Source organism: Nocardia sp. NPDC004151, assembly GCF_042874235.1.
Lineage (GTDB): Bacteria > Actinomycetota > Actinomycetes > Mycobacteriales > Mycobacteriaceae > Nocardia.
The window spans coordinates 1-57,197 of the sequence record NZ_JBIAMR010000025.1 but is presented as its reverse complement, the minus strand read 5'-3'; the positions used below and the strand labels follow the sequence as shown (position 1 = coordinate 57,197).

Below are 57,197 nucleotides of genomic sequence, written 5' to 3'. Positions count from 1 at the left end.
CGTGGGCGAGCAGTAGCGTGGGGTCGCTGACCTGGCCGGTGGTGTAATGCACTGTTGCTGAACCTGATCGCACATAAGGCATGGTCAGACCATAAACGGCGGAACACGCCACTCCCTATATGTTTGCCCGCGTGGTGCCAGGCACCCTGCGGTGCGGTTCCCGGCGGGTACCCACACTGGCCAGTGTCAGTACTGCTAGGGGTTTGCCCCAGATTGCCCCAAAACTGGACAACAAGATCACGGGGCCATTTAAATCAGCGCATGGCGCTTATGGGACAAGCGCATTTTCAAGGGAGGAAACAAATGTTCGACGTCACCACTGCCCGGCGGAACGACTTCCGGATCGACCGCGGCGCGGGATTGCGGGAGTCGCTCGAAGGCCTGTTGCTTCATGACGGTGTCGGCCTCGATGCCCGTATGCGCCACGCGATCGCCGCGGTCGTTCACCTCGCGGTCGACGCGCCGCTGGGCATTCCGGAGGACGCCGAGGAATTCCTGGGCCGGCTGGACGCCTCGTGGTTGTTCGCCGCGTGGAATGACAGTGATCAGGAACTTTCTCTTCTGAATACCCTCGCGGGCGGCGAGGTTCCGGCATTGAGCTGGTGTGAACTCATGTTCACCACCGCGCTCGCGCCGTGGTCGGCGGCACCGGCGGCTGTGCACGCCCGTCGCATCTTCGTCAATGGTGAGCAGGCGCGGTTGGCTGCGGTCAGTGGTGACTGCGGCATAGGTCGATAAAAACCATACCGCGCGTCTTTCTTTCTGATACTTGTATTGAAGGGATGAGGATAGTGAAGCTGCTTTTCACCAATTTCGATGCCATGTTCGAATCTCTCGCCCGCCGGGACGGAGCCGACTCCGAATCCTGGCACCAGCAGGCCCTGTGCACCCAGACCGACCCCGAGGCATTTTTTCCCGACAAGGGCGGCTCCACTCGCGAGGCCAAGCGCATTTGCTCCTCGTGCGACGTCCGCAAGGAATGCCTCGACTACGCGCTCGCCCACGATCAGCGTTTCGGCATCTGGGGCGGACTCTCGCCGCGCGAACGCCGCCGGTTCGAGCGCGGCGCGGCCTGATGGCCCTTCCGGCCCGGCGATTTCGTCGATCCGGCCGGAGTTTTTCCATGATTTTCGTTTGTAGGGAACAGAATTCCTCCGTGGCCCGGGGCCGGTAGCCGGTTCAGTCTTCGAACCGGAACCGGGCCCGCCGCAAGTCCACGCGATCCCCGGCCAGCGGGCAGCCCTCGGCGGCCAGCTGGGCCAACTGCCGGTGCGCCAAATGTGGTGCGGGCGTGCCGTTTGCGCGCAGCACCCGATGCCACGGCAGATCGGCGGCGTCGGTGCGCATGATCCAGCCCACCGTGCGCGGTGTGGACAAGCCCGCCGCGGCCGCGATATCGCCGTAGGTGGCGACCCGGCCGGGCGGAATCGCCGCCACCAATTCCCGCACCCGCTCGATTTCGGCTTCGGTGGTGGGCATTTCACGCCTTCCGTGAGATCAGAGCAGAGTGCGGACCAGTTCCGCGGTCCGCGCGGGGCGCGCCTGCGACACCATGTGGTCGCAGTCGAAGTCGTGGACGGTGAGCCGGTCGCCCAGATGCGCGGTCAGCGCCGCCCGGAAGTCCGGGGACACCAGCGGCGGATCCACCTTCATCGCCTGCACCATGACCGTCGGCAGATGACGCGGCGGCAGCACGAAGTCGCGCGCGATCTCACCCCAATAGGCGATGATCGCGGGCAGCGTCATCCGCCAGCCGACCCGGCCGTGCGCGGTCGGCACCAGATGCTCGGCCAGCTCGGCGTCCAGCACCGCGGGATCGACCTCGCCCCACGCGGTCTCCAGCTTGTCGAAACGGGCCTGCTCGACACTCTCGTAATCCGGCGACGCCAGCATGGAGGTCGCGATGCCCAGCATGCGCTCGGCGTCCAGGCCGATGGCCGGATCCAGCAGCACCAGACCGCGCACCAGCTCCGGTCGCCGATGCGCCAGATGCACCGCGACGGCCGCGCCGAACGAATGCCCGAGCGCCACCACCGGTTCGCCGGTCCCGAGTTCCGGCAATGCGGTGAGATCATCCACGATCGCCTCGAAATCCCACGGCGGCACGCCGGGCGACCTCCCGTGCCCGCGCAGATCCGGTGCGATGATCCGGACGTCGGGGAGATGTTCGTCGGCCAGGGCCTGCCAGCGCTTGCCATGGCCCGTCAACCCGTGCAATGCCAGCACGACCGGACCGGTCGGGGGACCGAAACGATGAGTATGAAGCTCCACCACACGCCCATTCTGCTGCCTGCCCGCGCCGCAGGACATCGCGGTCCGTGCCCGCCCTGGTTGATCATGAACGCCTCGTGGAATGTGACAGGCGGCACGGACAACTCATGGCAAACGAAGACTGTCGGGCCGGTCTGTTGAAATAGCCGACGTGATGCGATCGGATAGCTCGGTGCAATTGGTGCGCCGAGCCGAGGCGGAGACACTCCCCCGGGAGTGGGACCCCGCCCTCCGGCCGCTCTTCCACGAGCTCGGCGCCGACCCCGGCTGGCAACCCTGGCACGTGCTCGGCGGGCCCGGCACCGGGAAGACCACGCTGCTGGCCGAGGTGGCCGCCGCCCGCATCCTGGCCGGGGCCGCGCCGGAATCGGTGCTGGTGCTCACCTACACCAAGCGGGCCGCCACCGCCGTGCGCGCGGCCATCACCGCCCGCGTCGCCGCGGCCGCCGGCGATCCGGCCGGGTTCGATTCCACCGCGTTCGATCCGGACGTGGCCGGCGTGCCCGGCGCGACCCGGGGGCCGCTGGTGCGGACCGTCCACTCCTATGCCTTCGGCCTGCTGCGCTCCTTCGCGGCCGCCCACGGCAATCCGCCGCCGCGCCTGCTCACCGGATCCGAACAGGACATCGTGATCCGCGAACTGCTGCGCGGCGACCTCGCCGACGGCGCCGCCGGATGGCCCGAACGCCTGCATCCGGCCCTCACCGCGGCGGGGTTCGCTGAACAATTGCGGGACCTCATGTTGCGGGCCACAGAACGCGGTCTGGGACCCGAGGATCTGATCGAACTCGGCCGCGAACATCGTCACCCCGAATGGGTCGCCGCCGGCTATTTCGCCGAACGCTACGAGCAGATCATGATGCTGCGCTGGTCGGTCGGCATGGACGTGCCCGAGGCCAGCGCACCCGCCCTCGATGCCGCCGAACTCGTCACCGCCGCTCTCGACGCCTTCCATGCCGACCCGGAACTCCTTGCCGCCGAACGTGATCAGCTGCACTGCGTGCTCACCGACGATGCCCAGCATCTCGATCCCCATGCCGCCCAACTGATCCGCCTGCTCGGCTCCGGCAACGCCACCACCATCATCGCCGCCGATCCGGACCAGGCCGTCTACACCTTCCGCGGCGCCGACCCCCGCTTCGCCGCCGATCCCGGCACCCCGGCCGACCGTCGCATCATCCTCCGCCGAAACCACCGCTCGGCCACCGCTGTCCAAGAAGTAGCCGACCGCATCGCCTCCCGCCTCCCAGGCTCCGCGACCCATCGCACTCCGCCCGGCCCGCACGCCGAACCCACTCGCGACGGGGCAGAGCGTTCGAACGGCGCGCGGACCATCACCGCGCCCGAAATGCCCGAAATGTACTCGGGTGCCGCGCACATCGAGGGCGAAGTGCGGGTGCAGGTCCTCACCACACCGGCCAAGGAGGCGGCGCTGATCGCCGACCACCTGCGCCGTGCCCACCTCACGCACGGCGTGCCCTGGTCTCGGATGGCCGTGATCGTGCGGTCGGTCCCGCTGTCCCTGGGCCCGCTGCGCCGGGCCCTGCTCGCTGCCGGGGTGCCGGTCCGGCAGCCGCCCGCCGATGTCCCGCTCGCCCGGCGGCGGGGCGCGGCCTGGATGTTGTTGGCACTGCGCGCGATCACCGCCGGTGACCCGACCGCCGTCCGGCGCCCGCGACCCATCGCCTTCACCGCCGACGACGCGCTCGACCTGCTCGCGGGCCCCCTGGGCGGCGCCGACCAGATCAGTCTGCGCCGGCTGCGCCGCGGCATCCGGCGCACCGTGATGGAGCTCGGCTATCCACAGCGTGACGACGCGGACGCCGCAGCCACAGCGCCCGAACAAGCGGCGGAACCTGTTGTGGTGGAGTCTGATTCGAGCCGCGAGCGCGAGCCCTCCGACACGCCTGGTCCGGCCGACCCGGCCGCCCGACCCGCCGCGCCGCCGCAAGGGCTCGCCGCTGACTTCGACGGGGGTGCCGATCGTTTCGCCGATCTGGACCGGTCGTCAGCCGAGATCCTCCGGGATCTGCTGGTGGGAACCGGGAATCGGGTCCTGCTCGAGAAGCTGACCACCGTGGAGGCCGCGCCCCTGCGGCGCGTGCTGAAGGCGCTGGGCCGGGCGCGGAAGCTGCGGCGCGAGGGAGCCGGTCTCGAGGACGTGATGTGGGGCGTGTGGACTGCCTCCGCCCTGGAACGGCGCTGGGTGGGCCAGTCCGAGCGCGGCGGCGCGGGTGGCATACAGGCCGATCGGGACCTCGACGCGGTGGTCGGGCTGTTCGAGGCCGCTGCGGCGTACGTCGACCGGCTGCCGCGCGCCACCGTCGAGGGCTTCGTGGAATACCTCGAGCAGCAGGTGATTCCGCAGGACAACGCGCCGATCACCGACCCGGGCGAGGCGGTGACCATCTGCAGCGCGCACGCGGCCGCGGGCCAGGAGTGGGACACCGTGGCGGTCGCCGCCGTCCAAGAGGGGATCTGGCCCGACCTGCGGCTGCGCGGCACCCTGCTGGGCGTCGAGGAACTGGTGGACCTGCTCGCGGGCGTGGGCGGCTCGGGAGAGAGAGTCAGCCGGTCCGCGCCGCTGCTGGCCGAGGAGCGGCGGCTGCTGCTGGTCGCGTGCAGCCGGGCCCGGCGGTCGCTGCTGGTCACGGCGGTCGAATCGGTCACGGGGGACCAGGATCTGGTGCCGTCGCGCTTCCTCGGCGAGCTGGACGCCGACGCCGCCGACGGACGCCCGGGCAAGATTCCACCGGCCGTGGACCCGGGCCGCGCCCTGGCCATGCACGCCCTGATCGCCGAATTGCGCACCGCCGCTTGTGATCCCGAGTCCGCGCCGGAACGCCGCGCCCGTGCGGCCCGGCAACTGGCGCGGCTGGCCCAGGCGGGCGTGCGGGGCGCGCACCCCGACGACTGGTACGGCACCGCCGAACTCTCCTCGGTGAATCCGTTGTGGGACAGCGAATCCGGTGTCATTTCCCTGTCCCCGTCCACCGTCGACCAGCTCGAGACCTGCCCGCTGCGCTGGGCGCTGGAACGCCACGGCGGCAGCGACGCCGAGAACCCGCACGCCCTCAAGGGCAATCTGGTGCACACCTTGGTGCAGGCGCTGGCCGGGCAGGTCAGCGAGATCCAGGTGAAGCAGGCCCTGGTGAAGGCGTGGAAGAAGGTCGACCCGACCGCCCGCGACGGCGAGAACTGGCATTCCCGGGCGGAATTGCGCCGCACCGAGACCATGGTCGACACCTTCCTGGCCTGGCTGCGCAATACCCGCGACGAGCTCACCGCCATCGGCGTCGAGGTCCCGGTGGACTGCGTGCTGCCCGCCCGCGGCCCCGGCGAGGTGCCGGTGCGGATCACCGGCCGCGTGGACCGGGTGGAGCGAGATGCCCTGGGCCGCTTCGTCATCGTGGACGTCAAGACCGGCAAGACCCCCATCTCCAAACAGGCCGCCGAGGAGCACGCGCAGCTGGCCACCTACCAGGTCGCCGCCGCCGAGGGCGCGCTCGGCGAGGGCGAACCCGGCGGCGCGCGCCTGGTCTACGTCGCCAAACCCAATGCCAAGGAAGGCGCCACCCAGCGCACCCAGCCGCCACTGGACGCCGCGGGCGTCGACAGCTGGCGCGACATCGTGCACCACGCCGCCGACGCCTCGAAGGGTCCCAGCTACCTCGCCATGCGCAATGACGGCTGCCGCCACTGCAAGGTGGCGGGCAGCTGCCCCGTGCAGGACCGCGGCCGCCAGGTGACCGACGAGTGACCACCGCATCGAACCGCGAACCGGAGGCGGGCGACGACCGGGCCGCCGGAGGCCGCGTCACCCCGCGCCAACTGGCCGACGCGCTGGGCCTGCCGCCGCCCACCGACGAACAGGCCGCCGTCATCGCCGCCCCGCCCGGCCCCACCCTGGTGGTGGCGGGAGCGGGCGCCGGCAAGACCGAGACCATGGCCGCCCGCGTGGTGTGGATGGTGGCCAACGGCCTGGTCGAACCCGATCAGGTGCTGGGCCTGACCTTCACCCGCAAGGCCGCCCAGCAGCTCACCACCCGCATCCGCACCCGCCTCGCCCGGCTCGCGGGCGCGCCCGTCGTCCGTGACCTCGACCCCACCGGGCACCTGCGCGCCCAGCTCGCCGCCGCCGAACCCGAGATCAGCACCTACCACTCCTACGCGGGCCGCCTGCTCACCGAGTACGGTCTGCTGCTGCCGGTCGAACCCACCGCCACCCTGCTCACCCAGACCCAGCTGTGGCAGCTCGCCTACCGCGTCGTCTCCACCTGGGACGGCGATCTGGACACCGATCGCAGCCCCGTCGGCGTCACCGAAGCCGTCCTCGCCCTGACCGGCCAGCTCGCCGAACACCTGGTCCATCCCCGCGAATTGGCCACGGCCCACCTGGAATTGGAGCGCCTGGTCCACACCCTCCCCGCCGGGCCCCGCCAGAAAGGCGGCCCCAAACGCGCCCTCACCGACATCGTCGAAGCCCAGCGGGAGCGGGTGGCCCTGCTCCCACTGGTGGACCGCCTCGCCGAGGAACTGCGCCGCCGCGGCGCCCTCGACTTCGGCGCCCAGATGTCGCTGTCCGCCCGCCTCGCCGCCACCCACCCGGAAGTCGGTGTGGCGGAACGGGACCGCTTCCGCCTGGTCCTCCTCGACGAGTACCAGGACACCGGCCACTCCCAGCGCATTCTGCTCTCCTCCTTGTTCGGCGCGGCCGCCATGGGCCCGGAATCCACTGTCCCGTCCGGTGATACGGCCACGGCCCCGCTGTCCGGTGATACGGTCGCGCTGTCGAACGACCGTGCCGCGGCGCCGGCCGGCGGCGCGGGGCACCCGGAGCGGGGTCGGGAGAACGGTCGAGACCCGGTGCGGCGGCCCACCCGCGCCGATGACGCCACCGGCCCCGGCGAACCGGCCGACTCGACCGCCGCGCGAGCACGGCGGCAGCCGCTGGCGGTGACCGCCGTCGGCGACCCCATGCAGTCGATCTACGGCTGGCGCGGCGCCTCGGCGGCCAATCTGCCGCGGTTCACCACCGACTTCCCCAGCGCGCCAGGGATTCCCGCGCCCGTGCTGCCGCTGCTCACCAGCTGGCGTAATCCGCCCGAAGCGCTGGATCTGGCCAACCTGGTGTCGGATCCGCTGCGCGAGCGGGCGGCGCGGGGCGGGGGAGTGACAGTGGACGCGCTGCGGCCCCGGCCCGACGCCACCGACGGCCTGGTAGCGCTGGCGCTGGCGGAAACCGTCGCGATGGAACGGGAATGGGTGGCCGAACGGATCGCCGCCGAATGGGCCGAGGCGGCCGAGGCCGAGAACCCGCCGCCGACCTCCGCGGTACTGGTGCGGCGCAATGCCGACGCCGCGCCGCTCGCCGAGGCGCTGCGGGAGCGCGGGCTGCCGGTGGAGATCGTGGGCCTGGGCGGGCTGCTGCACACGCCGGAGGTCGCCGATATCGTCGCCACCCTGCGCCTGATCGCCGATCCGGCCGCGGGCAGCGCCGCGGTGCGCCTCCTCACCGGCGCGCGCTGGCGCATCGGCGTCTCCGATATCGCGGCCCTGTCCCGCCGCGCCCGCGAGCTGTCCATTCGCCGCCCGGCCGGGCAGACCGACGCCATCACCGACACCGCCACCCTGGACGAGGCGCTGCGTGAGGTCGCCCCCGAACCCGCCGAGAAGGCGGGCCTCGGCGACGCCATCGCGGATCCCGGTGAGGCGGAACAGTATTCGCCGCAAGGCTTCGCGCGCATCGTGGCGCTGGGCCGGGAACTGGGCGCGCTGCGCGAACGCTCCGGACAGCCGCTGGCCGAGCTGGTCGCCGACGTCGAGCGCACCATCGGCGTAGGCGTGGAGACCCAGGCCCGCCGTACCCACGCCGCCGCCGGGCGCGAACACCTCGACGCCTTCGCGGAGGTGGTGGCCGGCTACACCGCCGACCACCGCTCCTCCCTGACCGGGCTGCTCGATTTCCTCGCCGCCGCCGAGGAGGTCGAGAACGGTTTGGAGCCGGGCGAAGTCGAGGTCGCCCACGACCGGGTCCAGGTCCTCACCGTGCATGCCGCCAAGGGCCTGGAATGGGAGGTGGTCGCGGTCCCGCACGTGGTGGACGGCACCTTCCCCTCCGGCACCGGCACCGCCACCTGGATGGGCGCGCTCGCCGAACTCCCCACCTCGCTGCGCGGCGACCGCGCCCAGGAGGACGCCACCGATGGCGTGCCCGTTCTGGACCTGGCCGACCTCTACGACCGCGCCGACCTCGAACGCGCCCTCGACGAACACAAGAAGGCCCTCGCCGCCCGCCGCCTCGACGAGGAACGCCGCCTGTTCTACGTGGCCCTCACCCGCACCGAACGCGCCCTGTTCGTCTCCGCCCACCACTGGGCCGAGACCGGCTCGAAACCCAAGGGCGCCTCCGGGTTCCTGCTCGAACTGAAGAACGAGACCGAGACGCCGGGCTCCTCGCTGTCCGGCGGCGTGCAGATCGACCGCTGGGACGACCCGCCGCTGCCCGGCACACCCAACCCCTTCACCGACAATCCGCAGACCGCCACTTGGCCCCGCGACCCGCTCGGCGCCCGCCGCGAATTCGTGGAAGAGGGCGCGGCCCTGGTCAAGGCCGCCCTCGACGTGCTGCGCGACGAATCCCGGCCCGAACAGATCGAACTCGACTTCGGCCCCGGATTCGCCGCCACGGCAACCGATCCCGAGACCACCGCCGGCGCGTCGGGCGACCCCGACGACGAGGACCCCGAGGGCTGGGCCGAGGACGTCGACGCCCTCATCGCCGAGCACCGCGCCGCCGAACAATCCATCCGCGAGGTCGAACTCCCCGGCCAGCTCGCCGCCACCGCCCTGGTCGACCTGCGCGCCGATCCCGCGAAACTCGCTGCGCGCCTGCGCCGTCCGCTGCCCTACCCGCCCAGCCCCTACACCCGCCGCGGCACCGCCTTCCACGCCTGGCTGCAACGCTGGTTCGCGGGCGCCCGCCTGCTCGGCTTCGAAACCCTGCCCGGCGCGGCCGACACCGCCGACACCGACGCCGACCTGATGCGCCTCCAGGAAGCCTTCCTCGCCTCCCCGTGGGCCGACCGCAATGCCGTGGAAGTGGAGATCTCCTTCGAGACCACCATCGCGGGCACCGTGATCCGCGGCCGCATGGACGCCGTCTTCCGCCGCCCCGACGGGGCCTGGGTGATCGTGGATTGGAAGACCGGCGCGGAACCCCGGCGCGGCGAAGAGGATTCGGTCTCCGTGCAGCTGGCTGTCTACCGGCTGGCCTGGGCCCGGCTGGAAGCCGCGCGGAGCGGCCGCCCCGAAGCCGACGTGCTGGCCGAGACCTTCGCGGCCTTCCACTACGTCCGCTCCGGTCGCACCATCGCGCCCGCGCACCTGCCCGGCCCGGCCGAACTCGCCGCCATCATCACCACCGCGGCTCCCCGTCGCGCGCCGCAGGCACCGCCGCTGCCGGACGAACCCCCGCTGCCGGACGAACCGGACTACGACGACCCCGGGCCCACCGAACCGGTCGAGGTCGAATTGCTGCGCCCCCGACCCGCTTCGGCGCGTCCCGGAACGCCGGAAGGCGCCACACCCTCGGCGCGCCCGGGCTCAGAAGCGCCACTCGGCCCGGATGCGCCGCCGGACTTCGAGCCGCCCGCGGACGCGGACACGGGTTCCCGGTCCGGCACACTCCGGGATCCCTTGCCCGACTTCGACATCCCGCTGTCCGACTTCGATTTCCCACCGGATTTCGAGCCGCCGCCGGACCCGGAGTACCTGCCGCCCGACCTCCAGGGATGAGTCCTGGTCGCGGTCCGAGTTCGCGACGCGCCCCGCTGGGAACCGCCGCGCCTTGTTTCGCCCGGTACGCTCCGGACCTGTGCCGCTGCCAGAAATGCCAGAAATGAACGGTGATTCGCGTGTTGGGTGATTCCTCGCGCGGACTGGCCGGGCTCACCGATCGGCCCGACTTCGCGCTCGTCGGTGTGCTGCGGATCCCGTCCGCGCAGTCCAGCCCCTGGTATTCGCTGCTGCGGCGGCTCGGCCTGGCGGTGCTGCTGCTGATCGGAGCCACCCTGGTCGTGTACGTCGGCCGCGACGGCTACAACGACAACGCTCGCGAGCACATGGGTCTGCTGGATTGCGCGTACTACGCGACGGTCTCCCTGTCGACCACCGGCTACGGCGACATCACCCCTGTCACCCCGTCCGCGCGGCTGATCAATATTCTCGTGGTCACGCCACTGCGGATCCTGTTCCTCATCGTATTGGTCGGCACCACCCTGTCCGTGCTCACCGAACGATCCCGGCAGGCGTTCAAGATTCAGCGATGGAGGCGCACCGTGCGTAATCACACCGTGGTAGTCGGCTACGGCACCAAGGGCCGCACGGCCGTGGACGCCATGCTCGCCGACGGCGAACAGCCCAGCAATATCGTCGTCGTCGACACCGACCCGCAGGTGCTCGAATTCGCCGCTAACGCCGGACTGGTGACCGTGCAGGGCTCGGCCACCAAGTCGGATGTGTTGCGGCTGGCCGGGGTTCAGCACGCGTCGGCCGTCGTGGTCGCCGCCAACCGCGACGACACCGCGGTGCTGGTCACCCTCTCCGCCCGCGAGATCAACCCCAAGGCAAGGATTTCCGCCGCCGTCCGCGAGGCCGAGAACACCCACGTGCTGCGCCAGTCCGGCGCCGACTCGGTGGTGGTGTCCTCGGAGACCGCGGGCCGGCTGCTCGGCATCGCCACCACCAAGCCCACCGTGGTCGACATGATCGAGGACCTGCTCACCCCCGACGCCGGTTTCGCCATCGCCGAACGCGACGTGGAGACCGAGGAGATCGGTGGCTCCCCGCGCCACCTGCGCGACATCGTGCTCGGCGTGGTCCGCGACGGCAACCTCATCCGGGTCGGCGATCCCGAGACCGACGCCCTCGAGGCGCACGACAAGCTGCTGTATCTGCGGCGCGTCCACGCCTGAGCGGCGCGCCCGTCTAGTCTCGGGGTGTGTCAGCTTTTGAGCTCAATGCCGTTCCGGTGCTGTCGCGGACCTCGCTCGACCGCGCAGAACACCTCCGCTCCGACGAACAGGCGCTGAAAGAGGGCTGGCCCCAGGCCAAACTCCTCCGGATGAACAAGCGCGGCCAGGTCCGCGTCGACCAGGGCGGGGTGGTGCTCGAGGCCGCGCTCACCCTCGCCCCCGAACGGGCCCCCGAGGCCGTCTTCCTCGGCGTCGACGGCGACATCCACCTGTGGGCGGTGCGCGACAACACCATCGAGGGCGAACTGGCCGATCTGCGCGCCTTCGGCGCCACCCTCGACCTCGACGACTTCGGCACCGGCCTGCTGGCCACCGCCATCGCGGTCCTGAACTGGCACGACAAGGCCGCCTTCAGCCCGGTCGACGGCAGCCCCACCACATCCGCCAACGGCGGCTGGTCCCGGATCAGCGAAGCCGGGCACGAGGACTTCCCGCGCACCGACCCGGCCGTCATCTGCCTCATCCACGACGGCGGCGACCGCGTCCTGCTGGCCCGTCAGCACACCTGGCCGCAGGGCCTGTTCTCACTGCTGGCCGGATTCGTGGAGGCGGGGGAGTCCCTGGAACGCTGCGTCGAACGCGAGATCAAGGAGGAGGTCGGTGTCGACGTCCGCGAGATCCGCTACCTGGGCAGCCAGCCCTGGCCGTTCCCGCGCTCGCTCATGCTCGGCTTCGCCGCGGTCGGCGACCCGGACCAGCCTCTGGCCTTCAGCGACGGTGAGATCGCCGAGGCGTACTGGTTCACCCGGGCCGAGGTGCGCGACGCGCTCGCCGCGGGCGCATGGGGATCGCCCACCGGAGCCACCGGCGGCGAGGCGAAACTGCTACTGCCGGGCTCGATCTCGATCGCCCGGACCATTGTCGAATCCTGGGCCGCCGAGAACTGAGGTGGCGCAACAGGAAGCCGCACACCTACCGGTGTGCGGCTTCTTCGGTATCCAAGGGGCTCAGCCGATGGCGGCGAGGGCTTCCTTGACCTGATGCAGGCTCGGGTTGGTGGCGGTCGATCCGTCGCGGTACTTGATCGTCGGCACAACATGATTGCCGTTGTTGACGCTGCCGACGAACTCGGCGGCCTCGGGGTGGTCTTCGATGTCGATCACCTCGTAGGTGATCCCGGCCTCGTCGAGCTGGGTCTTGAGGCGACGGCAGTAGCCGCACCAGGTCGTCGAGTACATGGTCAGATCGGTAGCAGTCACGGTCGATGCAACATACTCACCGCCGATCGTGTTCCTGCCGCGGGGTCATTGTGAGCGGATCGACGGTGGCTCGGAACTGATCGCGGACCGGGGGTTGACGGATGAATAGTAAGCGCGCATACTAAGTCCATGACGTTCATCGCCGAAGCCTCCGCCACCTCGACCGCCACTCCCGCCGCCTTCTTCACCAAGTGGGCCGACATGGCCACCTGGCCGGAGTGGAACCAGGACACCGAATGGGTCACCCTCGACGGCCCGTTCGTCCAGGGCGCGACCGGCGTCCTCAAGCCCAAGGGTGGCCCCAAGACCAAGTTCGTGATCACCAAGCTCACCGACTCCGAATTCATCGACACGTCCAAGCTGCTCGGCGCGCGGCTGATCTTCGCCCACGGGGTCGCCACCATCGCCGGCGCCACCACCGTCACCGTCCGCGTCACCATGGAGGGCCCGCTGCGTGCTCTGTGGATCAAGATCATGGGCGCCGGCCTGCGCGAATCGCTGCAGCGCGATGTCGACGCGCTGGTCGCGGCCGCCGAGGCGGTGCTGGTATGAGCACCCGGTACTGGCTCGGCGTCGTCTCCCGTGACCACGTCCGCCGCGGCGTCGAACTCGGCTTCGCACAAGCCAACCACGGCAAACGCGCCGCCGTGGAACGCATGCACGCCGGAGACGGACTCGTCTACTACTCGCCTCGCACCGGCATGCGCGAGGGCGAACCGATCAAGGCCTTCACCGCCCTCGGCACCATCGCCGAGGGCCCGGCCTGGCAGGTCGAGACCGTGCCCGATCCGGCAGCCGGGGGCGGCTGCTTCCGTCCGTGGCGGCGCGCGGTCGACTACGACCACACCGCCCGCCAGACCCCCATCGACACGCTGCGCGGCGAACTGGATCTGACCAGCGTCCCCAACTGGGGCATCGTGCTGCGACGCGGCCTGATCGAACTCACCGCCCACGATTTCGCCGTCATCTCCCGCGCTATGGTCGGCCGGTGACGGCGAATGACGGACTGCACACCGAATTCGAGCATGCCGACGAAAGCCCCGGCCTCTTGCTCTGGCAGGTGACCAACCGCTGGCAGGCCGCCCAGCGCGCCGCCCTGGCCCCCTTCGACCTCACCCACGTCCAGTTCGTCCTGCTCGCCTCCCTGACCTGGCTCACCGCCCGGTCGGGCGGCGACCCCGTCACCCAGCGCGACGTCGCCGACCAGGCCGCCACCGACCCCATGATGACCTCCCAGGTCCTGCGCACCCTGGAACAGAAGGGCCTGCTCGAACGCCACGAACACCCCACCGACAAACGCGCCCGCTCCCTGCGCCCCACCGAATCCGGTGCCGCCCTGGTCAATCGGGCCATCGGCGCGGTCGAAGCCTGCGACCGCGACTTCTTCGACCCGCTCGGCGCACAGACCCCGCGCTTCACCGAGGCGCTGCGCCGCCTGCGCGACCGCGACTGAATCGCGATTCCGCGACACCACGACGCCGTGGCTGTGCCAACGTTGCGCCCGAACGGACGCGTCGACTTTTGCCGGGCGGTGGTGTCGACTTTCGCCCCGGACCGCTGCGTCGACTTGTGCCCCGGGCGGGTGCCGACTCGCACCCGGGCGGCGGTGCCGATTTCGCGCCGCCACGCGGATGGCCGCCATCCCTGTCGGACGGCGCTGTCATGATGGAGCGCGTGACTGCCGCGACCACCCAGGCCCAGCTCCGGCTCGACGACCTCGATGCCGAGCAGGCGGCGGCCGTGCGCGCGCCCCGGGGACCGGTCTGCGTGCTGGCGGGCGCGGGCACCGGCAAGACGCGCACCATCACCCATCGCATCGCGCACCTGGTGTCGGCCGGGCACGTCCGGGCCGATCAGGTGCTGTCGGTGACCTTCACCGCCCGCGCGGCGGGGGAGTTGCGGAACCGGTTGCGGGCGCTGGGTCTGAGCGGCGAGGCCGGGCAGGTGCAGGCGCGCACGTTCCACGCCGCGGCGCTGCGGCAGCTCAAGTACTTCTGGCCGCAGGTGGTCGGCGACGTGCCGTGGCGGCTGATCGACGGCAAGTTCCCCATCGTGGCCCAGGCCGCGGGCCGGGCGGGCCTGCCCACCGATACCGACAGCCTGCGCGATCTGATCAGTGAGATCGAATGGGCCAAGGGCTCGCTCATCGCGCCCGAGGACTACGCGGGCGAGGCGGCCCGCCGCCACCGCGACGTGCCCTACGAGGCCAAGAAGGTCTCCACGGTCTACACCTATTACGAGGCGCTGAAGAACACCCCCGACGGCCTGCTGCTCGACTTCGACGATCTGCTGCTGCACACCGCCGCCGCGCTCGAGGACTACTCCTCGGTGGCCGAGGAGTTCCGCGGCCGCTACCGGTGTTTCGTGGTGGACGAGTACCAGGACGTCACCCCGCTGCAGCAGCGGGTGCTCGACGCCTGGCTCGGCGATCGCGACGACCTGACCGTGGTCGGCGACGCCAACCAGACCATCTACTCGTTCACCGGCGCGAGTCCCACGTTCCTGCTGGACTTCTCGCGCCGCTTTCCCGAGGCCACCGTGGTCCGGCTGGAACGCGACTACCGGTCCACCCCGCAGGTCGTGTCGCTGGCCAACCGGGTGATCGGCGCGGCCCGCGGCCGCATCGCGGGCACCCGGTTGCAGCTCATCGGCCAGCGTCCCGACGGTCCGGAACCGGCCTTCGCCGAATACGACGACGAGCCCGCCGAGGCCGCCGCCGTGGCCAAGGCGGTCGCCGAACTGCTGAGCAATGGCGTGCCCGCGGCGGAGATCGCCATCCTCTACCGCATCAACGCGCAGTCGGAGGTCTACGAACAGGCGCTCACCGAGGCGGGCATCCCGTATCAGGTGCGCGGCGGCGAGGGCTTCTTCCAGCGGCCGGAGGTACGGCAGGCGGTGTCCGCGCTGCGCACCGCCGCCAATCGCGACGACCTGCCCGATGCCCGCGGCCCGAAACTGGTGACCCTGGTGCGCGCGGCGCTGGCCGGCGTCGGGCTCACCAAGGAGGAGCCCGTCGGCGTCCAGGCCCGGGAGCGCTGGGCCTCGCTGGTGGCGCTGGTCGCCCTCACCGAGGAATTGGCCGAGGCCGAACCCGAACTCGATCTGTCCGGCCTGCTGCGCGAGCTGGCCGCCCGCGCCGAGGCCCGCCACCCACCGACCGTGCAGGGCGTCACGCTGGCCTCGCTGCACGCGGCCAAGGGCCTGGAGTGGGACGCCGTCTTCCTGGTCGGCCTGGCCGACGGCACCCTGCCCATCCAGCATGTGCTCGGCCCGGACGCGACCGTGTCCGACGAGGCCGCGCTGGAGGAGGAACGCCGCCTGCTCTACGTCGGCGTCACCCGGGCGCGTGAGCACCTCCAATTGTCCTGGGCGCTGGCCCGTTCCGCGGGCGGGCGCAAGGTGCGCCGCCGCTCCCGGTTCCTCATCGGCCTGGTCCCCGACGACTCCCCGGCCTCGCGCATCGCCACCCACACCACCGAGCGGCCCAGCGGCCCCAAGCGGGTCCACCCGACCTGCCGGATCTGCGGCCGCCCGCTGCTCAATACCCAGGCCACCATGCTGGGCCGCTGCTCGCGCTGTCCCGCCGACATCGACACCGGACTGCTCGAGGCGCTGAAGGAATGGCGCCGCGACAAAGCCGACGAGCTCAAACTGCCCCATTTCGTGGTGTTCAGCGATACGACCTTGACAGCGATCGCCGAACAACGCCCGGCCGACGATCGTGCCCTGGTCGCGATACCCGGGATCGGCGCGAAGAAGCTCCAAACCTACGGCGCGGACGTGCTCGCCGTTGTGAGGTCGAAAACCGCAGGTCAAAAATAGGTTGTGCGTATCTGTATGGATACCTAATGTGGTTCAGGTGCACAGGGGAAGACCCCGTGCGCGACAAGCACTGATCGCAAACGAGTGAAGGAGGGAGGCAGACCAATGAACAGCAACGCAGGCATCGCGACGACCGGCATCACCGCCGGCCGCGTCAGCATGGCGTCAGTCATGTCCGTTGCGCCCGTCTCCCTGGGGATCCTCGCTTCGCAGGGGATTCGTATGTCCAGCCTCAGTGGCGATCTTGGTCTTCAGGTCTTTGCAAGCAAAGCCCAAGCGGATCAGCAGATCGTGATCAAGCAGGACAAGCCCAAGGGCAATTGGTACCCGGCAACCGCAGTCGTTGACACCGTCACCGGCTCGGCCGTCGAAACCGTCACAGGCGCAACCGGATCCGAGCGACCGGTGCATCTGCTGGCAGCCCGCCCCAACACCACCGACCCAGCGTCCGTGAACAGGAGTCGACACAGAAGTCGACTCAGGTAGGGATTCACCTCCCAGACCTCCTGGCCACGGATCGCGACAGACGCGAAACCGTGGCCATAGTTTTATCGGCCTCCAGCCACCGGCACCGGTTTCGCGAAACCTACGAACGACCGATGCACGAGCTGAAGGAGAACGACGTGTCCACCACGGTCATCCGTGAACGAGTGACATGCCGCAACACCGTGGCCAACACGACCGCCCGCACCCGCCGGGCCGTCACCATCAATGTCCCCTGCCGCGCCGGCAACCCCGACCTGTGGTTTGCCGAGTCCCCGGCTCAGCTGGAAGAGGCCAAGGCGCTGTGCGCCAGCTGCCCGATCCGTCAGGGCTGCCTGTCGGCCGCTCTGGATCGCGCCGAGCCGTGGGGTGTCTGGGGCGGTGAGATCTTCGACCAGGGTGTCGTGATCGCCCGCAAGCGCCCGCGTGGCCGCCCGCGCAAGGTCACGGTGGCATGACCGCCCCGGCTTCCGGGGGAATGGAACGCATACGACCCGCTTACCTGGAGGTAGGCGGGTCGTTTTGCGTGCGGGGACAACTTTCGTAGCTCTCAGGGGCTTCCCCTGAAACCCTTTTCGCCAGAGTGCCGGGGGCTTCCCCGAAAACCCTTGTCTACGAAGCCGCGCGGCGGGTTTCGGCGTAGCCGGGGACCCAGTCGTTCATCAGTTTCATGAAGGGCACTTCGGCGTCGAGCTGGGCGCAGATGCCGACCGAGCCGCCCAGGACCCGGAAGATCATCACGTGTTCGGCCGGAAGTTGCAGGGAGCGGGCCGTTTTCATCATCTCGGCATTGGAGATGTCGGTGGCCTTGCCCGCGACGCGCTGCATCCAGCGGCGGGTGAAATGGAAGGTCTCGGTCTTGATCGGGTCGGTGAAGGGGCGGAGATAGTCCTGAATCTCCTGGATACTCACCGTCTTTCCGGGAATGACCCAGCCATGGTCGTGCAGCAGCGCCACCAGCTCGTCGAAGCGCTCCTCGACCTCCAGCGCCACCAGTTCACCCAGGACCTTGGGGAAGCCGTTGGGCAGCGGCGCGCAGGCGCCGTAATCGATGACCGCGAGCCGCCCGTCCTCGAGCACCATGAAGTTGCCCGGATGCGGATCGGCGTGCAGCAGTCCCGCGATGGCCGGTGAGCTGAAATGGAATTCGCCCATCAGCGCCGCCACCCGATTGCGCAGCTCGACCGTCCCCTCTGGATCGGCCATGCCCTGCTGGATGATTCGCGAGACCGGGGTGGCGTTGTCGAGCCACTCGGTGACGATCACCTTCGGCGCGCTGGCCACCACCTTCGGCACCAGGAAGCGCGGGTGCCCGTGGAACGCCTTGGCGAACTGGCGCTGGTGCCCGCCCTCGATCCGGTAGTCCAGCTCCTCCTCGGTGCGTTCGCTGATCTCGGCGAGGATCGGCTTGATCTCCGCGCCGGGGATCAGCGCGCTCATCATGCCCGCCATCCGATTGAGTGTCTTGAGATCGGCGCGCAGCGCTTCGTCGGCGCCCGGGTACTGCACCTTCACCGCGACGGTCCGGCCGTCGGACCAGATCGCCTTGTGCACCTGGCCGATGCTGGCCGAGGCGGTGGGCTGGTCGTCGAATTCCCGGAACCGTTGCCGCCAACCGGTTCCCAGCTGCTGGTCGAGCTGCCGGTGCACGGCCGCGACCGGCATGGGCGGCGCGGCGGCCTGCAGTTTGGTGAGCGCCTCGCGGTAGTGCTCGCCGAACTCCTCGGGGACGGCGGCCTCCATCACCGACAGTGCCTGTCCGAACTTCATGGCCCCGCCCTTGAGCTCCCCGAGCACGGCGAACAGCTGTTCGGCGGCCTTCTGATTGAGCTCGGCGTTGATCTCCTGCTTGTCTCCCCCGGCAAGTTTGCGGCCGAATCCGACGGCCGCCCGCCCTGCGATGCCGAGCGGAATCTTGGCCAGCTTGGCATTGCGGGAAGAGCGCTTGCTCACAATCTCTGACACGTTCCCATCATGCCGATGTCCCAGACGGTCCGCCATGGGATTCGCGTGTTCTGCCGGGTGACGAGGGGGAGTGGTTTCCATCACACCACCGCGTCCGCGCCGCAACCGCAGTCGGGATGCGGCGTCCAGGTCCGCCGATCCAGCCGCGGGATGTCCGGGTCCCACTCCAGGGTGGCGTTCAAACTCGCGGGTGGCCGCTCCGCGCGGCCGCGGGCGACGGTCTCGATCTCGCGCAGCGCCAGCGCCGCGGTGAGCGCGGCCACCGCCGGGGAGGCGCACCCGACCCGGCCCAGCAGCTGCGCGGACAGGTGCGGCCAGGCCGGTTCGGCCGCCGTGCGGTACAGGTCCGCACAACGCAGGCACGCGGTTTCGCCCGGCAGCACCAGCGGGCCGACGATCCCGGCCCCGTCGCGGATCCGCACCTGCAGGTGCGGGACGCGCGCCCGCATGAGGTCGGCGACCAGCGCCGGATCGGGCACCAGCGTGTCGGACAGCACCAGCAGATCCGGCCGCTCCGGCCACGGCCCGCCGCTGCCCGGCGCGCCCGGCGCGCCCGGACGCCCATGAGAGTGCTTGGCCCGCAGTCCGATCCGGTGCAGCCCATCGAGCAACGCGTCCGCCAAGGGCCCACGCCCATGCACCCGCACCGCCCGCAGCCGGCTCCGAGGTTCCGCCGCTGCCAGCAAACCGGCATCCGCCAGCTCCCCCAGCAGCGTCCGTGTGTCCTCGACCTCGAACCCCAATTCCCGCGCCTGCCGGAGGATCTCCGACTCGGTCCGCGACCCGTCGAGCAGCCGCACCAGCGCAGGCCCCGATTCCACCGGACCAGGCGGTCGCACGATGACCGCACGCTCCGGACTCCACCCGAGCTGCACCGCGCCGTTCGGCCGCACCAGCACCGCGATTCGCGGATGCAACATCGGTCCGCGGGTATAGGTGGTCGCCCCGCGCGTCGCGGTTGGGGCGGGGGCTGTTGTTGGTGGGGATGTCATTGCCGTCATAGCGTCAGTCTGCGGGTCCCCGGACATGCGGAAGCCCGCGAAAACGCTTGTTGATCAGCGCTTTCGCGGGTTATCCACAACTCTTATTTCGCGTCTTCCCCGTCCGAGGTTCCGGCCTCGGCGTCGCCGCCCCGGGCCTCCTTCTCGGCCCGCTCGCGCGCCTCGGTCTCGGCCAGCTGCGCCAGCGGATCGTCGAACACCGTCGAGCCGCCGCCCAGCACCGAGTCGATGAAGCCCGCGGGGGAGTCCAGATCGGAGGAGTCGGGCAGCAGGTCCGGGTGCGCCCAGACGCCGTCGCGCTTCTCCAGGCCGGTGTCGTCGGTCAGTCGCCGCCACAGCGCGGCGGCCTCGCGCACCTTGCGCGGCCGCAGTTCCAACCCGACCAGGGTCGCGAAGGTCTGCTCGGCGGGGCCGCCGGTGGCGCGGCGGCGGCGCAGCGTCTCGGCCAGCGCGCCCGCGCCGGGCAGCCGGTCGCCCACGGCGTCGCTCACCACGGTCTCCACCCAGCCCTCGATCAGGGCGAGCAGGGTTTCCAGCCGTTCCAGCGCGGCCTTCTGCTCGGGCGTGGTCTGCGGTTCGAAAGTCCCTTGGGACAGCAGCTCTTCCAGCTTGGACGGATCCTGCGCCAGGGTCATCGGGTCCAGGCCCGCCGCGGCCTGCTCGATGGCCGAGAAGTCCATCTTGATGCCGCGCGCGTAGTCCTCGACCGCGCCCAGCACCTGCTGGCGCAGCCACGGCACGTGCGCGAACAGCCGCTGGTGGGCGGCCTCGCGGGCGGACAGATAGACCAGGATCTCGCTTTCGGGCTGCTCGAGCCCGGCGCTGAATTCGGAAATGGCGGTGGGCAGCAGCGCGGCGGTGCCCGCGGGACCCAGCGGCAGCCCGATGTCGGTGGAGGTCAGCACCTCCTTGGCGAGCTGGCCCAGGGCCTGGCCCAGCTGCGAACCGAAGGCGAGCCCGCCCATCTGGCCCAGCATGCCCATCATCGGCCCGGCGAATTCGCGGGCCTCGGCCGGCAGCGTCGCGGTCCACATGCCCGAAACCTGTTCGGCCACCGGGTCGCAGAGCCGCTTCCAGGTGGGCAGCGTCTCCTCGATCCAGTCGTTGGCGGTCCAGGCGACGGTCTTGCTCGCGCCGGCGGGGAAGGTGGTGGCCGCGTCGAGCCACAGTTCCGCCAGGTGCGAGGCGTCGGTCACGGCCTTCTGCGCGCCCGCGGAGACCGGCGTGACGTTCGCGCCCAGCTGCTGGCGGGCCAGCCGCTTGGCGATGTCGTAATTGACCGGTCCGGCCTGGGCCGCGCCCGGCTGACCCATGCTGGAGAACATGGCGCCCAGCTGCGAGAGCATCTGGCCGAGTTGCGAGGGATCGAATCCGCCACCGCCCGGACCGGCCATGCCGAATCCGAACGGGTTGTTCGCACCAGAACCGCTGGACTCGTCGCCGGGCTTGCGCTCCGGGTCGTCGTCGCGATTCGAGAATCCGAACGGGAAATCACTCATACCCACTACGGTACTGGAGCCGCGGATCACACGAACCGCCGAGCGGAGCGCGGCAATGGCCTCGATGACCAGTACCCTTGGCCGCGTGAACCGTCGGATATTCACCCTGCTCGCCGCTCTGATCCCGATTCTGGCGCTGGGTATCGTTGGCAGTGTCGTCACGGTGCCGTTCGTGGCGCTCGGACCAGGTCCGACCTTCAATACGCTGGGCGAATTCGACGGCAAACAGGTGGTCGACGTGCAGGGCGCGGAGCTGAAATCCGCTTCCGGCAATCTCAATATGACGACCGTGTCCGTTCGCGATCAGCTGAATATCTTCGACGCGTTCCGGCTGTGGATCGGCGGTGAACACGGATTGGTGCCGCGCGCCGAGGTGTATCCCCCGGGGCAGACACGTGACGATGTAGACAAATCCAATCAGCAGCAGTTCAAGGATTCCGAGGACTCCGCCGAATTGGCGGCGCTCAACTATCTGAAGCTGCCGACCGCGGTCCAGCTCGCGAATGTCTCCGATGACGGCCCCGCCAAGGATGTGCTGCGCAAGGGTGACGAATTGGTGATGGTGGACGGCAAGCACATCGTCACCGCGAAAGACGTTGTCGCCGCGGTCTCCTCGGTCAAGCCCGGCACCGCCATCGGGGTGGTCTTCCGCCGTGACGGCGTCGAGCAGACCGCCGAGATCACCCTGGCCCCGCGCCCCGACGACTCCGGCAAGGGCTACCTGGGCATCACCCCGGACGAGATCTCCAAGGGCCCGATCAAGGTGGCGTTCAACCTCGGCGAGATCGGCGGCCCCTCGGCCGGACTCATGTTCACCCTCGCCCTGATCGACAAGCTCACCCCCGGCGACCTGTCCGGCGGCAAGTTCGTGGCGGGCACCGGCACCATCGATCCGGACGGCAAGGTCGGCCCGATCGGCGGCATCCAGTACAAGATGATCGCCGCGCGCGACAAGGGCGCCGAGACCTTCCTGGTCCCGGCCGCCAACTGCAACGAGGCCGCGCAGCGCACGCCCGCGGGCCTGCGCCTGGTGAAGGTCGAGAACCTGTCCGGCGCCGTCCAGGCTCTCGACGACATCAATGCGGGCAAGGACGCGCCGACCTGCGGCTGACCCTCGCCCGGCGCGGGGTCAGAACTCGTCGGGGTTGTTCTCGAGGGTGTGCCGCAGCGCCTCGACCAGATTCGGGGCGAGGTTCGGGGCGGTGCGCAGGTCGAGGTCGCCGAACGGGTCCTCTTCCTCCTCGCTGGGCCGCACCTGCAGCAGCGACAGCGAGGTGCCGTCGCGCAGCACGCCGACGAACAGCCGGGCGTCGCGGCGTTCGGCGTGGGTGAGCGCCGCCTGGCGACCGGCCTGATCGGCGGCGTCCCGGTCGGCGAGCAGCGGCGCGATGGCGTCGTCGAGCGACTGCTCGGCGGTCGGCGGCAGCACCACGATCTGCTGCACCAGCACACAGCCCTCGACCGAGGCCGGCCAGCTGGTGGTCCCCAGGAATTCGTCGAGTGCCATGGCGTCGGCCTCCCCGGCGATGTCCTCCGGGAACGGCTCCTGCGCGATGGGAGTCAGCGCGTCCTTCTCGTCGAGCTGATCGAGCAGCGCGGGCTCGGCGGCGACCAGGTCCGCGGTCGGGACCAGCGCGAACATCTGCGGCGGCCGATCCCAGCCTTCACCGTCGGCATACTCCGCGACTTCCCGAATGCACCGGTACAGGGCCGACGCCGCCCACTGCTCTGGATTCACCCGGTCATCCTCGCATCTCGTGAATACCTGTCCGACGCGGCAGGTGTTGGGCCGCGCGGCGGGCGTTTTACGTAGAGTGGGGCGCGAACGGTCCCCTGGGACCAGCTCGCATCATCGGACTGCGACGTTCGGCGCCGGTTTCCCGGCTCGGACGTCGCCGGACCCTGGGAGAGTGGCATCGTGGGCATGCGCCCCCCGACCGGCTTACCTTCGCTGTCGCGACGCAGCCGCATTCTGCTCGTCACGGCCCTGGTGCTGGCCGCGCTGTTACTGGTCGGGCCCCGGCTGACCGACGCCTATACCAACTGGTTGTGGTTCGGGGAGGTGGGGTTCCGCAACGTCTACCACACCGTGCTCCTCACCCGGGTGCTGCTGTTCCTGGTGGTGGCGGTGGTCGTGGCGGTGATCATCTGGCTGGCGCTGCTGCTGGCCTACCGCACCCGGCCGGTGTTCGTGCCGGTGAGCGGTCCCGGCGATCCGATCGCCCGCTACCGCACCACGGTGATGAGCCGGCTGCGTCTGTTCGGCCTGGGCATCCCGGTGCTCATCGGCGTGCTGTCGGGTCTGGTGGCGCAGTCGAACTGGGTGACGGTGCAGCTGTTCCTGCACGGCGGCCAGTTCGGGGTGCAGGACCCGCAGTTCCATCTCGACGTCGGCTTCTACGCCTTCGACCTGCCGTTCTACCGGATGGTGCTGAACTGGCTGTTCGTGGCGGTGGTGATCGCGTTCTTCGCGAACCTGGTGGCGCACTACGTCTTCGGCGGGCTGCGGCTGTCGGGGCGGGAGGGCACGCTGAGCAACTCCGCGCGGGTGCAGCTGGCGATCCTGGCCGGAATCTTCGTGGCGCTCAAGGCGGTCGCCTACTGGTTCGACCGGTACGCGCTGCTGTCGAGCACCCGCAAGGAGCCGACCTTCACCGGCGGTTCCTACACCGACATCAACGCGGTGCTGCCCGCCAAGCTGATCCTGCTGTCCATCGCGGTCATCTGCGCCATCGCCTTCTTCGCCGGAGTCGTGCTGCGCGACTTGCGCATTCCGGCCATGGCGGCGGCGCTGCTGGTGCTGTCCTCGGTGCTGGTGGGCGCGGTGTGGCCGCTGCTGGTGGAGCAGTTCTCGGTGCGCCCGAACGCGGCCACCAAGGAGCGCACCTATATCGAGCGCAATATCGCGGCCACCCGCGCCGCGTACGGGCTCACCCCGGACAAGGTCGAATACGTCAACTACAAGGGCGTGGCGACCAATGAGCAGGTCTCCTCGCCCGCGGACCAGCAGACCATCAAGAACATCCGTCTGCTGGACCCGAACCTGCTGACCCAGACGTTCATTCAGCGCAACCAGCAGCTGCAGAACTTCTACGGCTTCCCGGACCCGCTCGACATCGACCGCTACACCGTCAACGGTGAACTGGGCGACTACGTGGTGGCGGCGCGCGAACTCCAGCCGCAGAACCTGTCGGAGAACCAGACCAACTGGCTCAACAAGCACACCGTGTACACGCACGGCAACGGCTTCGTGGCCTCGCCCGCCAACAAGGTGAACGCGGCCCCGCCCAAGGAATCCCAGCAGGCCGGGCAGAGCGCGGGCAATGACTCCAACGGCGGCTACGGCTATCCCGTGTTCACCGTGGGCGACCTGTCCACGGTCAGCGACCTGATCACCAAGAAGGCCGGGCTCAAGGAGGCCATTCCGGTCGATCAGCCGCGCATCTACTACGGCGAGCTGATCTCCAAGACCGACGCCGACTACGCCATCGTCGGCGCGAACGGCCAGACCGCGCGTGAATACGACACCCCCACCGACCAGTTCACCTACGACGGCGCCGGTGGCGTGAAGATCGGCAACTGGTTCAACCGGCTGGCCTTCGCGGCCAAGTACGCCGAGCGCAACATCCTGTTCTCGGGCGCCATCGGGTCGGACTCGAAGATCATCTTCAACCGCAGTCCGCGCGAGCGCGTCACCAAGGTGGCGCCGTGGCTGACCGCCGACGGCGATGCGTACCCGGCCGTGGTGAAGGGCCGCATCGTCTGGATCGTGGACGCCTACACCAGCCTCGACAACTACCCGTACGCGCAGAAGACTCCGCTCGACGGCGCGGTCGAGGACAGCATCGACCAGGCCACGGGGCGTCTACTACCGCGCAAGGAAGTCTCCTACATCCGCAACTCGGTGAAGGCGACGGTGGACGCCTACGACGGGACCGTCAGCCTGTACGAGGTGGACAAGACCGATCCGGTGCTCAAGGCCTGGATGGGCGTGTTCCCGAACTCGGTGAAGCCGGAGAGCGAGATCTCCGACGAGCTGCGTTCGCACTTCCGGTATCCCGAGGACCTGTTCAAGGTGCAGCGCGAGATGCTGGCCAAGTACCACGTCGACGATCCGGTGGAGTTCTTCAATGGCAACGCCTTCTGGTCGGTGCCCAATGATCCGACCCAGGAGGGCGCGGCCAGCAGCGCCCATCAGCCGCCGTACTACGTGCTGCTCGGCGATCCGAAAACCGGTAAGCCGCAGTTCAATCTGACCAGCGCCATCGTGGGCTACAAGCGGAACTATATGTCCGCCTACCTGCAGGCGAATTCGGATCCGGCGAACTACGGCAAGCTGACGGTGCTCCGATTGCCCGCGGATTCACAGACCGCGGGCCCGGGCCAGACGCAGACGTCCATGACGACGGCCGATCAAGTGTCGCGGGACCGGAACCTGTTGACGGGCGGCAATGTCAACAAGATCAAGTACGGCAACCTGTTGACCCTGCCGGTCGGTGACGGCGGCATCCTCTACGTCGAACCCTGGTATCTGGAACGCAATACCGGCGGTCCGAACGCACCGTCCTTCCCGCAGCTGGTGAAGGTCCTGGCCAGCTACCGCGACAAGGTCGGCTACGGTGCGACGGTCAAGGAAGCCCTCGACCAGGTCCTGCCGGCCGCCGGCAATGCCGCGACCGACCAACCGGGACAAGCGGCCACGCCGCCCACCCAGGGCGCGACGCCGCCGGCCAATCCGCCTCCGCCGACCGGATCCACCGGTAAGGACGCGGCGGTGAAGCAGCTCGACGACGCGCTGCGGCAGGTGCAGGACGCGCAGAAGTCGGGCGATCTGGGCGCGCTGGGCAAGGCGCTCGAGCAGTTGCAGACCGCGGTGAACAACTACCAGAAGGCCGGTAGCTGATCCGTTGACGTGAGAGGCGCTGTCATCCGTTGGATGACAGCGCCTTTCGCTTTTCGCGACACGGAAATTACTGTCGCACAATAAGAATTATTGCCTCGAAATAGCGAAAGGTGCCGCGTCGCCATTGACGCAGCACCTTTCCATATCTTCCGGAAAGGAAGGAGATTCGGGCTATTTGCCCCAGGTCTCGATGAGGCCGGCGTTCGAGGCGAGGATCTGGTTGTACTGATCCTGCACGCCCAGCTGCTCGGCGACGGTGTTGGCGACGCCCTTGGCCTGGTCGATCAGGGCCTGGCGGTCGGTGGGGGCCGCGGGGGCGACGGGCGCGGGGGCGGCGGGCTCCGGGGCGGGCTCGGGCTCGGAGATGCCCGTGCGCAGGTACTGGCCGCAGACCGGCCAGGCGCCGACGCCCTGGGAGGCGAGCACGTTCTCGGCCACCCGGATCTGCTCGGCCTTGCTGGCGTTGGCGGCGTTGCCGGAACCACCGTTGGCGGCCCAGGTGCTCTGCGAGAACTGCAGGCCGCCGTAGTAGCCGTTGCCGGTGTTGATGCCCCAGTTGCCGCCGCTCTCGCACTGGGCGACGCCGTCCCAGTCGTGGGCCGGAGCGGCGGAGGCGGTCGCGGTGAAGCCGAACGGGACGGCAACAAGTGCGCCGGTGACGGCGGCGAGGCCGAGGGCGCGGGTGTTGATCTTCCGGTTCTGTTTCATGTGTTTTTCCCTCCCTGTGCCGACCGGCCCGGCGCGGATGCTCCGCCGTGTCCCTGTCCCCAGGAGTCGGGGTGCTCGACCGCGGGACAGGGTTTCCGGAGTGCAGCGGTTCGAGTCGGAGCCCATCGCAGGTTTGGTCCGGGCCGCGACTGACGATAACGAGGAAATCTCGGTAGATCACGTCTTGATAACGTCAGAATTGCATGAAGCGAATGACTGAAAAATCGGCGTTGATGCAGGTTGGCTATGCTGTAAATGCCAAGCCGGAACGGTCTGTTATCTCGCCGTGATGTGACTCGAATCACCGATAATTTGTGACACCGGTCACGTTTCTGGCGCATGCCGGCGGCCATACGCGTGCGCGAGGCTCTCAAATGGGAGATTTTCACTTCGATTGCTCCGCTTATGGGCAACCGTCCGGTCCGATTCGCTCCGCGACCTTCGCCCAGCGGGCCCGAATCGCCCTCGAAATCCCGCCTGACCAGTCGATTTGGTGCATCTGCTCGGCCGTGTGTAATGTTGTGTTCACCGACGCGGGGTGGAGCAGCTCGGTAGCTCGCTGGGCTCATAACCCAGAGGTCGCAGGTTCAAATCCTGTCCCCGCTACTACGAAAAGGCCCGGAACCATCAGGTTCCGGGCCTTTCTCGCGTCTGCGGGACGAGTACGCGCCAACTGTTCGCCAGGATCGGGTACTGGGCGGCCGCGCGCCAGCGCTGGTGTTCGCGAATCGTGCGCTCGCTGGGTTCGATCTCGGCAGTAGACCCCGAGAATCGGCTCTAACGTAGCCCGCCGTTGACCTCGAATGCCTACCATGACCCACGTCGGCCCCCTCTGCGGTGGCGCAGACCCCTCGGCACTGCCCCTGGGCCTTCGTGGCCTTCCTCGCGCGCGGTCGACCCCGGCGTACACCGCCGCCGCGAGTTGCGAATCCAGCCCGCCCGGTGAGACCCGGCGTCGGGCCAGAGATTCGGAGGTGCGCCATGACAGCAACCCCACGCGGTGACCGGCTCGCCCGCCGTCCGGGAAAGCGGCACACGACGACACCCACCATCACCAGCGGTTCCGATGACGATGTTCCCGTGGTGCGCTGGCCGGAGCCGAGTCGGCTCGAATCGTGGTGGCACGCCGTCATGCGTCCTGCCGAGAAGCCACCCACTCCCACATGACCAGAACGGGCTCGATCGGCCCACAGCGGTAGTTCCAGCCCGGACCGTACGACGAACTTCCGTCAGCAGTGCGGGATTCGGGAGCATCACGATGATGCGACCGTTCGATCATCAGAAAGGTTCAGCAATGTTCGCAATGACCAGGCAAACGGTGGCTCGGGCCATCCTCGCCGGTGCTATTGCGGTGGCTCCGGTCACCGCCGTGACCGTCCCGACCCAGGCCGATGTGGTCACCAACTACGCCCCCACCCCTGTCGATCAGCACTCGGACCAGGTCAGGGACAGCAAGCACTTCTTGTTCCCTCCGGGCTGGGGAATCCCTCCGGGTTGGTACAAGCATCTACTGCCGTTCGAGTTCTTCGATTGGTTCGATTGGGACTGACAGAGCGTCCAATGGGGTGAGCGCCCCGCCGGCGGTGAGGACCTCGTCGGGGGTGATCGGTGCGTCGCCGCGTCGATCAGGGCTGCTTCCGGCGATCCTCGAGCGCATCGAGGATCAGGTCCAGGCCGTAGGCGAATTCGCCGGTGTGGTCGTAGTCCGTCCCGAGGGCGTGGTCGACGATCATTTCCCGCAGGTACGGCAATTGATCGGGCGGCAGGCGTTCGAGGATCCCGCCCGCGACATCGTCGACGTCGGCGGGCGTCGTCGCCGGCAGGTTCTCTTCTTGGAGAACGTATCCGCTGGTGTAGCTGTCGATGAGCGAAACCGCGTGCGCGGCGAGCGGTAGCGGGAAGCCCGCTGCGCGGAGTACGCCGAGCACCGCGTCGTGGCTGCGGAGCGTGGCCGGTCCCGGGTTGCGCCGGGAGTCCATGAGTCCGAGCGCCCAGCTGTGCCGCGAGAGAACCTCTCGGGCGGACCGGGCGCGCACGCGAATCGCGTCACGCCAGTCCCCGCCTCCGGGGGCGGGGAGTTCGATCGCCGCGAACACCGCGTCGACCACGCCGTCCAGGAGTCCGTCCTTGTTGGGCACGTGGTGGTACAGCGACATCGCCTCCACGCCCAGCTCCTGAGCCACCCGCCGCATCGTGATCGCTTCCGCGCCACCGCGATCCGCGACTCGGATGGCGGCTTCCAGCACGCGTTCCCTGCTCAGTGGTTGCGATGGTCGCGACACAGCGGCTCCCTGGACGAGATGTTGACAGGCTTACGATCGTAAGTCACCCTTACGCATGTAAGGGTGACTTACAACGGTAAGGCGCCAAGGTCATGCGCACTACCGTCAGAAGGAGATGCACCATGCCGATGCCGAGATGGTGGGGGCACGTGAACAAGCGGGTGTTCAACCCGCGCGCGATCGCGAGCGGGAAGTGGCCCGTGCTGACACACGTCGGCCGTGTCTCCGGCGCGACCTATCGCACCCCGATGGACGCCTACCCGGTCGACGGCGGCTACCTGTTTGTCCCCGTGTACGGATCGCGCTCGGATTGGGTGCGCAATGTCCTCGCGGCAGGCGGGGCCAGCCTCCGGATCGACGGGAAGGACGTGGAACTCACCGCCCCGCGCCTGGTCGGAGCGGGCGAGGCCATCCAGGCCTTCCTCAACGAGGCGGTGCGTCCACCGAAATTGCTCCGCATCACCGAGTTCCTCCGCATGAACCTGGTCACGGACTGATCGTCCGCAGGTTCGATCCTGTCCCGCTACCTCCTCACAGCGTCGCTGCGATCAGGTTCGCGAACGCTTGTCCGCCTTGGGCATTGGGATGGAACGGCGCGGCCGGGGAGGCGGGCAGCAGCGGCTCGATCCACCGGTCCTGTGGGGCGGCGCACGAGTCGTGTCCGAGGCTCGCTCGACGCAGATCGACGAAGGTCGCGTTGTGCGTGGCGGCCTGTTCGGCGATGCGGTCGCCGAGACGGTCGATGGTGGTCTGCAGGTAGTCGGCGTCGCGGGCTGTGATCGGGGCCGCGAGGTTCGGGCATCCTCCGGGGCGCAGGTATTGGCCGTAGCTGGTGATCAGGATGCGCGCGCGGGGTGCGCGGCGCGCGATCTCGTCTAGGGTGGCGCCGATGGTCGAGGCGGCGGCGTCCACCTTGTCCGCCAATTGATCGACGCCGCCGCCGGTGAAGCGGTCCACGCAGGCGCGGGCGGCGTCGTCCGGCGCCGGGCTCAAGCAGCCGAGCAGGTCCTGGAACAGTCCGGCGTCGTTCGCTCCGATGGTGAGGGTGACCAGGTCGGTGCTCGCGCTCAGGGCGTCGTACTGCGGTGTCGCGCCGCGTCCCCATCCGGGATCGGCTTTGTCGAAGTCCTGGGCTTTGGCTCCGGAGCAGGTCACGTTCCGGAAGTTCCGGATGCCCAGGGTGGCGGCCAGTCGTGCCGGATACCCGTTGTCGACCGACCGCAGGCAGCTCGCCGAGTCGCCGCCCTGGGCCGGTACCAAGGGTCCGGCCGCGAACGAGTCGCCCAAGGCGACGTACTCCTCATAACCGTGCGGGCTCGCGTCGGCTCCTGCGGGCGTCGTGAGCATCGTCGCGAAAGCCGCCGCGGCGGCGAGGCCGGTCAGTGTGTACCGCATATGTCCTCATCTCGATCGAGGCTGAAATCTGTGCGAGTGTACAGATTTTTGGAATCTGTGCGTTTGTGCAGGATTTTTTGGTGATTCGCTGCGCCGCTGGGGTTTCGGGGAGCTACTAGAGTTCCGCCCCGACGCGTCGCTGCAGCAGCCGGTCGGCCGCGTCGCGTTCGGGCCCGGCGAGATGTGACAGCGTCAGCGCGCGCAACGCCTGATGCAGGGAATCGGCTTCGACCGCCCGGGTACGCGGACGGCCGAGGCGGTGCAGCAGGAAGCCGTCGATCATGGCCACGATCTGCCCCGCCGCCTCCTCTGGGTCGACGGCCCCGCAGACGCGCAGCACGCGCGCGGCGAGGGCTTCGAACTGTTCGAGCGCCTCGGTGACGGGACCCTCGAGTTCCGGTCGCCGCCCGGCGTCCAGGTACAGCTGGAACTGCGCGATCACCGCGGTGCGGGATCGAGCCGCGGTGACCGCGATGAGCCGCAGCAGCTCGTCGAGGGTGGGGCGTTCGGCGAGGGCTTTCTCGAACATCGGCCCGAATTCGGCGATGCGGTCCCGGACCTGTAGCGCAAGCGCCTCGTCGATCAGATCCTGGACGGAGGCGAAGAAGTATCCGGTCGTCGCGCCGGGCAACTCGGCGCGGGCGGCCACCTTTCGATGGGTCACCGCCGCGGGTCCTTGCTCGGCGATCAACTCCAGCGCCGCGCGAACCAGCGCCTCGCGCCGCAGTCGGCTGCGTTCCTGTCGCGGTTGCTCGCGCGCGGGGCCGCCCATGCCTCCCCAACCCTGTTCGGCGCACAGGCATCCGGGCATCCTGTGCGAATGCCCAGATTCTAGTGGCCGAGCCGCAGCCGGCGAATTCATCGGCCACGAAATGGGGATCGGAAATACCCGTAATGGCCTGAATCAGGGTTCTGACCTGGCGAGATGGTTTGACAAGCAAAACCTGTGGATCCACCCGAAAACAGCGTTTCTCTGTGAAACGACATCGTCCTACAGTTCTGCCGATGAGTCGGCCGCACCCGGTTCGACGTTCCGATCAACCGTATTGCGTCCGAAGGAAATTCAATGACACACCGAGCAACTCGGCACGGTATCGCTGTCGGCGCCGCGACCGCCGCGGCGGCCTTGACCCTGCTGAGCACCGGCACGGCCCACGCCGCACCCGATTCCGTGACGTGGACCGACCGCGTCGCGAGCGTCACCCGCACCGTCAGCGACGCTTCGCCGAAGGTTGGCGACACCATCACGGTCACCACCAAGTTCGAGCGCAGCACCAGCCCTGACCTCCAGCTCAACTGGGTCAAGGACTTCCACGACGCGTGCCTGACCTACGTCAGCGACTCGGCCAAGCTCGACGACGGTACCGGTGCGAAGGGTGTCGAGCCGTATCTCGAGATCAGGCCCGGCTTCATCGCGGGAGATTTCATGGCCACCAGCTATCGCGTATTCGTCAAGGCCGCCGCCCCGGTCACCTTCACCGCCCAGTACACGGTCGGCGCGAGCTGCACCCGCGGTACGCCGCTGTCGAGCGGCACGTCCTATCTGGGTTCGCTCGGCAAGGGCGATTACAACAGCTACGGCCCGTTCATCACTGTCGCCAAGGACAGTGACGGGGGGGGCGGCGTCTCCACCGGCAGCCTCGGTTCGCTGCTCGGGACCGGTTCCAGCAAGTAGCACGCGGTTGGACCTTCGGATGAGGAACTCGAATGACGTTGACTGAACACCGTTTTCAGCGGCGGCCGAGGTGGGAGGCGCTGTCGGCGTTCACCCTGGTCTCCGCGATGCTGCTGGCCCTGGGGATGTATTTCGCGCCTACCAGCGAAGCTTGGCCATGCCTTTTCAGCGGATCTGCCGGGTGTGGAGGCTCAGGCTCAGGGGGATCGGATCTGAAAGGCCCGCTCAGCACCCGTGGGCGCTATATCGTCGACGCGAACGGGAACCGGGTCAAGCTGCAATCCGGCAACTGGCACGGCTCCAGTGGAACCTGGAACGGCAGCGGCGACGACGAGGACCCGGCCAACAACCAGGGCGGCGAGGTCGGGCATCGCGCGCCGCTCGGCTTGGAGCGCGTCTCGATGGACAAGCTGGTCAAGGACTTCAAGGCGCTGGGGCTGAACAGTGTCCGGTTGCCGTTCTCGAACGAGATGATCTCCGACGACCGGCCGGTGCGGGGCCTGACCGCCAATCCCTCGCTCAATGGCCTCAAGCCGCTCGAGGTGTACGACCGGGCGGTGCGGGCGTTGACCGATGCCGGGCTCGGCGTCATCCTCAACAACCACACCACCACGACCAAATGGTGCTGCTCGAACGACGGCAACGAATTCTGGAATTCGGGCCAGGACACCGGCAAATGGGTGGACGACTGGGCGTTCATGGCCGCCCGGTACAAGAGCAACCCGGGGGTCATCGGCGCGGACCTGCGCAACGAGATCCGGCGGACCACCTGGAACGACCCCAATGTGGGCTGGGGCGACAACCAGGACTGGGAGGCGGCCTCCCGCCAGGCCGGTGATCGAATCCTGACCACCGCCAACCCGAATCTGCTCATCATGATCGAGGGCCTGAACTGGACCGGAATTCCCTCCGACCTGTTCCCGCACGAACGCCCCATGCTGAAGCCGCAGAGCTGGCTGAGCTCGACGCTCACCCGCTCACACAAGGTCGTGTACAGCGCGCATTTCTACGGCTACATCGGCCCGAACCACACCGGCGCGACCGGCCTGGGCGAAACCCACGACACCCGCTTCCGCGAAATGTCGCGCGATGACCTGTTCCGGTCGATGGACGAGCTGGCCGGATACGTGGCCACCACCCCCGACAAGCATTTCACCGCACCGGTGTGGGTCAGTGAGTTCGGCGTCGGAACCCAGGCCACCGACCAGGACAAAGCCTGGTTCGCGAACATGGTCGACTACTTGATCAGCCGCGACCTGGACTGGGCCTACTGGCCGATGGTCGGGTACCAGACCCCGGATCAAGGCGACAACTGGGGATTGCTGCGTTACGCCGCCGACGGCAACCTGAGCAGCGTCACCTCCAACGGCGGTGACTGGCGCGGAGGGTACTTCCGTCGACTGGTGGGCGAGAAGGGCAAGTCCGGGCAGGTCTCGCCCGTGCGCACCTGGTCGATGCTCTACGGCACCAACTCCGACCACAACGCGTCGCTGCGGGCCGGCAACGATTGGGATTCCGGCGCAACGAAAATGGTGTGCCCCGATGACCAGCGCCTGATCGGGATCAGCGCGACGGGCAGGCGAGGCCTGTGCACGGACTCGAACGAGGGCGACCTGTGGAAGCCCGGCACGCTCGCGAACAAGGTGAACGAGGAGCGGGTGGACACCGACTGGGCCAACGGCTTCACCAAGTACCAGTGCCAGAACGGGCAGTTCATGATCGGCTACAGCCTGAACGGTGACGGCATGTCCGCTATCCTGTGCGTCCCCGGCCGCATCCCTCTCGCCGGCGCGGGTCGCACCGTGTGGGACGACCAGGGCGACAACCGCCCAGCCTCCGGCGAAGGCGGAGACTACGCTGCCAACCACTACAAGGGTCAGTGCAACTCCGACGAGTACGCCGCGGGCATCGGCTTCTCCTGGGCCAACTCCCGGCACGGCCACCCGGACGCTCTCTACTGCCGCAAGCTCAAGTAGGCGCGCTTCCTGAGTAGTTCGAGCCGCACCCGGCCACCGGGTGCGGCTCGATCCGTGTCCGGGGGAGGACGCCGTGTCCGATGCCGGGACTTGCCGGACCCCAAGGGGTTCAGGTCCGCCGGGCGCCCCTGGATCGTTGCCCGGATGGGCCGAGCCCGTTGCCGGCGGCCGAATCGGTAACGCCTGCCGGCGAATTGAGCTGCTACCGTGTCGGCCGCCCGGCGACCAAGTCGCCGTCGGAGCCGCTGTCGCGGGACGGCGTAGTCCGCGGCTGGATCATGCCACCGGCTGTGGCGATCGGCCCGGGCGGAGCGGTCGCCTCCGTGAGGCTCGGACGTATCTCATCGCCGACGTTCTCGTAGCTGGGAACCAGACAGGAAAGCGGCCCGGAACCGTGTGGTTCCGGGCCGCTCCGTGTTCAGCCGGCGGGGTCGTGGCTACTGGCTGGACCCGGTGCCGCCGAGCAGGGAGCCGAGGCTGCCGAGAATGCTGTCCGCGCTACCTGTACCGCCGGTGCCTCCCGTTCCGCCCGAGGACGCGACAGTGACGCTCGCGGTCGCCTGGGAACCGGACGTGCCGTTCGAACCGGAGTATTCGGCGGTAACGGTGTGCTGGCCCGCGGTGGCGGGGGTCCACTGGACGGTCGCCTTGCCGGTGCTGCCGACCTGGCCGGTGCCGATGACGGTGCCGCCGTCCTTGAACGTGATCGAGCCTCCGGCCTGGGCCGGGGCGACGGTCGCGGTCAGGGTGACCGCCTTACCGGCTACAGCGCCGGTCACCGGAGCCAGCGTGGTGGTGGACGACGTGGCCGTCTTCTTCGTAACGGTGATCGAGGGCCCCTTGTCGGTGAAGGTGGCCTTCCCCGCGCTCGACAGGTATTCGATACCGGAGTCGAGCTCCACGTCCTGCTCGCAGTCGGCGCCGACCGTGTACTGGGCGCTGAACACGGGCGATGAGACGTTGCCCGGCTTCGCGACCACCTGGTAGCTGGTGGCCATGAAATCAGCCGCGATGAAGTCGGACGTGATTTCCAGGAAGGGCTCGACCGGGTGTTCGCCGCTGGTGTCGGTCAGCTTCGCCGAATTTGTGACATAGGTGAGGCACGCGTCGTGGAAGTCCTTGAACCAGTTGATCTTCTCGTCGCCGGAGCCGGTCCGCTCGATCTTGGTGCTGACGGTGATCTTCTCGCCCACCTGCGGAGTCGTATTGCTCACCGTCCGGGTGTAGTGGCTCGAGCCGTTGTCCCAGTTGATCGTCGTCGGGGCCGCGCCGGCGGCGGCGGAACCGAGCAGCGTCACGGCGCCGAGGGCGACGGTGGCGGCCGCGCCGACGGCGGCGCGGGCGGTTGCGTGTGTCATGGGGATGTCCTTTGTCATTGACGGGATTTCGGAACTCCGTCCGATGCGTCGAGCACCGCCGGCCGATCCGGCTGTGGGAGAAGAACCGGTGGCCGGCGATGCTCGACAGGCCCCCGCTGCGGTGGGGCCGTATGCGAGCCGGGATCTATCGGCTCGCACGTTCTTTCGCGGTGTCGGGTTTCGCCTAGGACCCGGCGGAACCGGTGAGGGCCGCGAGGCCCGGCAGACGTGACGACCCCGAGTTGCTGTTGCCGGATCCGGAGTTGCTGCCCGGTGTGCCACCGGGGTTGCCGCCCGGGTTACCGGCCGACACCGTGGTGTGGGTCAGGGTCGGCGCGGAACCGGGATAGCACTTCACCGGCACGTCCACCGCGCCGAGGATGGTGCCCGAATCCACCGATGCGGTGAAGGTGAGACCCGGGTCGTCGAAACTGGTGCCCGCGAGAGTGCTGGTGATGGTCCCGGCCGCGGAGGCGGTGACGTTCACGGTCACCGCGGGCAGGGTGAAATCGGATCCGGCCGCGGCGGTGCCGGGAGCGTCGAGGGTGAGCCGGCCCCCGGACTGTCCGACCGTCGCGGCGACCGTGCCGCCGGACACCGTGCTCGACACATACGTCGAGTTCGTGGGAACCGGCATGAACAGCTTGAATCCGCGCAGGCTGCGGAGGGCATGGCCCGAGACCGAGCCGGGGACCTGCTGGGCGGCCGGCGTGAGCGTAATCGCCACCGCGTCACCGACACTCGCGGCGCTCGGTGCGGCGCCCGATACCCCCAGCGCCATCGTGAAGGTCTGCGCTTCTCCGATCGGGGGCTTGGCCTGGCACTGGAAGTCGATGGTCGTCGGAGCCTGCGGATCCGCCTGGGCGGGGCCGGCGGCGAGACCGAGCGGCAGCAGCGCCAGGGACGTGACGACGGACGCTCGCACGAGGCTGGGCTTCATGGATGTACTCCTCCGGCAAAACGGCATTGAATGGGAGTGTTCGGGGCTTCGTATTCGCGCCCGAATGCCGTGATTACGCTAGAACACCAAGGGAGACAAGAAAAATCAGAATCTCGGGTTTATTCACAAGGCTGATCTGTCAATCGTTGCCGCGATTGACAAGTCGGACGTGACAATCGGCAATAAGAATTGATTTATCGAGAGATCGCAGGTCAGGTAGTGTTCGGTGTCGGTCCGGAAAGTATGGGAGCGAGCCGATGAGTGCTCTAATTCCCAATCTCCATCTGCATGTGGAATTGGGTCCACTGGTCCTGGACTACCGAGGTCAGGCCGATCAGATCGGCGAAGTTGCCGGTGAACTGGCGGCCGCCGGACTCGCGGCGGTCAGGGTCGATGACCGGGTAACCGCTGAGATGCCGTGGCTGCCGTGCTCTCGGCTGTGGAGTCCGCGAGTCGGCGTGATTGACAGCCTTCGCTTGTGAACGATCCCGAAATCATGGTTTCACCCGGGTTCCCTTGTGAGCTAACGTTTCTCGTCATCAGCTAGAGAGGAGCTCGCCCGTGGCGCCACCCCGAAAATACCCCGATGCGCTGCGGGCGCAGGCCGTCCGGCTGTACCGGGAGTCCGATCCCAAGCCGACCTTCCGCGGGATGGCCGCCGAACTCGGCGTGCATCATGAAGCGCTGCGCCTGTGGATCAGGCAGGCGGAAAGCGAAGCGGGCGTGGGCGAATCGAGTGGCTGCGAGCGCCTTTCCGAGGAGAACAGGCGGCTCCGCAAGCGCATTGCGGACCTGGAACGGCTGATCGCGATCATGCGCGCCACCAGGGTGCCGGTCGCGCCGATCGGCGACCGAATGCGCCTGTAATGACCAACAATTCGTGCTTGTGGGTGGATCGGAAAGAGTGACTTCTCTCTGAATCCGTTCCTGGATAGCGTCTTCGGTGTGAGTTGAAGGGCTCACATTCACATTTGTATCCGGCCGGGCCCGACATTCCGGTCGGCCCGGATACCCGCTTGGGCGCAGCCGATCAAGTCGGTCCTTGCGGACAACCCCGGCCTGGAGCGCATCGCACACTGGATCGGGTCTCGAAGTGAGTCGATGGGGGTGGCGCTACACAACGGTGCCACCCCATCGACTGCGTTCAGTGAAAGCTGTTGGCCGAGCAGGCAATATGCGATGTCGCCCTCGGCCGTACGCGTCCAACGCGGCATCAATTGATGCGTCGATAGACAATCCGCTCTCTTGAAACACGGGAAGAACGCCGGCCGAGAGGGCGAATTGTCCTCAGGTTGCCTAGGTGATCCACGTTCACGGGCGGAACGGCATCGTCCGGTCGGTGAAGTCGGGGCGCTGCAGCGGGTCGACCAGGTCGTGGCGGGTGTCTCGAATATTCGTGGCCACGTCGACGAAGGAGCGCACCAGGGCGCTCTCACCCGATGCGCGCCAGCCGACCGCGACCTCACTCGGGGCGGCGCCGACGATCGGCACCAGTCGGATCCCCGGGAACGGCAGCCAGCGTGCGGCGGCCACAGTGACCACGATGCCCAGGCCCAGGGGCACCTTGTACTGGGATTCCAGCGCCGACGCGGTGCGGTGGGTGATCGCTGCCGGAGCGTCGCGGTAGGCGTCCAGTTCCCAGAAGGCGTTCCATTCCGGGTCCTTGGAGGACGCGCCGATGATGGTCTCGTCGACGAGGTCGCCCACGTGGACCTGTGCGCGGTCGGCGAGCCGATGGTCGGTGGGGAGCATGACCATCAAGGGTTCGGTGAACAGGGTTTCGCAGTGAATCCCCTTGTCGGCGAAGGGGCGCCGGACGAGGGCGATATCCACCGCGCCATCACGCAGTCCGGCGGTCGGGTCGTCGAAGCTGGACTGCCGCTGCTGCACGGTGACCCCGGGATGGCGCTGCTGGAACGCGTCGAGGATCGGTTCGGTGAGGGTCAGCGCCGCGCCTTCGAGGGTCCCCAGGACCAGACGATCCTGCTCCGCGTGCTGGATGTCGCGGGCGCGTTCGATCGCCGTGTCCAGGTCGTCGATTCGGTCGATCTCCCGCAGGAACGCCGAACCGGCCGCCGTCATCTCGATGGCGGGTGTGGTGCGGGCGAACAGGACGATGTCCAGTGCCCGCTCCAGCTGCCTCATTTGCGCGTTCACGCTCTGCTGGGAAATGCACAGCTGCTGCGCGGCGCTCGCGAAACTCTTCTCCTCGGCGACCGTCATGAGGCAGCGCAATTGTTGGGTATGCACCTGCATGGCTGAATTCTAGACATGCGATCGCTGTTTCCGTATTTACAATTTGTGCTTGTCAGTGGAGGGGAATTCGTGGTTTCTGATCGGAAGGAATAGTGCGCCGACTCCTTCGGGCGTTGAATTCCCCTGCCGCCGAGCGATATTCAGCCGTAGAGCTGGACGAAGCGTTCCAGGGACCGTTCGACGTCTCCGCGCAGGGCGCGCGCGACCGCCGAGCCGATGGGCCCGAACAGGGGTGCGCCGCCCAGTTCGAAGTGCGCGGTGACCTGCGAGCCGGTCGAACTCGATGCCACGCGCAGTTCGATGCCGAATTTGGTGCCGCCGATTCCGGAACCGTTGAGGATCAGGCGGTTCGGGGGTTCGGCGGTCTTGACCGTCCAGGTGACCCGGTTGCGGAAGCCCTTGACGGTGGCGACGCCGATGAGCCGGGTGCCGGGCGTGAGGTCGTCGGGGATCGGTCCGCGCCAGCCTTCGTGCAGGGTCAGCCACTTGTCCAGTTCGGGCAGGTCGGAGGCGTGCGACCAGGCCTGGTCGGGCGGGATCGGGACGTCTACGGAAACCTTGAGCTTGGCCACGGATGCGATGGTATCCGTTACAGGGCGTAGCACTGAATACGCGGGGTCGGTTCGGCGGTTCCTCAGCAAGCCCACAGGCAATTCGGGAGCGGAGCAGGGGTTTCGCCCGTTGAATGGGTAGTGCTGGTCGTCAGCACCCCGTGAGACCGAGTCCCAGGAGGTCGGGTCGTGCACACCGAAGCCATCGAGGTGGAAGAAGCCGATGCCGGCGCGCTGCTCGTCCGGGTGGCGGGATTGGGGGTGACCCGACTGGGGCGTCGGACCGTCAACGCGGACGCCTTCGCCACGTTCACGGATACGCGGAGTGGGCGCAGCGCTTTCGTGGTGGCCGACGGGGTCGGTGATCATCTGGCGGCGGCCCGGGCGGCACGGCTGGCGGCCTCGATCGCGGCGAAGGTGGCGGTCACGGAGGGCGCGCAGGCTGCGATCCTGGCGGCGCAAAAGGGATTGGTGGACGAGCTACCCGAGTCGGCCGCCGACTGTGTGCTGGTGGTCGCAGTGCTGCCGAATCGGGGGCAGCCGGACGGTCCGTGCGATGTCGCGTGGGTCGGCGACTGCCGGGCCTACCGCTGGAACGGCCGTGTCCTGCACCGCATGACCACCGATCACACGGTGGCCGAGTACTTCCGGGCGCGCGGGCACGATCCGCTGCCCGGCATGAGGCATCTGGTGACCACGTCGGTGCGCACGGTGCGCCCCGGCGATATCGGGCGCGCCTCCACCGGGTCGAGCGCGGGGCGGCTGCTGTTGTGCAGTGACGGGGTGGGCAAGCAGCTGGGCATGCCGCTCATCAAATCGATCCTGGCGCAGGGTTCCTCGGTGGGTCAGGTCGCGGAGGGTCTGGTCGGTACGGCGCTCGCGCGCGGCGGCACTGATAACACGACCGCGTTGGTGGTGGACGCGATTCGCTGACTCGGCAGGACAATTTCCCCGAATCCCCACATACTGGACGAGCGACCAACTAGCTTTGGCTCGAACGTTTCACTGGGCAGCATCGGGGTTTCGCCGTGGCAGACAGATCGACATCCATTCGCGCACGCATCGGCGAGCTGCTCCGGACGCGCCGGGCCTCGGGTCCGCTTCGGGTCCTGGTGGTGCTGTTCCTGGTGGTGCCGACGCTCATCTCAGCGGTCTACATGTGGATCATGTGGGACCCGGAGCTGTATCTGAAGCGGATCCCGGTGGCGGTCGCCAGCGACGATGTGGGCGGCGTCTCCGACGGCAAGGCCCAGAACATGGGGACCGAGATTCTCGACACCCTGGTGTCCGGCGGTGAGCTGCAGTTCCATCGGGTCAGCAGCGCCGAAGCCGTGCAGGGCCTGCGCGAGAGCCGCTACGCGTTCTCGGTCGTCATCCCAGCGGATTTCACTCGCAGTGTGCTGAGCGTGACCGATCCTGTGCCGCAGCGCGCCCGAATCGCGGTCTGGTACAACGACTTCAACGGCACCCTCGGCCCGGCCGTCGCCAATAGCGTGATCGCCGACGCCCAGAATCAGATCGCCGCCACCATCGGCCGCAGCTACGCCTCGCAGATCCTGGTCGGCGTCAACAGTCTCGGCGCGGGCATCGGTGACGCGTCGAAGGGCGCGACCCAGTTGGCGCAGGGCACCGCTCAGCTGGCCGACGGCTCCGGGCAACTCTCGACCGGTCTCGACGAGGCCGCCACCGGCGCTTCCCAACTGGTCGCGGGCACCCGCGAACTCCACACCGGCACCGTGCAACTCGCCGACGGCGCCCACGAGCTGGTTTCCGGCACCGACCAGCTCGGCACCGGCGCGACCCAGATCCGCGACGGCGTCGACCAGATCATCACGCCCCTGCTCGACGTGGTCGAACCCGCCGGAAAGCTCGCGACGCAGCTGACCCCGCTGCTCGACGAGCTGAGCAAGAACCCCGATCCGTCCGTGGCCGACGCCGCCACCCAGCTGAAGGGTTTGATCGGCCAGCGCCCCGGCGACCCCGATTCCCTGGTCGGCCAGCTCACCCAATTGCGGGACGGCACCAAGGAACTGGCCCGCCAGCTCACCGACCCCAAGGCCGAATACCGCGCCGGCGTCCTCGCCCTGGCCGACGGCTCCACCCAACTCCGCGACGGCGCGGTCCAACTCGGCGCGGGCGCCACCGAACTCTCCACCGGCCTGCGCCAACTCGCCGACGGCGGCCACGAACTCCGCTCCGGCGTCACCCAATTGGACGACGGCGCCACCCAACTCGACACCGGCCTCCGCGACGGCGCCTCCGCCGCCCCCCACATCACCGACACCACGGCCTCCGCCGACGTGATCGCCCAGCCCGTCACCATGGACGTCCGCAACCAGGAGCCGAGCCAACTGGTCCGCGGCGGCGACCGCAGCCACAAGGAGATCGCCCGCGGCGCGGGCCCGGTCTTGGTGGTCATGGGCGCGTTCCTGGCCGCCATCGTGCTCTGGATGCTGGTGCGCCCGTGGCGTGGAGCCGCGACCGGCCGCACCCCCTGGCGACGCACCGCCGTACCTCTGCTGCGGGGCTCCGCGGTCGGCGCGGCCGGTGTCATCGCCCTGACCGCGCTGGCCGCCGGCTACGGCAGTTCGGCGGGCTGGTCGCCCGAGCAGTGGCCGGTCATGGCGGCCGTGATCGTCTTGGTCGGCGCGGTGGCCGCGGTCACCACGCAATTGTTCATCGTGGTGTTCGGCCGCGTCACCGGCTCGATCGCCGCTTTCGCCTTCTATATGTTCCAGATCTTCACCTTCGGCGGTGTATTCCCCGCGGGCACAACCCCTCCCGCGTTCCGTCCCTTCGAGGACATCGCCCCGATGACCTTCGCCCGCCGTGCCGTCATCCGCGCCGACATCGCCCTGTACGACACCATGTTCTGGACCTCGATCGCCGTCCTGGTCGCCATGCTCCTCACGGCTTTCGCCCTCATGCTCGTCGCCCGCCACCTCACCACCACCGACCGCTCCGCCCCCGCGGCCACCCCCGAGCCCCTGCACCCCACCCCGACTCCGGCCTGAAAACAGCCCCTGACGAGCCGATTAGGCGCAGCCTCTGCCCCTGTGTACGGTTGTCATTACCCGACGCGGGGTGGAGCAGCTCGGTAGCTCGCTGGGCTCATAACCCAGAGGTCGCAGGTTCAAATCCTGTCCCCGCTACTACGAGAACGGCCCGGAACCTCCTGGTTCCGGGCCTTTCTCGCATCTGGCGCGAGCCATCCGGCCATCGGCCCGGCGCACCATGATTCGGAGCCGATCATGAATTTCACTGTCCGCGAGAGGCTCTCGGAGCTGCCGCGTTCATATACCGACGGCCCAGTTCGATTTGCCGGAACATGTTCTGCGACAAACGTTTTCGAGCAATGCACTCTTGCGGAGTGTCCTCGATCGGGGTGTAACGATGCGCGGTGGCCTCACCTCCCTCCCCATCCACGGCAAACGCGACCGCCACAACCCCGACCGCAACAAGGAGGGATTGGCCTGCGGCCCCGGCGATGCCTGAAAACATGCCCTGATCAGCGGATTAGGTGTATCGCAGGCCCCCTGTGTACGGTTGTCTTCACCCGACGCGGGGTGGAGCAGCTCGGTAGCTCGCTGGGCTCATAACCCAGAGGTCGCAGGTTCAAATCCTGTCCCCGCTACTAACGGAGCGGCCCGGAACCTATTGGTTCCGGGCCGCTTTCGTATTGTCGGGGACCATCTGGCGACCAAGTCGACGGTACTGGTCCCCTACGGCCCCTACCTGCGGCGGGAGTAGAGGGGGGCGTGGGGGGCGTGCGGTAGCGCGGGTCTACCATCGGATCGAGGCGGGGGGTTCGCCGAGCCTGCGACGGAGTGAGCCATGGTTCTCAGCGTCAAGGTGCCGCCCGAGCTGATCTCGGGGGAGGTCGACGAGGGGTTCGGGAAGGTTGCCGATGTCTTTCGCCGCACCATGTGCAGCGGGCGAGAGATCGGGGCGGCGGTTTCGGTGTATCAGGGTGGCGTGAAGGTCGTCGATCTGTGGGGTGGGTATCGAGACGGGGTCAGTGAGGCGCCGTGGGAGCGGGACACGATGGTTACGGTGTGCTCGACCTCGAAGGGGGTTTCGTCGCTGGCGGTCGCGGTGGCGGCGTCGCGGGGGCTGATCTCCTATGACACGAAGGTGGCGGAGTACTGGCCGGAGTTCGGGCAGGCGGGGAAGGGCTCGGTGACGGTGCGGGCGTTGTTGTCGCATCAGGCGGGGCTACCCGTTCTCGACCGGGCATTGACCTTGGCGGATCTGATTGATCCGGGGCGGTTGTCGGCGAAGATCGCGGCCCAGGCTCCGGCGTGGCCGGTGGGGGAGCGGCACGGGTATCACGCGGTTACGTTGGGCTGGTACGAATCCGAGTTGATACGGCATGCCGATCCTGACGGGAGGACGCTGGGGCGGTACTTCGCCGAGGAGGTAGCCGCGCCGCTGGGCCTCGATTTCCATATCGGGTTGCCGGATTCGGTGGATCGGGACCGGGTGGCGCGATTGCACGCCTGGTCGCGCTACGAGGCGATGCTGCACCTCAATACGATGCCGCCGCGGTTCGTGCTCGGGCTGCTCAATCCGCGCAGCCTGGCCGCGCGAGCGTTCACAACACCGGGTGTTCGGGAGTTCGACGATCTCAATCACGAGGAGACCCGCACCGTCGAGATGCCGGCCGCGAACGGAATCGGCACGGCCCGGGCTATTGCCGCTCTCTATGGGTGCGCGGCCACCGGCGGTGCGGAAATCGGTTTGGCGCCGGACATTCTCGATGCGCTGATCAACCCCGCCGCGCCGCCGGTCAAGGGCCTGCGCGACCAGGTTCTGTATTGCGATTCGCAGTTCTCGCTCGGCTTCATGAAGCCGTTTCCGACGTTCACTTTCGGATCGTCGGATCGGGCGTTCGGAACACCCGGCGCCGGAGGGTCGTTCGGGATGGCCGATCCGGACACCGGGATCGGATTCGCGTATGTGACCAACAGGTACGGATTTCACCTGTGGAGCGATCCGCGTGAGCTCGCGCTCCGGCAAGCCCTGTTCCGTGAGGTGCTGGGCGGCCGAAGTCAGAGCTGAGCTGGTTCGGGGTCGATCGACGCCGGCCTCATCGCGGCCGATGCGACGCGCCGGCGCCCGGCAGCCACGCGTAATTGGCTGTGCGAGAACCATATTTCGCGTAGCGGTTGATCGATTCCTTGCTGATCGCGGCCAGTCGCCCGGCGATAAAGAGCCGACGTGGCGTGTCGTTGCGCCGGGAGGCTTGCACGAGGCCGTTGCGGCGGCCGAGGCTCAGTGCTTGGCCGGTGTAGCCCATCGAGAAGGGCTTCGGGGCGCGGCCTGTGATCAGTCGGGCCAAGGTCGAGGCCGCGTGTGCTCCTTGTGGAGTGGCTGTGGCACAGGCGAATCGAGCGTTCGGGACGGCCGCGCAGTCGCCGATCACGAAGATTCTCGGGTCGCTGACGCTGCGCAGGAACTCGTCGACCACCGCACGGCCATCGGGAGTGACCCGCAAGCCGCTGCGGGCCGCGAGATCGGGTACCCCGGACACGATCGCCCACAGCGTGAGATCCGAACCGAGCACATCACCTGTCTCGAGTACGACGGCGTCGCCTGCCTTGCCTGCGCGCACCTCGGCGAACGTGCCCAGCACGAGCTCGATGCCCAGCCGCTCGAGATCGGCGAGCACGCGTCGCTGCGCGGCTGAGGACAGACTCGCGCCGATGCTGGCGCCCACGAGGCGTACTCGTAGATCCGGGTGGGCCGCGGCGATCTCGCTCGCGGTCTCGATGCCGGTCAGCCCGCCCCCGACTACGGTGACCGTGCTGCCTTCGGTCAACTCGCCCAACAGCTTTCGAGCCCGTTGCGCGCCTTCCCAGGTGCCTACGGGAACCGTGCCGGTCGGCGAGAGGACGGTACTGCCGACGGCCAGTAGCGCGTAGTCGAACGCGAGCTCCGGGGTGTCGCGCAGGGTGAGGACGCCGTCGCCGATCTTCTCCACCGAGTCGACGCGGATCCCGATCCCGTCGCGGAGCATTGCCCTCAAGGGCGTTGCGGCCGAGCCGGTTCCTGAGATCTGCTCGTGCAGCCGCACCCGTTCGACGAACTCCGCGCGAGGATTGACCACGGTGATCTGCGCATCGCGCACCCTTTTCGCCAGCCGATTCGCCGCGATCGTTCCCGCGTACCCGGCTCCCGCCACAACGATTTTCATACTTGCCTCCCCGATGCCGAACTACCGCACGCTTGTCGCGCGGTCAGCGCTTTCCCTCACTGGTTTCTTGCAATGCGAAGTCGATGACCTCGTACAACTGCTCGAGCGGTGATCCGCCGCTGGCCGCCTGGTTTCCCGTGGTCATCACGATGCCCAGGTAGGCGAAGTACACGACCCGCGCGCGCCGCGCCGCCTCCGTGCTTTTCAGCCCGGCCGCGCTGAGCACGTTCTCGATTTCGGAGACCAGCGCGAGTGCGAGGTCGGCGAAGATCGCCGACTCGTGAGTGCCGCGCACGATGATCGAACTGTATTCGCGTGAGAGCGCCGGGTCCTGCGCGAAGTAGCCGATGAACGGCTCGAACAACGCCATGATGGCCTCGCGCGGGGTTTCCGGCAGGTCTCCGCGTTCGCCGCGAGTGCGGTGCACGGCCGCGATCCAGTCGTCGAAGACCGCGACCAGCAGTGCGTCCTTGTCTCCGACCGCCATCACCGATCCCGTGCTGACCTCGGCGTCAGTGGCGATCTGCCGGATGGTCGTCGAAGCGAAACCCTGTGTGCGGAACAGATTTTCAGCCGATGCGAGCACTTTTCGCCGCGTCGCTTCGCGCGCCTCGGCGCGAGAGTGAACACGTTCAGTGAACATGTTCAGTAGAGTGCCTCACTTTTCGCCGATGGTCAAGCGATTGGCCAATGCCTTGGTTCGGCTCGGGTGGCGGGGAGTAGCCGCGGTTCGCGCTGTCGTTGCCGGCCCATTCGGAGGGGCGGCCTGGGCGGTGGTGGGCAGGCGAGGGCGGTGGCGCCGGCGGCGATGGCCAGGGCGGCGGCTGCGGGGCGGAGGTTCATGGGATTCCTCGGGTGTGAGCGGAGTGACCCAACGGTCGCGCCGCTCACCGATGAGATCCCAATAAAGGCGCTAATCGCCTGGTGGAAGCGAGATCACCTGGTCAGGCGACCATGCTGGACCAGTGCCCAGGCAAGGGTGGCCAGGGCCCCGGTATTGGCCAGGGCGCGGACGATGTTCCATGTCAGCCACGGGGTTTCGAAGTCCTTGCGCAGGGCGGCGTAGTCGGCGAGGCCGGGGGCTGCGTCGGTGGCGGTGGCCAGGTTGTTGTTCAGAGGGACGTTGAAGCCGGAGGTGATGATCAGGCTCAGCAGGTTGAGCGCGACGGCGACGGCGATCCAGATCAGTACCGGGCGCAGGTCCGAACGCAGGTAGAACACCCCGGCCAGGACCGAGAAGCCCAGTGAGCCGAGGAAGCTGAGCATGAACACCGGGTTCACGATCACCACGTTGATCTTGTTCATCACCTCGACGTACGTCTTGTCGTCGAACTTGCCCAGCCCGATCATGACCGAGCAGGCGTAGGCGTAGAACACGCCCGCCAGGAGCCCGGTCGTCACCGTCGCGGCGATCAGGGAGATGACCCCGAAGGTTGGGGGCGCGTGCGGCGGGTCGAGGACTTCGTCGGCCAGTAATGTGCTGTGCTGCATGTCGTTTCACTTCCTGGGAGATTCGGGTTCGACTCAGTTTCGGGCGATCCGGTGATTCGATCAACGGCGATTCGCGCATGGCCGGATCAGCCCGTGTGATTGATAGCGATTCGACATGGCGGAAATTGCCAACCAACTGAAACGCCGATGTGTCTGAAAACCCTGCGAAATCGCCGCCGAGCGGCGAGAATTAGCTATGACTGTGCTGCGGATCTGTCCTTCGCGGCTCGGGAACGGGACCCCTTCGGCGGCAGAGGAATCGGAACGATGAGCAGGCTGGCGACCTCGTGCGCGGTGATCTTGGTTACCGCGGCCGTCACGGTCGGGACCCCGGGTATCGGCGCGGCGCGGGCGGAAACGCCTGGCCCGGAGCCGTGCACCCGCTACACCGCGATTCTCGCGCCGGGCACCTGGGAGACCAATCCCGACGCCGATCCGACCGTCCCTGTCGGCCTGCTCCGGCCGATCGGCGACGGCCTGCAACGGCAGTTCGGATCCGACATCACCGTCCTCTACGCCCCCTATGCCGCAAGCGCTTTCGACCAGGGCCTGACCTACGCGCAGTCGCTGAGCACCCTCGAGGCCCGATTGCGCGAGATGGTGAGCGGTCTGTGCGCGAAGACCCGTGTCATGCTCGCCGGGTACAGCCAGGGCGCGGACGGCGTCGGCGACTTCGCGACCGAGATCGGCAATGGCGAGGGTCCGATCGCCGCCGACCGGGTGGTGGGCGTCGGCCTGGTGGCGGACCCGCACCGCGACCCGAGAACCGCTCTCCCGCTGGGGACTCCGCAGCCGGGCCACGGCATCGCGGGCATCCGGACCCAGGATTTCGGGGCGCTGACCGACCGCGTGCGCACCATGTGCGCCGACGGTGACCTGTACTGCTCGCTCAATGCCGCGGGGTCGCCGTTCCTTTCGGCGCTCGGCCAGGTGGTGTCCGGTAACCCCGACGCCATCGCGGCCGTGATCCCGCCCGGCATCGATCCGGGCCCGGTCTTCGCGCAGGCGATCAAGGTGGGCGCGGGCTGGTCGGCGACCGCGGCGAACATCCCCGCCATCCTCGCCAAACTCACCGGGCTGCAGGATCTGATCGAGGCGGGCAACATCCCCGCCGCGCATCAGATCGCGAAGGACCTCAATACCGCCCTGGGCCCGCTGGTCCAGGCCGCGGCCGGGGTGGACCTGCCGCTGGTCGCCTCGGTGATCCGGGCGGCGGGCGGTGTCGACCCGACCGGTTGGACCGCCGCGACCAGTGTTCTGGCCGACGCGCTGACCCAGATCGACATCGTGGGCATCGCCACGAATCTGGGCCGCGTCGAGGACAGCCTGTGGCGCGCGGCCGATGCCCTCGCCCACGACAACGCGCTGGCCGCCGCGGCCGAACTGGTGACCCTCACCCCCGCCGGTCTCGATCTGGCGGGCTCGGTGCTCGGCCCGTTCACCTCCGCCATCCGCAGCGACCTCCGCGCCGCCGCCCGCACCTTGATCAGCCTCGGCGATCCCGACAGCGTCAACAACCTGATGGAAATGACGCGTCAGGGCGTCGACCTGGCCAACTTCTACGCCTCCAAGGCCCACGTCGACTACGGCGACGACACCGAACTGCTGCTGGATTTCCTGGGCTCCCAGGCGGGTTCCTAGCGCCTCGCCGGATTGCGGCCGATGATCAGTCGAGAGTGTCCGCGCGCGGCTGTAATCCGGCCGCCCACTTCTCCTCGATCCGGCCGTACCGCCAGGTGAGCAGGGCGGCGGCCCAGGTGACGACGAACAGTCCGACGATCAGGAATCCGATGAGATTCAGGTCGAGCCCGCTGATCGTGTCCCACGGTCCGCCGGTCCAGCCGAACTCCTCGGCCAGCAGACCGAGCAGTTCGATCGTGCCGATGATGAGCGCGACCGCGATCGACAGCGACGTGATGGTCAGGTTGTAGTAGATCTTGCGCACCGGGTTCGCGAACGCCCACCCGTAGGCGAAGTTCATGAAGGTCCCGTCGATGGTGTCGAGCAGGCTCATTCCGGCCGCGAACAGCACCGGCAGGCACAGGATGGCGTACCAGGGCAGTCCCGCCGCCGCGCTGGTCCCGGCCAGCACCAGCAGCGCGACCTCGGTGGCGGTGTCGAATCCGAGGCCGAACAGCAGCCCGATCGGGTACATCTGCCACGGCTTGGTCACCGATCTCATGATCGGCCCGAGCAGCCGATTCACCAGACCGCGTTGCGCCAGCTGGGCTTCCAGCTCGGCCTCGTCGAAGTCCCCGCTCCGCATCCGCCGGAACACCCGCAGAATGCCGACCAGCACAACGATGTTCAGCAGCGCGATGATGTAGAGGAAGGTCCCCGACACCGTGGTGCCGATCAGCCCGGTGTAGCGGTGCAGCGCAGAGGAGTCATCCTCCACCGGCCCCGCGATCGCCTTGACCCCGAGCGACAGCAGCAGCGCCAGCCCGAACACCACCGACGAATGCCCCAGCGAGAAGAAGAATCCCACCGACAGCGGCCGCTTCCCCTCGCCCATGAGCTTGCGCGTGGTGTTGTCGATGGCCGCGATGTGGTCGGCGTCGAACGCGTGCCGCAACCCCAGCGTGTACGCGGTCAGCCCGACTCCGATCCCGAGCGTCCGGTCCCCGACGCTCAGCTGCTGCGGCGCGACGAACGCCACCAGCGTCACCCATCCCACGATGTGCAGCGCCACGATGACCCCGGCCATCGCTCCGAGCCGCACCCACTCCTGCCGAGTCACCCGCATGGATCTCACGTCACACACCTCTCCACGACCACCCATGGTGCCCGACGGCGTCAAAGGTTCCCCGACCGGCGTGATCGACCGTCCGCACCACGGCGTGATCGCGCATGGATTCGATCGGTCCGGGCCCGCGCGGGGTGGACCGGACACAAAACAGCTGCGCTACTTCAGTTTCGCGTGCATGAGGTAGACGTTGTAGCTGTTCCACGCGGAGATCGTGAAATACAGGTCCTGGGCGGTGGACCAGGGGTGGATGAACCCGCCGTAGGCGGTCGGGTAGTCGTCGGTATTGATCAGCGCGACCGGTTCGGTCCACGTGCCCTGGGGGTCGGCGGCGGTGCGCAGCACGATCTGCCCGCGCACGGTGTCCAGGTACACCATCCGCCAGCGGTTCGACTCGGCGTCGAAGTGGACCGACAGCTCACTGGCCGTGCCGGTGATCAGGGGCGTGGCGAGCATTTCGTTGGCGCCGTCGGCGGGAACCCAGGCGTCCTTGACCCAGTACTGGTACGCGGACTTGTTGAGCACCTGATCCGCGGGCACCCGGGCGAGCCCGATGGTGCCCAGCCGGCCGTTGGGAGTGCCGAACATGTAGACGAAGTCGCCGTGCGGCACCATCGTCGCGACCTGGAAGCGCCCGACGCCGAACAGGTTGTCCCAGCGTGCCCATTGGGATTTGGTCCAGGTGCGGCCGTGGTCGTCCGACCAGGCGATGCCGCCGAGGTTGGTCCACCACATGCCGGGGATCTTGGACCAGCGATTGACCGACATGTAGGTCAGGTACTGGCGATCGCCGACGGCGAAGCCGGAGGTGGGGATGGTCGTGGTCTCGTAGTTCTTGACCTTGCGGCTGTCCAGGATCTCGGTGGCGTGGCAGCGGGTGTTCTGCACGAAGTCGTCGAGGACCAGACCCTGCGACAGATCGCGGGTGCTGCTGTAGGCGATCACATTGCTGCGCCAATCCTGCGTGTCGGTGCCCGCGCCGCCGGGCTTCCAGCCCTTGCCGAAGGTGTCACCGAACACGACCGCGACCTGGCCGGGCTTGCTCTCCCACATCAGCCCGAGGTCGGTGCCGTCGACCGACCAGCGGGTGTCGGTGCGGTTGACCGACCCGCGCCCGGTCACCTGATTGACCAGCTCCACCGAAACCACCTGCGGCGCGGCCACCGCGGCGGCCGCGGGCGCGGGCACCGACGGCTGGACGGCCGGGGTGGGCGCGGGCTGCGGCTCGGGCGGTTCACCGCCGGGCACCACGATCGGGATGGGTTCGGGATCGGGGGCGACCTCGATCTGCGGCAGCGACGCGCTGCCGCCGCCCGGCGGGGCCGGCGTCGGGGCCTCGGTGTCGCGGACGTCCGGGCACGGGCTGGCACACGGGTCCTCGGGCAACGCGACATCCACCCGGTTGGCGTCCGGCGTCGGCGCGTACTGGCTGACCGTCACGATCTGCGGCACCGGGATGGGCACCTTGATGGTCTGCGGCGGCTGCGAGGTCGATCCGCTCGGGTCGGCCTGCCGGTTGACCGGGTCGAATCCCGTTTCTCCACAGCTGTTCACGGGCGCGGGCGCCCACGGGTGCGGCGCGGCGGCGGCGGGGGTCGCGGGCAGCAGTATCGCGCCCAGCGTGACCACGGCCGACAGCGACAGCGCCGCAGGGATTTCGGCATGGCTCGAGCGACGGCGGGATCGAATTCCCATGGGGTAGGCGGCTCCTCGTTCGCGATCGACCCGCCCACCTTAGACCGATCTTGTCGCAGGGTGAACCACCGTGAACCGGTCGCGAGATCCGTCGCGTGTGAGGTGGTCGCGGCGCGATCCGGCCCACGCGGCAGACTGAACGGTAATGAAACTGCCCGATCTCCCCGACCTCCCCGTGCGCGCCGCGCTCGGCGAGATCACCGACACGCTGGCCGAGCACGGCACCGCCGTCCTGGTCGCCCCGCCGGGCACCGGTAAGACGACGCTGGTCCCGCTGGCCCTGGCCGCCGCCACCGCCGGCCGCGTGGTGGTGGCGGAGCCGCGGCGACTGGCCGCGCGCGCCGCCGCCGCGCGTATGGCCGCGTTACTGGGGGAGCGGGTCGGGGAGACCGCCGGATACTCGGTGCGTGGCGACCGCAAGGTCGGACCCCGCACCCGCATCGAGGTGGTGACCTCGGGACTGCTGGTGCGGCGCTTGCAGAACGACCCCGAACTCGATGGAGTCGACGTGGTCGTCCTCGACGAATGCCACGAGCGACACCTGGACGCGGACCTGCTGCTGGCCCTGCTCCTCGACGCCCGCGCCGGACTGCGCCCCGACCTGCGGGTGCTGGCCACCTCCGCGACCGTTGCGGCGGATCGCCTTTCGGTCCTGCTGGGCGGTGAGTCGGAACCGTCGGCCCCCGTGCTGGAGGTGCACGGTCGCACCTACCCGGTCGAATTCGATTACGTGCCACCGCTGCCCCGCGAACGCATCGAGCAGCAGGTGGCCCGCACGACCCGACTGGCCCTCACCGACAGCCCCGGCGATGTCCTGGTCTTCCTCCCCGGCGCGGGCGAGATCCGCCGCACCGCCGCCCTGCTCTCCGACCTGCCCGACGTCGACGTCGTCCCGCTGCACGGCAGACTGCCCGCCGCCGCACAGGATTCCGCCCTGCGCCCGGGCGCCCGCCGTCGAGTCGTCCTCTCCACCGCGGTGGCCGAGTCCAGCCTCACCGTCCCCGGCGTCCGCACCGTGGTCGACTCCGGACTGGCCCGAGTCCCCCGCATCGACCACCGCCGCGGCCTGTCCGGCCTTGCCACCGTCCGCGTTTCGGCCGCCGTCGCCGAACAACGCGCGGGCCGCGCGGGCCGAGAAGGCCCCGGCCGCGCCTGGCGCTGCTGGCCCGAATACGAGCACACCACCCTCCCCGGCTACCCCGAGCCGGAGATCCGCACCGCCGACCTGACCCGGCTGGCGCTGGAACTGGCCTGCTGGGGCACCGTCGACGGCCAGGGCCTGGCCTGGTGGGACGCACCCCCCACCGGCGGCCTCGCCGCGGGTCGCGCGGTCCTGCGCGCCCTCGACGCCGTGGACGACCATGGCGCGGTGACGGATCGAGGCCGCCGCATGGCAGCGGTCGGCCTCCACCCCCGATTGGCCAGAGCCCTTCTCGACGGCGCGACCGAGGTCGGAGCCCGCGCGGCCGCCGAGGTGGTGGCCCTCCTCGACGACGACGCACTGGCCCCCGGCGTGGATCTGGTCGCCGCCCTGCGCGCCCCGCGCGGCGATCGCCCGGCCCGCTGGCAGCAGGAGGCGCAACGTCTGGCGCGCCTCGTCGGCGACGACATCGACAGTGGTCGGAGGTCCACACCCCGTTCGGGGGGCGATGATCCGGCTCTGGTCGCGGCACTGGCCTATCCGGAGCGACTCGCTCGTCGTCGCGCTTCCGGGTCGGCCAGTTATCTGATGGCGGGTGGGACCGCGGTGACCCTGCCGCCCGGAAGCGGATTGGGCGATGCCGAATGGTTGGCGATCGCGGTGGCGGGGCGAGATCCCGGGCAATCCGAGGGGCGAATCCGGTTGGCGGCCAAAGCCGATGAGGAACTGGCCCGCCGAGCTGCCGCCAATCTGCTCACCACCGTGGACGAGGTCGACTGGGTCGATGGTGATCTGGTGGCTCGCCGAGTGCGCCGGTTGGGCGCGATCGTGTTGTCGGAGCAGCCTCTGCGCGATCCGAGCCCGGAACTGGTCGCGGCGGCGCTGCGGCGGGGATTGCGCGCCACCGGCCTCGACCTGTTGCGCTGGACCGATGATGCCCGGAGCCTGCGGCAGCGCCTGGACTTCCTGCACCGCACGCTGGGCGCGCCGTGGCCAGCCGTCGACGACGACACGCTGCTCGCCGACATCGAAACCTGGCTCGCCCCTGAACTTTCCACCGCCCGCCGCCGCGCCGACCTGGAGCGGGTGGACGCCGGTCAAGCCCTCCGCCGCCTGCTGCCCTGGCCCGAGGCCGCCCGGCTCGACGAACTCGCCCCCGAACGCCTGGAGGTGCCCTCCGGCAGCAACGTCCCCCTCGACTATTCCACCGATCCACCGGTCCTCGCCGTCAAGGTCCAGGAGATCTTCGGCTGGACGGAGACGCCGCGCCTGGCCGACGGCCGCGTGTCGCCTGTCCTGCACCTACTCTCCCCGGCCCGGCGCCCGGTGGCGGTCACCGCCGACCTGCCGTCCTTCTGGCGCGCCGGCTGGCTCCAGGTCCGCGCCGACCTGCGCGGCCGCTACCCGAAGCACGCCTGGCCCGAGGACCCCACCACCGTCGTCGCCCACCGCGGCACCGCCCGCAACGCCAACCGGCCGGGATAGCCGGGTTGGAGGCCACCTCCGCCGCACGCCGGGAACCTCGGTGAATTCGAGACATATACGGCCACAACCCACTACGACCGCGGTATGAGGCGAGTAGGCAGCGCCGAAGACGACCTGTGGCCGACAGGGGACACCCGCGCGGCCCGCGGAATAGTCGGTGCGTCGCGCATGCTGCACTCGTGCGTCCGGGTTCGGACGATGTGGCGACGCGTCTGGTGAGCAGGCGGAGAGGGAGTGTGGCGGTATGCGCGCGATTCGATTCGACGAGTACGGCGGGCCCGAGGTGCTGCGGTCGGTGCAGCTGGAAGTGCCGGTGCCGGGCGCGGGGGAGGTGTCCATCGAGGTGGCGTACGTCGGGGTGAATTTCGCTGACTTGCAAGCTCGTTCGGTGGGGTATCGGGTTCCGGCGTTGCCGTATGTGCCGGGGCTGGAGCTGTCCGGTCGGGTGCGGGCGGTCGGCGCGGGCGTCGAGGGGCTGAGCGTGGGGCAGGCGGTGGCCGCGATCTCGGACGGTGGCGCGTATGCCGAGGTCGTCGTCGTCTCCGCGACGACAGTCTTCCCGGTGCCCGACGGTGTCGATTTGCGCACTGCCGCAACGCTTCCCACGGTGCTTCCGACCGGTTATGCCCTGCTGCACACGGTCGGCCGCCTGCAACCGGGCGAGACCGTGCTGGTGCAGGCCGCTGCCGGTGGCGTCGGCACGGTGGCCGCGCAGATCGCCAAGCTGGCGGGTGCGGGCGCGGTGTACGGCGTGGTCTCCAGCCCGGCCAAGGCCGAGTACGCGCGCGAATACGGTTATGACGATGCGTTCCTGAACGAATCGTTCGATGCCGACGTGCGCGCCGCCACCGGTGGCCGCGGGGTGGACCTGGCGTTGGAGTCGATCGGCGGTGACACCTTCCGCCGTACCTTGGAGTCGCTGGCCCGCTTCGGCCGCCTGGTCTCATTCGGCAATGCCGGTGGCGGGGCCCCGTGGCAGGTCGGTGCGCCCGAACTGTTCCCGCAGGGCCGTTCCGTCGCCGGATTCTCCATCCTGGGCCTGAGCGCCTCGGCTCCGGAGGTGTTGCGCGAGATCTCCGCTCACGCCTTCGACCTGGCCACCTCCGGCAAGGTGCGTTTGCCGATCACCGCCGAGTTCCCGCTCGCCGAAGCGGCCGACGCGCATCGGCTGATGGCGGGCCGCTCCTCGACGGGCAAGCTGGTCCTGGCGGTCAACGCCCAGTTGTGATCCGCCCGGATTCGATTGCGGTGAGCAGGGATTCGTGGTCGGCGTCGGTCTGGTCGGCGTAGGCCAGCGCGAATTCGCCCATGGCCCGATCGAAGGTGTCCTTGCCGCCCAGGTAGGCCGCGATGGCCATCCGGTCGCCGGACCGGGCGTGCCCGCGGGCCAGGGTGTGGCCGCACAGGGCGGCGTACTCGCGCAACTGGGCGGGTGACATGTCGTCGATGCTCAAGGAGCCCTTCATGTCTCGCAACTGCCGCCAGTAGTAGAAGCGTCCGTCGGGGCCGGTGGCCCAGCCGAGGAAGATGTCGCCGGCCGATTGGGAGAGCCGCTGTCCGTGCACGACGCGGTGGCCCTGATGGAGGAACTGGCTGTGGCTCAGGTGTGCTGACAGCACCGAGGGCTCGGCCTGCTTCACCTGGAGGAACAGCGGGTCGCCGGTGTTACGTCCGGTCAACAGCGCGATGTAGCAGCGGGTGCCGACGCTGCCGACGCCCACGACCTTCATGGCGATGTCGCGGAGTTCGTAGCGGTCCAGCAGGATGCGGCGCTCCTCGGGCAGCGTGTCCCGGTAGTCCGTCAGCACCGAAAGCAGTTGCTTCTGTGCCTTTTTCGGCACGGGCAGCAGCAGCGGCGGGTCGGCCTTGATGCGCGGTGCGCCGTCGGGTCCGAGTTCGGTGAGCTTGTCCAGCGCGTGCAGGCTGGTACGCGTCCGCGCCCGGCTGATCACCTTGGCGGTCAGCTTGCGGTGTTTCGGTCGCATCAGGGCGGCGACCTTGTCGGCGTCGACCATCTCGTACCAGACGTCGGTCTCGCCGAGCTCGGCCAGCCGGTTCATGGCCTCGCGATAGGCCCGCGCCGCCGAGACCGCGGCCTCGCCGGCCTCTTCGTCGTCGCTGCCATTGGCCCGTGCCGCCACCGCCACGCTGGCCGCGAGCCGCTTCACATCCCATTCGAAGGGGCCGGGCAGCGTCTCGTCGAAGTCGTTGACGTCGAACACGAGTGACCGTTCCGGCGAGGCGAACAGCCCGAAGTTGGACAGGTGGGCGTCACCGCACAGCTGCACGTGCAGGCCGGTGTTCGCGCCGCTCGCCAGATCCCCGGCCATGATGGCGGGCGCGCCCCGGAAGAACGGGAGCCGTCCGGCCGCCATCCGCTCGTACCGGATCCCCATCAGTTCGGGCAGCCGGGTGGCGGCCTGCCGCTCCAGCACCGCCACCGGATCCGGCCGATCCACCGCGGCTTTCCACTCACCCAGCGACCGCCGCGGCACCCGCTTGCGCACCGCCCGCCCCGCCTTCGATCTCGACATGGGCTGACTCTAATGGATTGTGCCAAACCACTATCGACCCGCTGCGCGCTCGAAACAATGCGCAGCTATCCAGGAGTGAGTAGCCGCATTCACTCGTTTCGAGTACTGGTCCCGGGGAAGTGCTCATGCGCACTCGATTTCGCTGTCTCGTCGCGTCCGCCCTCGTCACGGCCGCCGCACTACTCCTGGTCCCCGGCGTGTCCGGTACCGCGTCGGAGGAACGCGCCGGGGTGCTGGGGGACGATTTCCTCTGGGGAGTGGCGGCGTCCGGATTCCAATCCGAGGGTCAGTCACCCGACAGCAATTGGACGCGCTATATCGACGCCGATCCGGGCTGGGATCGCCTCGGCGGTTCCGTCGATTTCCGCACCCGCTACCGGTCCGACATCGCCCTGGCCGAGAGCCTCGGCGTCAAGGTCTTCCGTATCGGGATCGAATGGGCTCGACTGGAACCACAACCGGGCGTGTGGGATTCGTCGGCTTTCGCCTACTACGGAGCCTGTTGCAGAATCGATTTCGCGGAGCGGGGTGGGGCTGGGAGGATATGGCGTGGCCAAGTCGTATCGTCCCGTGCTGCGTGATCAGCTGAT

The 57,197-nt window shown here is 68.7% G+C and carries 48 protein-coding genes, 3 tRNA genes and 1 pseudogene (1 of these 52 running past the window's edge); 29 read left to right on the top strand and 23 right to left on the bottom strand.

The genetic code is table 11. The features are described 5' to 3' along the window. On the bottom strand, positions 1-52 hold the 5' portion of the coding sequence (locus tag ACFYTS_RS34980) for an alpha/beta fold hydrolase (protein WP_387309530.1). 803 nt of this gene lie to the left of the window's left edge; 52 of the gene's 855 nt are visible here — the first part of the coding sequence; it begins with the start codon at positions 50-52; the stop codon falls past the left edge of the window. 251 nt (positions 53-303) lie between these two features. Here ACFYTS_RS34980 and ACFYTS_RS34975 point away from each other — a divergent pair, with 251 nt between their 5' ends. Continuing rightward, positions 304-738, top strand: a complete 435-nt coding sequence (locus tag ACFYTS_RS34975) for a hypothetical protein (protein ID WP_357286990.1) — start codon at positions 304-306, stop codon at positions 736-738. A 44-nt stretch (positions 739-782) separates the two neighbouring features. After that, a complete protein-coding gene (locus ACFYTS_RS34970) occupies positions 783-1,076 on the top strand; it encodes a WhiB family transcriptional regulator (protein WP_357286987.1) in 294 nt (97 codons plus the stop codon). A gap of 103 nt (positions 1,077-1,179) precedes the next feature. Here ACFYTS_RS34970 and ACFYTS_RS34965 read toward each other — a convergent pair whose 3' ends face one another. Both ACFYTS_RS34965 and ACFYTS_RS34960 read right to left on the bottom strand, forming a co-directional pair. Continuing rightward, positions 1,180-1,479: an MGMT family protein gene (locus ACFYTS_RS34965; protein ID WP_357286984.1), complete on the bottom strand. Its 300-nt coding sequence runs from the start codon at positions 1,477-1,479 to the stop codon at positions 1,180-1,182. Positions 1,480-1,497: 18 nt separating this feature from the next. Continuing rightward, positions 1,498-2,274 carry an alpha/beta fold hydrolase gene (locus ACFYTS_RS34960; RefSeq protein ID WP_387309529.1) on the bottom strand — a complete coding sequence of 259 codons (777 nt, stop codon included), beginning with the start codon at positions 2,272-2,274 and terminating at the stop codon, positions 1,498-1,500. A 151-nt stretch (positions 2,275-2,425) separates the two neighbouring features. On the opposite strand from ACFYTS_RS34960, the gene ACFYTS_RS34955 reads away from it, so the two are divergent. The 4 genes from ACFYTS_RS34955 (at position 2,426) to nudC (ending at position 12,193) form a co-directional block, all read left to right on the top strand. Beyond that, positions 2,426-6,031, top strand: coding sequence for an ATP-dependent helicase (locus ACFYTS_RS34955; RefSeq protein ID WP_387309539.1), 3,606 nt, complete (start codon positions 2,426-2,428; stop codon positions 6,029-6,031). Further along, a complete protein-coding gene (locus ACFYTS_RS34950; protein ID WP_387309528.1) occupies positions 6,028-10,068 on the top strand; it encodes an ATP-dependent helicase in 4,041 nt (1,346 codons plus the stop codon). The genes ACFYTS_RS34955 and ACFYTS_RS34950 overlap by 4 nt, the downstream gene beginning before the upstream one ends. A gap of 119 nt (positions 10,069-10,187) precedes the next feature. Then, positions 10,188-11,246, top strand: coding sequence for a potassium channel family protein (locus ACFYTS_RS34945; RefSeq protein WP_357286977.1), 1,059 nt, complete (start codon positions 10,188-10,190; stop codon positions 11,244-11,246). Between the two features lie 26 nt (positions 11,247-11,272). Beyond that, positions 11,273-12,193: an NAD(+) diphosphatase gene (nudC, locus tag ACFYTS_RS34940; RefSeq protein ID WP_387309527.1), complete on the top strand. Its 921-nt coding sequence runs from the start codon at positions 11,273-11,275 to the stop codon at positions 12,191-12,193. Positions 12,194-12,253: 60 nt separating this feature from the next. Here the strand turns inward: nudC and ACFYTS_RS34935 are convergent, their stop codons facing one another. Further along, positions 12,254-12,505 carry a mycoredoxin gene (locus ACFYTS_RS34935; RefSeq protein ID WP_357286972.1) on the bottom strand — a complete coding sequence of 84 codons (252 nt, stop codon included), beginning with the start codon at positions 12,503-12,505 and terminating at the stop codon, positions 12,254-12,256. Positions 12,506-12,634: 129 nt separating this feature from the next. Here ACFYTS_RS34935 and ACFYTS_RS34930 point away from each other — a divergent pair, with 129 nt between their 5' ends. From ACFYTS_RS34930 to ACFYTS_RS34905, 6 genes are all read left to right on the top strand, one after another. Next, a complete protein-coding gene (locus tag ACFYTS_RS34930; protein WP_387309526.1) occupies positions 12,635-13,057 on the top strand; it encodes a hypothetical protein in 423 nt (140 codons plus the stop codon). After that, entirely contained in the window at positions 13,054-13,497 is a 444-nt protein-coding gene (locus ACFYTS_RS34925) for an EVE domain-containing protein (protein WP_357286967.1), read from the top strand. Before ACFYTS_RS34930 ends, ACFYTS_RS34925 begins: the two co-directional genes overlap by 4 nt. After that, positions 13,494-13,958, top strand: coding sequence for a MarR family transcriptional regulator (locus ACFYTS_RS34920; RefSeq protein WP_357286965.1), 465 nt, complete (start codon positions 13,494-13,496; stop codon positions 13,956-13,958). The genes ACFYTS_RS34925 and ACFYTS_RS34920 overlap by 4 nt, the downstream gene beginning before the upstream one ends. Before the next feature lie 212 nt (positions 13,959-14,170). Further along, positions 14,171-16,327: an ATP-dependent DNA helicase UvrD2 gene (locus ACFYTS_RS34915; protein ID WP_387309538.1), complete on the top strand. Its 2,157-nt coding sequence runs from the start codon at positions 14,171-14,173 to the stop codon at positions 16,325-16,327. Between the two features lie 105 nt (positions 16,328-16,432). Next, positions 16,433-16,813, top strand: a complete 381-nt coding sequence (locus ACFYTS_RS34910; protein WP_357286959.1) for a hypothetical protein — start codon at positions 16,433-16,435, stop codon at positions 16,811-16,813. 113 nt (positions 16,814-16,926) lie between these two features. Continuing rightward, positions 16,927-17,268 (top strand): WhiB family transcriptional regulator, encoded by a 342-nt coding sequence (locus ACFYTS_RS34905; protein WP_357286956.1) that lies wholly within the window; start codon positions 16,927-16,929, stop codon positions 17,266-17,268. A 154-nt stretch (positions 17,269-17,422) separates the two neighbouring features. Here ACFYTS_RS34905 and ACFYTS_RS34900 read toward each other — a convergent pair whose 3' ends face one another. The 3 genes from ACFYTS_RS34900 to ACFYTS_RS34890 form a co-directional block, all read right to left on the bottom strand. Further along, positions 17,423-18,811, bottom strand: coding sequence for an AarF/UbiB family protein (locus ACFYTS_RS34900; RefSeq protein WP_357286952.1), 1,389 nt, complete (start codon positions 18,809-18,811; stop codon positions 17,423-17,425). A gap of 44 nt (positions 18,812-18,855) precedes the next feature. Continuing rightward, positions 18,856-19,695 carry a hypothetical protein gene (locus ACFYTS_RS34895; protein ID WP_387309525.1) on the bottom strand — a complete coding sequence of 280 codons (840 nt, stop codon included), beginning with the start codon at positions 19,693-19,695 and terminating at the stop codon, positions 18,856-18,858. Between the two features lie 164 nt (positions 19,696-19,859). Beyond that, entirely contained in the window at positions 19,860-21,275 is a 1,416-nt protein-coding gene (locus ACFYTS_RS34890; RefSeq protein WP_357286947.1) for a zinc-dependent metalloprotease, read from the bottom strand. A gap of 85 nt (positions 21,276-21,360) precedes the next feature. Here ACFYTS_RS34890 and ACFYTS_RS34885 point away from each other — a divergent pair, with 85 nt between their 5' ends. Beyond that, entirely contained in the window at positions 21,361-22,386 is a 1,026-nt protein-coding gene (locus tag ACFYTS_RS34885; RefSeq protein ID WP_387309524.1) for a PDZ domain-containing protein, read from the top strand. 18 nt (positions 22,387-22,404) lie between these two features. Here the strand turns inward: ACFYTS_RS34885 and ACFYTS_RS34880 are convergent, their stop codons facing one another. Beyond that, positions 22,405-23,013 carry a PPA1309 family protein gene (locus ACFYTS_RS34880; RefSeq protein WP_387309523.1) on the bottom strand — a complete coding sequence of 203 codons (609 nt, stop codon included), beginning with the start codon at positions 23,011-23,013 and terminating at the stop codon, positions 22,405-22,407. Positions 23,014-23,193: 180 nt separating this feature from the next. Between ACFYTS_RS34880 and ACFYTS_RS34875 the strand changes: the two genes are divergently transcribed. Next, entirely contained in the window at positions 23,194-26,178 is a 2,985-nt protein-coding gene (locus ACFYTS_RS34875; protein WP_387309522.1) for a UPF0182 family protein, read from the top strand. Between the two features lie 171 nt (positions 26,179-26,349). Here ACFYTS_RS34875 and ACFYTS_RS34870 read toward each other — a convergent pair whose 3' ends face one another. After that, a complete protein-coding gene (locus tag ACFYTS_RS34870; RefSeq protein ID WP_357286936.1) occupies positions 26,350-26,886 on the bottom strand; it encodes a transglycosylase family protein in 537 nt (178 codons plus the stop codon). A gap of 532 nt (positions 26,887-27,418) precedes the next feature. On the opposite strand from ACFYTS_RS34870, the gene ACFYTS_RS34865 reads away from it, so the two are divergent. Next, positions 27,419-27,492 (top strand) — tRNA-Met (locus ACFYTS_RS34865). Between the two features lie 688 nt (positions 27,493-28,180). Then, positions 28,181-28,435 carry a hypothetical protein gene (locus ACFYTS_RS34860; RefSeq protein ID WP_357286933.1) on the top strand — a complete coding sequence of 85 codons (255 nt, stop codon included), beginning with the start codon at positions 28,181-28,183 and terminating at the stop codon, positions 28,433-28,435. 76 nt (positions 28,436-28,511) lie between these two features. Here ACFYTS_RS34860 and ACFYTS_RS34855 read toward each other — a convergent pair whose 3' ends face one another. Then, positions 28,512-29,168, bottom strand: coding sequence for a TetR/AcrR family transcriptional regulator (locus tag ACFYTS_RS34855; RefSeq protein WP_387309521.1), 657 nt, complete (start codon positions 29,166-29,168; stop codon positions 28,512-28,514). A gap of 122 nt (positions 29,169-29,290) precedes the next feature. On the opposite strand from ACFYTS_RS34855, the gene ACFYTS_RS34850 reads away from it, so the two are divergent. After that, a complete protein-coding gene (locus tag ACFYTS_RS34850) occupies positions 29,291-29,665 on the top strand; it encodes a nitroreductase family deazaflavin-dependent oxidoreductase (protein ID WP_357286928.1) in 375 nt (124 codons plus the stop codon). Between the two features lie 34 nt (positions 29,666-29,699). Here the strand turns inward: ACFYTS_RS34850 and ACFYTS_RS34845 are convergent, their stop codons facing one another. Together ACFYTS_RS34845 and ACFYTS_RS34840 are read right to left on the bottom strand one after the other, a co-directional pair. Further along, complete coding sequence (locus ACFYTS_RS34845; RefSeq protein WP_387309520.1) at positions 29,700-30,563, bottom strand: SGNH/GDSL hydrolase family protein; 864 nt, start codon at positions 30,561-30,563, stop codon at positions 29,700-29,702. Positions 30,564-30,678: 115 nt separating this feature from the next. Continuing rightward, on the bottom strand, positions 30,679-31,335 hold the full coding sequence (locus ACFYTS_RS34840; RefSeq protein ID WP_387309519.1) for a TetR/AcrR family transcriptional regulator: 657 nt from the start codon (positions 31,333-31,335) through the stop codon (positions 30,679-30,681). 294 nt (positions 31,336-31,629) lie between these two features. On the opposite strand from ACFYTS_RS34840, the gene ACFYTS_RS34835 reads away from it, so the two are divergent. Further along, positions 31,630-32,238 (top strand): hypothetical protein, encoded by a 609-nt coding sequence (locus tag ACFYTS_RS34835; protein WP_387309518.1) that lies wholly within the window; start codon positions 31,630-31,632, stop codon positions 32,236-32,238. A 32-nt stretch (positions 32,239-32,270) separates the two neighbouring features. Beyond that, positions 32,271-34,214 (top strand): glycoside hydrolase family 5 protein, encoded by a 1,944-nt coding sequence (locus ACFYTS_RS34830; RefSeq protein WP_387309517.1) that lies wholly within the window; start codon positions 32,271-32,273, stop codon positions 34,212-34,214. A 437-nt stretch (positions 34,215-34,651) separates the two neighbouring features. On the opposite strand, the gene ACFYTS_RS34825 is transcribed toward ACFYTS_RS34830, so the two are convergent. Continuing rightward, complete coding sequence (locus ACFYTS_RS34825) at positions 34,652-35,572, bottom strand: Ig-like domain-containing protein (protein ID WP_387309516.1); 921 nt, start codon at positions 35,570-35,572, stop codon at positions 34,652-34,654. A gap of 184 nt (positions 35,573-35,756) precedes the next feature. Next, complete coding sequence (locus ACFYTS_RS34820; RefSeq protein WP_387309515.1) at positions 35,757-36,512, bottom strand: hypothetical protein; 756 nt, start codon at positions 36,510-36,512, stop codon at positions 35,757-35,759. Positions 36,513-37,073: 561 nt separating this feature from the next. On the opposite strand from ACFYTS_RS34820, the gene ACFYTS_RS34815 reads away from it, so the two are divergent. Beyond that, positions 37,074-37,379, top strand: coding sequence for a transposase (locus ACFYTS_RS34815; protein ID WP_387309514.1), 306 nt, complete (start codon positions 37,074-37,076; stop codon positions 37,377-37,379). 444 nt (positions 37,380-37,823) lie between these two features. Here ACFYTS_RS34815 and ACFYTS_RS34810 read toward each other — a convergent pair whose 3' ends face one another. Together ACFYTS_RS34810 and ACFYTS_RS34805 are read right to left on the bottom strand one after the other, a co-directional pair. Continuing rightward, positions 37,824-38,768, bottom strand: a complete 945-nt coding sequence (locus ACFYTS_RS34810) for a LysR family transcriptional regulator (RefSeq protein WP_387309513.1) — start codon at positions 38,766-38,768, stop codon at positions 37,824-37,826. A 140-nt stretch (positions 38,769-38,908) separates the two neighbouring features. After that, the gene (locus tag ACFYTS_RS34805) at positions 38,909-39,340 is read right to left on the bottom strand and encodes an SRPBCC family protein (RefSeq protein WP_387309512.1); all 432 of its coding nucleotides are present in this window, start codon (positions 39,338-39,340) and stop codon (positions 38,909-38,911) included. 168 nt (positions 39,341-39,508) lie between these two features. Here ACFYTS_RS34805 and ACFYTS_RS34800 point away from each other — a divergent pair, with 168 nt between their 5' ends. The 5 genes from ACFYTS_RS34800 to ACFYTS_RS34780 all read left to right on the top strand — a co-directional run bounded on the left by ACFYTS_RS34800 (position 39,509) and on the right by ACFYTS_RS34780 (position 44,380). Then, entirely contained in the window at positions 39,509-40,252 is a 744-nt protein-coding gene (locus ACFYTS_RS34800) for a PP2C family protein-serine/threonine phosphatase (RefSeq protein WP_387309511.1), read from the top strand. A gap of 95 nt (positions 40,253-40,347) precedes the next feature. Further along, complete coding sequence (locus ACFYTS_RS34795) at positions 40,348-42,333, top strand: YhgE/Pip family protein (RefSeq protein WP_387309510.1); 1,986 nt, start codon at positions 40,348-40,350, stop codon at positions 42,331-42,333. A 64-nt stretch (positions 42,334-42,397) separates the two neighbouring features. Further along, positions 42,398-42,471, top strand: a tRNA-Met gene (locus ACFYTS_RS34790). Between the two features lie 408 nt (positions 42,472-42,879). Then, positions 42,880-42,953, top strand: a tRNA-Met gene (locus ACFYTS_RS34785). Positions 42,954-43,153: 200 nt separating this feature from the next. Then, positions 43,154-44,380 (top strand): serine hydrolase domain-containing protein, encoded by a 1,227-nt coding sequence (locus ACFYTS_RS34780; protein ID WP_387309509.1) that lies wholly within the window; start codon positions 43,154-43,156, stop codon positions 44,378-44,380. Between the two features lie 28 nt (positions 44,381-44,408). Here ACFYTS_RS34780 and ACFYTS_RS34775 read toward each other — a convergent pair whose 3' ends face one another. The 4 genes and pseudogenes from ACFYTS_RS34775 to ACFYTS_RS34760 all read right to left on the bottom strand — a co-directional run bounded on the left by ACFYTS_RS34775 (position 44,409) and on the right by ACFYTS_RS34760 (position 47,006). After that, positions 44,409-45,503 (bottom strand): NAD(P)/FAD-dependent oxidoreductase, encoded by a 1,095-nt coding sequence (locus tag ACFYTS_RS34775; protein WP_387309508.1) that lies wholly within the window; start codon positions 45,501-45,503, stop codon positions 44,409-44,411. Between the two features lie 55 nt (positions 45,504-45,558). Next, positions 45,559-46,002 (bottom strand): TetR/AcrR family transcriptional regulator, encoded by a 444-nt coding sequence (locus ACFYTS_RS34770; RefSeq protein ID WP_387309540.1) that lies wholly within the window; start codon positions 46,000-46,002, stop codon positions 45,559-45,561. A 9-nt stretch (positions 46,003-46,011) separates the two neighbouring features. Continuing rightward, positions 46,012-46,158 (bottom strand): annotated as a pseudogene (locus ACFYTS_RS34765) (TetR family transcriptional regulator); the annotation flags it as partial. Positions 46,159-46,451: 293 nt separating this feature from the next. Further along, a complete protein-coding gene (locus tag ACFYTS_RS34760) occupies positions 46,452-47,006 on the bottom strand; it encodes a DUF1772 domain-containing protein (RefSeq protein ID WP_387309507.1) in 555 nt (184 codons plus the stop codon). A 267-nt stretch (positions 47,007-47,273) separates the two neighbouring features. On the opposite strand from ACFYTS_RS34760, the gene ACFYTS_RS34755 reads away from it, so the two are divergent. Next, entirely contained in the window at positions 47,274-48,647 is a 1,374-nt protein-coding gene (locus tag ACFYTS_RS34755; protein WP_387309506.1) for a cutinase family protein, read from the top strand. A gap of 25 nt (positions 48,648-48,672) precedes the next feature. On the opposite strand, the gene ACFYTS_RS34750 is transcribed toward ACFYTS_RS34755, so the two are convergent. Further along, entirely contained in the window at positions 48,673-49,788 is a 1,116-nt protein-coding gene (locus ACFYTS_RS34750) for a HoxN/HupN/NixA family nickel/cobalt transporter (protein WP_387309505.1), read from the bottom strand. 123 nt (positions 49,789-49,911) lie between these two features. Beyond that, positions 49,912-51,447, bottom strand: a complete 1,536-nt coding sequence (locus ACFYTS_RS34745; RefSeq protein WP_387309504.1) for a DUF4185 domain-containing protein — start codon at positions 51,445-51,447, stop codon at positions 49,912-49,914. Positions 51,448-51,592: 145 nt separating this feature from the next. Between ACFYTS_RS34745 and hrpB the strand changes: the two genes are divergently transcribed. Both hrpB and ACFYTS_RS34735 read left to right on the top strand, forming a co-directional pair. Continuing rightward, positions 51,593-54,073, top strand: coding sequence for an ATP-dependent helicase HrpB (hrpB, locus tag ACFYTS_RS34740; protein WP_387309503.1), 2,481 nt, complete (start codon positions 51,593-51,595; stop codon positions 54,071-54,073). Positions 54,074-54,317: 244 nt separating this feature from the next. Further along, on the top strand, positions 54,318-55,301 hold the full coding sequence (locus ACFYTS_RS34735) for a zinc-binding alcohol dehydrogenase family protein (protein WP_387309502.1): 984 nt from the start codon (positions 54,318-54,320) through the stop codon (positions 55,299-55,301). Here ACFYTS_RS34735 and ACFYTS_RS34730 read toward each other — a convergent pair. Next, entirely contained in the window at positions 55,285-56,607 is a 1,323-nt protein-coding gene (locus ACFYTS_RS34730) for a DUF2252 domain-containing protein (protein WP_387309501.1), read from the bottom strand. The genes ACFYTS_RS34735 and ACFYTS_RS34730 overlap by 17 nt on opposite strands. A 125-nt stretch (positions 56,608-56,732) precedes the next feature. On the opposite strand from ACFYTS_RS34730, the gene ACFYTS_RS34725 reads away from it, so the two are divergent. Next, complete coding sequence (locus ACFYTS_RS34725) at positions 56,733-57,188, top strand: family 1 glycosylhydrolase (protein WP_387309500.1); 456 nt, start codon at positions 56,733-56,735, stop codon at positions 57,186-57,188. The last annotated feature ends 9 nt before the right edge of the window (positions 57,189-57,197 follow it).

Coding starts and splice junctions, on each gene's coding strand:
- ACFYTS_RS34905 (WP_357286956.1), top strand. CDS start 16,927: ATGCACGAGCTGAAGGAGAACGACGTGTCCACCACGGTCATCCGTGAA.
- ACFYTS_RS34830 (WP_387309517.1), top strand. CDS start 32,271: ATGACGTTGACTGAACACCGTTTTCAGCGGCGGCCGAGGTGGGAGGCG.
- ACFYTS_RS34820 (WP_387309515.1), bottom strand. CDS start 36,512: ATGAAGCCCAGCCTCGTGCGAGCGTCCGTCGTCACGTCCCTGGCGCTG.
- ACFYTS_RS34970 (WP_357286987.1), top strand. CDS start 783: ATGAGGATAGTGAAGCTGCTTTTCACCAATTTCGATGCCATGTTCGAA.
- ACFYTS_RS34915 (WP_387309538.1), top strand. CDS start 14,171: ATGGAGCGCGTGACTGCCGCGACCACCCAGGCCCAGCTCCGGCTCGAC.
- hrpB (WP_387309503.1), top strand. CDS start 51,593: ATGAAACTGCCCGATCTCCCCGACCTCCCCGTGCGCGCCGCGCTCGGC.
- ACFYTS_RS34860 (WP_357286933.1), top strand. CDS start 28,181: ATGTTCGCAATGACCAGGCAAACGGTGGCTCGGGCCATCCTCGCCGGT.
- ACFYTS_RS34900 (WP_357286952.1), bottom strand. CDS start 18,811: ATGGCGGACCGTCTGGGACATCGGCATGATGGGAACGTGTCAGAGATT.
- ACFYTS_RS34925 (WP_357286967.1), top strand. CDS start 13,054: ATGAGCACCCGGTACTGGCTCGGCGTCGTCTCCCGTGACCACGTCCGC.
- ACFYTS_RS34850 (WP_357286928.1), top strand. CDS start 29,291: ATGCCGATGCCGAGATGGTGGGGGCACGTGAACAAGCGGGTGTTCAAC.
- ACFYTS_RS34845 (WP_387309520.1), bottom strand. CDS start 30,563: ATGCGGTACACACTGACCGGCCTCGCCGCCGCGGCGGCTTTCGCGACG.
- ACFYTS_RS34735 (WP_387309502.1), top strand. CDS start 54,318: ATGCGCGCGATTCGATTCGACGAGTACGGCGGGCCCGAGGTGCTGCGG.
- ACFYTS_RS34810 (WP_387309513.1), bottom strand. CDS start 38,768: ATGCAGGTGCATACCCAACAATTGCGCTGCCTCATGACGGTCGCCGAG.
- ACFYTS_RS34890 (WP_357286947.1), bottom strand. CDS start 21,275: ATGAGTGATTTCCCGTTCGGATTCTCGAATCGCGACGACGACCCGGAG.
- ACFYTS_RS34755 (WP_387309506.1), top strand. CDS start 47,274: ATGAGCAGGCTGGCGACCTCGTGCGCGGTGATCTTGGTTACCGCGGCC.
- ACFYTS_RS34730 (WP_387309501.1), bottom strand. CDS start 56,607: ATGTCGAGATCGAAGGCGGGGCGGGCGGTGCGCAAGCGGGTGCCGCGG.
- ACFYTS_RS34910 (WP_357286959.1), top strand. CDS start 16,433: ATGAACAGCAACGCAGGCATCGCGACGACCGGCATCACCGCCGGCCGC.
- ACFYTS_RS34745 (WP_387309504.1), bottom strand. CDS start 51,447: ATGGGAATTCGATCCCGCCGTCGCTCGAGCCATGCCGAAATCCCTGCG.
- ACFYTS_RS34955 (WP_387309539.1), top strand. CDS start 2,426: ATGCGATCGGATAGCTCGGTGCAATTGGTGCGCCGAGCCGAGGCGGAG.
- ACFYTS_RS34825 (WP_387309516.1), bottom strand. CDS start 35,572: ATGACACACGCAACCGCCCGCGCCGCCGTCGGCGCGGCCGCCACCGTC.
- ACFYTS_RS34965 (WP_357286984.1), bottom strand. CDS start 1,479: ATGCCCACCACCGAAGCCGAAATCGAGCGGGTGCGGGAATTGGTGGCG.
- ACFYTS_RS34835 (WP_387309518.1), top strand. CDS start 31,630: ATGACACACCGAGCAACTCGGCACGGTATCGCTGTCGGCGCCGCGACC.
- ACFYTS_RS34770 (WP_387309540.1), bottom strand. CDS start 46,002: ATGGCGGTCGGAGACAAGGACGCACTGCTGGTCGCGGTCTTCGACGAC.
- ACFYTS_RS34840 (WP_387309519.1), bottom strand. CDS start 31,335: ATGGGCGGCCCCGCGCGCGAGCAACCGCGACAGGAACGCAGCCGACTG.
- ACFYTS_RS34760 (WP_387309507.1), bottom strand. CDS start 47,006: ATGCAGCACAGCACATTACTGGCCGACGAAGTCCTCGACCCGCCGCAC.
- ACFYTS_RS34975 (WP_357286990.1), top strand. CDS start 304: ATGTTCGACGTCACCACTGCCCGGCGGAACGACTTCCGGATCGACCGC.
- ACFYTS_RS34870 (WP_357286936.1), bottom strand. CDS start 26,886: ATGAAACAGAACCGGAAGATCAACACCCGCGCCCTCGGCCTCGCCGCC.
- ACFYTS_RS34725 (WP_387309500.1), top strand. CDS start 56,733: ATGCGCACTCGATTTCGCTGTCTCGTCGCGTCCGCCCTCGTCACGGCC.
- ACFYTS_RS34750 (WP_387309505.1), bottom strand. CDS start 49,788: ATGGGTGGTCGTGGAGAGGTGTGTGACGTGAGATCCATGCGGGTGACT.
- ACFYTS_RS34895 (WP_387309525.1), bottom strand. CDS start 19,695: ATGTTGCATCCGCGAATCGCGGTGCTGGTGCGGCCGAACGGCGCGGTG.
- ACFYTS_RS34930 (WP_387309526.1), top strand. CDS start 12,635: ATGACGTTCATCGCCGAAGCCTCCGCCACCTCGACCGCCACTCCCGCC.
- ACFYTS_RS34780 (WP_387309509.1), top strand. CDS start 43,154: ATGGTTCTCAGCGTCAAGGTGCCGCCCGAGCTGATCTCGGGGGAGGTC.